The organism is Mesorhizobium captivum (assembly GCF_033977165.1).
GTDB classification, from domain to species: domain Bacteria; phylum Pseudomonadota; class Alphaproteobacteria; order Rhizobiales; family Rhizobiaceae; genus Mesorhizobium; species Mesorhizobium captivum.
Map to the genome: position 1 here is coordinate 56,901 of NZ_JAVIJB010000008.1, position 54,538 is coordinate 111,438.

The window sequence follows — 54,538 nt, forward strand, 5'->3', positions numbered from 1 at the left end:
CCAAGGAGGCGGAACGGCTGCTCGCCGACAGTGGCTGGTTGCCTGAGCCGCTGCGGCTTGTCGATCTCAATGTCGAGGCGGTCGATTCAAGTTCGGATAACGAAGAGGAAGCGCTGCCGGAATTCCTGGCAGGTGACGACGAAGGCGAGTTGGCCGAGGAGAAGGAACAGCACCTCGACGCCGCCGAATAGGCGCGGCTTCGCTCAAGATCTGACAGCCCGGCACTCGCAAGAGCGCCGGGCTTTTTCTTGGTGCGGTGGTCAGAGTGAAAGTCCGGCCGCGACGGGTGTGAGCCCGTCCGGTCAGAGAGAGCGCCGGAGGGCTTGCCCATGTAGCTCTCCCAAGGACCTTCCCGATGAACGTCTTGTTTCCGACAGCGGCCGCCAACCCAGCCGCCTCCGTGCCTGCCGAGCATTCCGCAGCTGTTCATGCTGCAGCCCTGCTTCTACTTCCCCATCTCGAGTGCGGTAAGCGCATCGATGTCACCCTCTTGCGTACTGCCATGGAAGCCTCATTCGGCGCATCCGACGCAAGCGGCGCCTGGGACTGGAAGGCCGCTTATGACGCCTGCGAGGCGGCGACCGTCCTCTTCCTTCGCAAATACGGAAAATCGCTTCTGCGCAAAGCCGGATCAGTGGGTTCGGCCTTGCCGCTTTTCGCCCGGATTGCGGATCTTCTGCCGACCCATACGCGGCGCTCCGAGGAGAGCCAGGCGTTCCAGCAGTTCTCCACTCCGATCCCGCTCGGTCTCGCGGCTGCCACCGCGGCGGTCATTACGCCCGCCGACCGCGTGCTTGAGCCTTCCGCCGGCACTGGCCTGCTTGCCATCCTCGCCGAGATCGCTGGCGGCTCGCTCGTCTTGAACGAACTCGCCGAGATGCGCGCCCGCCTTCTGTCCACCCTCTTTCCGGCCCTCACGGTCACCCGGTTCGATGCTGCGCACATCGACGATCATCTCGATCCAGCGACCGTGCCGACCATCGTGCTGATGAACCCGCCATTCTCGGTGCTCGCCCATGTCCAGGGTCGTGTCGCCGATGCAGCCTATCGCCACATCGCTTCAGCGCTCGCCCGGCTTGCCGACGGTGGTCGGCTCGTCGCTATTACCGGTGCGAACTTCGGCCCGGAGACACCGACCTGGCGCGACGCTTTCATCCGCCTGCAAGAGCGTAGTCGCGTCGTCTTCACTGCAGGCATTGAAGGCTCCGTCTATGCCAAGCACGGCACGACGATCGAGACCCGCCTCACGGTTGTCGACAAAGCACCAGCCGCCGATCCCTCTATCTTTCCGGCTTCACCCGGTCTCGCACCGGATGTCGCGACGCTGCTCAGCTGGATAGAAGAGCATCTTCCGGCGCGGCTGCCGGTGGCCGAAACGGTCAAGGCCGTTCCCGCGATTGCGATACCGCGCAGCGTGCGCGGCTATCTCGCCCGCTCTGTCGCCAGCCCAGCTCGGCCGAAGCTTTCCGAGCCGGTCGGCGTTGAACTCTCGTATGAGACGGTCGACTGGACGCCTGACGAGGGAGCCCGGCTGACCGACGCGATCTATGAGGAATACGGACTGCAGACCATCCGCATTCCAGGTTCCCAACCGCATCCGACGAAATTGGTGCAATCCGCGGCGATGGCTTCTGTTGCGCCCCCGAAGCCCAGCTATCGACCAACCCTTTCTGGCGATATCCTGAAGTCGCTTTCCGACGCCCAACTCGAAACGGTGATCCTGGCCGGTGAAGCTCATGCGGGCTTTCTCGCCGGATCGTGGCTCGTCGACGATACGTTCGACACCGTCAAAGCCGCGCCGGACAACGCGGAAGGCGCCGTGCGCTTCCGGCGCGGTTTCTTCATTGGGGATGGCACCGGTGTCGGCAAGGGCCGGCAATCGGCGAGCGTCGTCCTCGACAACTGGCTGCAGGGCCGCCGCAAAGCAGTCTGGATCTCCAAATCGGACAAGCTGCTCGAGGATGCCCAGCGCGACTGGTCGGCACTCGGCATGGAGCGTCTGCTGGTCACCCCGCTCTCGCGCTTTCCGCAAGGGCGGCTCATCACGCTGCCGGAAGGCATCCTGTTTACAACCTATGCCACGCTGCGCTCCGACGACCGCGGCGAGAAGGTTTCGCGCGTCAAGCAGATCGTCGAATGGTTGGGCGCTCATTTCGATGGAGTGCTCATTTTCGACGAAGCCCATGCCATGCAGAACGCCGGCGGCGGCAAGGGAGAGCGCGGTGATGTCGCCCCCTCACAGCAGGGCCGCGCGGGCCTGCGTCTGCAGCACGCTCTGCCCAATGCGCGCGTCGTGTATGTCTCCGCGACGGGCGCAACCACCGTCGACAATCTGGCCTACGCCCAGAGGCTCGGCCTCTGGGGCGGCGAAGACTTTCCGTTCTCTACCCGCGCGGAATTCGTAGAGGCGATAGAAGCGGGTGGCGTGGCGGCCATGGAGGTGCTCGCCCGAGACCTTCGCGCGCTAGGCCTCTACACGGCACGATCGCTCTCCTTCGATGGCGTCGAATATGAGCTGGTCGAGCATGAGCTGACGCCCGAGCAGCGGCGCATCTATGATGCCTATGCTGGCGGCTTTGCCGTCATTCACAACCATCTCGACGCGGCCATGCAGGCCGCCAACATCACCGGCGACAGCGGCACGCTGAACCGCCAGGCCAAGTCGGCCGCACGCTCCGCCTTCGAAAGCGCCAAGCAGCGTTTCTTCGGTCATCTGCTGACATCGATGAAGACGCCGACGCTGATCCGCTCGATCGAGCAGGATCTCGAGACCGGGTATTCGGCGGTGATCCAGATCGTCTCCACCGGCGAGGCGCTGATGGAGCGCAGGCTAGCGGAAGTTCCGACGGGGGATTGGAACGACATTCGCGTCGACATCACTCCGCGCGAATACGTGCTCGACTACCTCGACCATTCCTTCCCGGTTCAGCTCTACGAGCCCTTCACCGATTCCGAGGGCAACCTGTCATCCAGGCCGGTCTTTCGCGACGGCCAACCCGTCGAAAGCCGTGAGGCGGTTGCGCGCCGCGCGGCGCTGATCGAGAAGCTCGCCAGTCTGCCGCCTGTCCCTGGCGCGCTCGATCAGATCGTCCAGCGCTTCGGCACGGATATGGTGGCGGAGGTGACGGGCCGGTCGCGGCGCATCGTGCGGAAGGGCGACCGTCTGATGGTTGAGAGCCGTGCAGCGTCCGCCAATCTTGCCGAGACGCAGGCCTTCATGGACGACGTGAAACGCGTTCTGGTCTTCAGCGATGCCGGCGGGACAGGACGCAGCTACCACGCGGAGCTTGCGGCACGGAACACACGCCTTCGCGTCCACTATCTGCTGGAACCCGGATGGAAAGCCGACACGGCCATCCAGGGGCTTGGCCGCACGCACCGGACCAATCAGGCGCAACCACCGCTTTTTCGGCCGATCGCGACCAATGTGAAAGCGGAGAAGCGCTTCCTCTCCACGATTGCCCGGCGTCTCGACACGCTCGGCGCCATCACGCGCGGTCAGCGCCAGACTGGGGGACAGGGCCTGTTCCGCCCCGAGGATAATCTGGAATCTCACTATGCGCGCGATGCCCTGCGCCAGCTCTATCTGCTGATCGTCCGCGGCAAGGTGGAGGGTTGCTCGCTCAAGCTGTTCGAGGAGACGACCGGCCTGAAGCTGATGGACGAGACCGGCATCAAGGACGACCTGCCGCCGATCACCACCTTCCTCAATCGCCTGCTGGCGCTCACCATCGACCTGCAGGACATCCTGTTCGCGGCCTTCGAGCAGTTGCTCACCGCCAAGGTGGAAGGCGCCATCGCAGCTGGCGTCCATGACGTTGGGCTGGAAACCCTGCGGGCCGAGAGCTTCGTCATCACCGACCGGCGCACGATCTATACCCATCCCGGTAGCGGCGCCGAAACGCAGCTCCTCACCATCAACCAGCGCCAGCGCAATCAACCCATGCCGGTCGAGGAAGCTGTCGCTCATCTGGAAGATCCGCAGGTCGTCCTGCTGGTCAACGAACGCTCAGGACGCGCCGCCGTACGGATTCCAGCGCCATCCCTCATGCTGGACGACGGCCAGATCGAACGACGAGTCCGGCTGATCCGCCCGATGGAACAACATCATGCCTCGCTGCGCATGATGGAGGAGACCCACTGGGGCCCGGCGGATCGCAACACCTTTGCGGCCGCGTGGAGTGCCGAGGTCGCCGGAATCCCGACATTCTCCGATTCGACCATCCACGTCGTTGCGGGCTTGCTGCTGCTGATCTGGAAACGGCTCCCCAACGAGTCGAGCCGCGTCTATCGGCTCCAAACCGACGAAGGCGAGCGCATTATCGGTCGCAAGGTTTCGGCAGCATGGGCCGCCGGCGCTCTCGCAACCCGTGTGAACACGCTGACAGCAGGCGACGCCTTCAACGCGCTGATGGATGGTCGCACGACTTTTGACCTTGCCGAAGGACTTCATCTCCGGCGTGTCCGCGTTATGGGCGCCAATCGCATCGAGCTGTCGGGCTTCACCGACACCATGCGCGAGCGGCTCTCGGCCTACGGGCTTTTCCACGAGATCATATCCTGGAAGCTGCGCATGTTCGTTCCCACCGATGCGACCGGATTAGCGGTGCTTTCGAAAGTCCTCGAGTGCTATCCGGTGCAGCGCATCAGCGAGAGGGAGGCAACCTGATGCCCTCTCGTGATGCTTCTGAACTGGCATCCCGCCTCGCGCAACACGTCGAGGCGGTATGCCGCCGCTATCTTTCCAGTGGTCGTCGCGTGGGCCGGTATTGGGTGGTCGGCGATGCTCGCAATACCCCGGGGCGCTCCATGTTTGTCCGTCTCAAGGGTTCAGATTTCGGCAAGGGCGCTGCAGGCAAATGGACCGACGCCGCCACCGGCGAGCACGGAGATCTGCTCGACGTCATTCGGGAATCTCTTGGCCTGATTGACTTCAAGGACGTTGCCGATGAGGCGCGCAGATTTTTGTCCGTGCCTCAGCCAACTTACGATCCAGCCGAACGCAGGGTGCGAGCGGCGCCCGCTGCCGCAGGCTCAACCGAAGCGGCGAGGCGGCTGGTTTCCATGTCGCAACCGATCTCACGGACGCTTGTAGAGAGGTACTTACGTGCACGCGGCATTACGGCCTTGCACGAAACGGCAAGTCTTCGCTTTCATCCTCGCTGCTACTACCGTCCCGATGACTACGGCCCGACCGAGACATGGCCCGCGATGATCGCTTCAGTCACCGACCTCAAGGGCAAGCTCACCGGCGCACACCGCACCTGGCTCGATCCAGACGGTTTCAGTGAGACCTATCTGGGCCGAGCTCCAATCGACACACCGAGGCGCGCCATGGGCGAACTGCTTGGCCACGCGGTCCGCTTCGGCCTTGCCTGCGACGTGATGGCGGCCGGTGAGGGCATCGAGACCATGCTGTCAGAACGCTCGGTGCTGCCTTCCATGCCCATGATCGCAGCACTGTCCGCGGCGCATCTGTCGGCGGTGCTGTTTCCCGACACGCTGCGGCGGCTCTACATCGCGCGCGATAATGATCCGGCTGGGGATGGGGCCATGACGACCCTGGTTGAGCGCGCCAAGTCGGCCGGGATCGAGGCGGTGGTGCTGGCGCCGCAGCTCGGTGACTTCAATGAGGATCTGCGTCTGCTCGGTCTCGGTGCCCTCAGGGAGGCATTACGCGCCCAAATCGCACCCCAGGACGTCGCGCGCTTCATGGTGCTCGCGGCCTGACCGGTAGGAGAGAGTGACACGCGGCGTTTGCTGTCGACTGTCCTCGCGCCCGTGGCGTTCCTTCGTGGGAAAGCGACCGGCCCACGGCCTTCCAGAGGGCGATCGGGCGACAGCCGGTCCGGACCGGCAATGGCTGCGCCCGGCTATTTTCCGGCGGCCCTTCCCACCCCACGCCGCCGGCGGCGTGGGGACCCCGGCTGCGGGCCTTTCCATCGCGAAACAAAATAGCCGGGCTTCGCCATCCTCCACTGCCGTTTCGGCCCTGCGCTGGCGCTGCGGGTGCATGTCCGGACCGCCCGTCGCCTTCGTCGCCATGAAGGCCGCGATGGGCGCGGCCGATCCGCCGAAGGAAGCCGCCATGAGCAATCAGCACGACACCGACTTCGAGCCGCAAGGCGCATCATCACCAACGGATCGCGTCCTCCAGGAACTCCAGCTTTACGGCTTCCGTCCGTTCGAAGACGAACCAGATCCGCGACCACTTCCCGAGGGCCATGTGATTGCAGCCAGCATCGCCGACATCTTCGACGCCCTTATGGTGGCACTGACCGATACGCGCCTCGAACCCGACCTCGAGGAACTGCTCTGGGGCACGGTCAATCTCTTCCACCGCGCCACCAACCGGATCGAACGCGAGCTTGACGACAACGAAATTGCCCAGCAGCGCCTGCAGCGCGAACAGGACGGCTCCGAGGTCAAATCCGTCGAACTGGAACGCTTCACCGCTCAAGGTCAGACGCTCATCGAACGCCGCAACGCGTTCGAACTGATGCGCGATCAGGCCGCTGAGCACTTCGAGCGCCACACCCACTCGATCTGGCGTCCGCGTGCCGGCTCCATGGTCAACCATCGCAACCTGACTGCCGCGATGATCGACAGCCGCGATTTCCTCGCCGCCAAGAAGCATGCCGACAATCAGGTCTTCCTACCAGCTGGCCCGAAGGTAGCCTTCACCGGCGGCCTCGATTTCAACGACCACCGCTTGATATGGGCCAAGCTCGACCAGGCCCACGCCAAGCATCCGGACATGGTGCTGTTGCACGGTGGCTCGCCGAAGGGCGCCGAGTTGATCGCCGCGAAATGGGCCGACAATCGCAGGGTGCCTCAGGTGGCCTTCAAACCCGACTGGACGAAGCACGCCAAGGCCGCACCCTTCAAACGCAATGACGCGATGCTCAGCGCAATGCCAATCGGTGTCATCGTGTTTCCGGGCACTGGCATCCAGGACAATCTCGCAGACAAGGCCCGCAGGCTCGGTATCCCGGTTTATCAACTTGGGTCGGGTGGCGCATGAGCGCCTCCCCTTTGCCGGTCTTTCCTGTCGTGCCGAGCGGACAAGGGGCTTACCTCTGCACTCCGGATTGCCTGAGCAATCAAGCGGCCTTGAGGTCCTTCAAGGCCTTCTCGAAGGCATCTTTGATCGGCTTGGACGCATCCTCGCCAGCTCTCAACATCACCGCCTGCAGGGTCCTGGCCTGCTCGATGGAAACGTCAATCTGTTTGTTCACGAAAGCGGCCTGCAGTTCGAAGAACTCGGACGGCGACTTCACGGCAACCAGTGCTTCGAGGTGCGCGAAGCCGGCTTCGGCATTGGCTCGCAGAGCGGCGATCGTCTTCAGAGACACCTCGTTACGGGTGGTCTTGGCCACTTCAAGGGTCGACTCAAAAGCCTTCTGGGTCGTTTCGACGTTCGATTCCAGTTTGGAAAATGCTTCCTTCGATAGCTCAACGCCCTGTTCGGCGACAGCGCGAACCTGCTCCGTAGCCATGGACGGCTCGAAGGCGGATTCAGCGTTTTCGATGGTTTCGGACTTGCCGGGGATCTTGGCCATTTTTCCATCCTTTTCCAGAGAGCGGCCTCAAGGCAAAGCCGCATCCTTCATGTACGAAGTTGTCGCAACGCTATTATGAAGCTGACATGAATTTGCAGGGGCAGGCTGCGCGAATAGTGAGGGCATGACGGCGCCTCGGACGGTTGCTCCCGCAAGCTTGTGCGGTCGGACCTGCAAGCCCCCCGCAATCGGCACGTCACTCGACGAACGCGTATACACGCGCAGGTCCGAATTCACGCCTTCTTCGCAAATGCCCACACCATCAGCGGATACTCCTCATCATTGCTGAGGTCTCTCCATAAGCCGTAGGCCCGCACGGGTCCGCCGATATGCGCTTTGGCGCAGGCTTTGTTGCCCCATCCGAAGACCTGCACGGCGTCCTCTGCGAACCCGCCCTCGACCATTACCTGTTTTAGCCCCGCCGGCGTCCAGCGGTTGTAGTCGTGTGGCCTTGCATGCACCCGGAACAGGAACGGTGTCGCCACCATCGCCCAGCCGCCTGGTTTGGTCATCGCGTGAATGTTGGCGGCGGCCGCCAGCGGCCGCTGCACGTGCTCAAGCACCTGGTCGGCAATCACGATGGAAAATTGCTCGTCCGTGCGGTCGCGGCAGATGTCGAACTCGGGAAAATCGACCCAACGATAGTTTGGGCACATCGCCCGCCAGTAGCGGTTCCAGCCCGGCGAGATCTCGATCACATCGCGAGATTTGCGGTTAGCCGCTTCGAGGAAAACCGTGAAGGCTTCGATCTGGCGGATGCGCAGCCAGTTGCGGCTGTCGTAGCCGATCAGCCGCTTCACCGCTTGCTTGCTTCGGGATTTTAGGGTGCTGGCAAGGCTCGTCGTCGTCAAATCGACCTCCTCCTGCCCGCCGCATCGAAGGATAGCCTAGCCCAGGCAAGTGGGCAAAAAATGACAGATCGGCGAGACGCATCGCCGACCTGTCGGCTTATCCGGCGTCAATAATCGCCGTTGTAATACCGGTCGTCGCAAGGCGCGGTGTAGATGCGGCCGTAGCGGTCTTGGTAGCGGCAGAGCTGCTCGCCGCGCCGCTGCGGCGTCGTAGCCGAGCCGACGACGGCGCCGAGCAGCGCGCCGCTCGCGGCGCCGATCACCGTGCTCTTGGTGTTGCCGCCGATCGCTTGGCCGACCAGCGCGCCGCCGGCGCCGCCGACGAGCGCGCCGGTGGTGGCCCGCTGCTGGCCCTCGGTTTGCGTCTCGCATCCAGCAAGTGCTGCGGTCATCAGCACCGCCACAAGAACCTTCTTGATCATCATCTCCAGAACTCCTTCGAAGCCCCAAACACCAAAAGAAACAGGGGCATACCCGGCGCAGTGGGCTCGCATTGCGGCGGAACGGCGGCGAAGCCCGCTCACGAAGTGAGTCATGGTTTCCCGACTGTTGAACGCCATAGTCGCCAAACAGGAAAGACGAACGGCACATCGGGGAGATGATGTTCGCGCAGATTTTAGCGTTTTAGAAAAGCCTTAATTGCCATATGGTAATGTCAGGAGATGGCGGTTGGGCACCGCCGGTTCGTGGGGTATGCGGCGCTGCGGCGCCGAGGGGTTGGACAAATTGAGTTCGTCCTTATCCGAAATAGGTGAATGCCAGGGCTGCGGCGGCACCGGCACGGTCTTCGAATGTCCGCGGTGGCGCAGTTCCAACGGCCATTGCTGTCCGGCAGGCACGCACCAGCACAGGTGCCCCGGGGTCAGCGTTGCTTGCGCTGAGTGCGAGGGGACCGGCGGGACCAAGCTGCGGGGCGTCGAGGGATACGCGACGGTCAGTTAGCTAAGCCGACGCGGGAAATACCCGGCGGCCTCAGGCGCACCTGGACAGTCTCGAGCACGTCTTTGTCACTCGTCAACGGCTCAGCAAGAGTCGGCTCTGGAACAGGTTCGCCGTCCTCTAAAAGGCCTTCGACATGAAATGCGAGTGCCTGCTCGGCGAGCTCGCACGCTTCGGCGACCGTCGGGCCGGCCGTGACGACGCCCGGGAAGTCCGGAAATGACACGCCGAAGTCGCTGTCGTTCTCTTTGTGGATCACCGCAACGTATCGGCGCATGTAAGCCCTAACCTTGTCAGCCTCGCCGGCAGGCCTATTTCCAGACCGCTATGTGTCTCGGGCGTTCTTTTTTGATGGGGCGGAATTTCACCTGACCGACACTCTCAGTGGCAACGTCGCTGATTAACACATCGGTACGACGGCGCGAAGCGATGAACAAGTCCGGAGGGACCACCGGTCCTCGAGAAAGGCGGAGGGTTCGCGCTGCCCAGTATCTGCGCATGTCCACAGACAGGCAGATCTACTCGATCGACAACCAGAGAGATGCGATCCGCAATTATGCGAACGTCATGGGTTACGACATTGTTGCAACCTATGAGGATCCCGGGCGAAGTGGCCTCAGCCTCGGGGGGCGTCCAGGCTTGCAGCGGCTGTTGAAAGATGTGGAAGGCCGGCGAGCCGATTTCGAAACCGTCGTTGTCTACGACGTGAGCCGTTGGGGGCGCTTCCAGAATACCGATGAAAGCGCCTCTTATGAATACCGGTGCCAGATAGCTGGAGTGCGGATCGAGTTCTGCGCCGAGCTATTCGTCAACGATGGGAGCATCGGGTCCGACGTGCTGAAGGCAATCAAACGCAGCATGGCCGCGGAGTACAGCCGCATGCTGTCGAACAGGGTCTTCGCCGGCCAAAGCCGCATAGTCAAACTGGGTTTCAGCGGCGGTGGCCCCGCCGGCTATGGCTTCAGGCGCCTTCTTGTTGACGGCTCCGGAAATCCCAAGGCAATGCTTCATCGCAACGAGCGAAAAGGGCTGGCCACTGACCGCGTCATTCTGGTCCCGGGGCCAAAAGATGAGATCGCAATCGAACGATGGATGTTCAATCAATTCGTGAAAACGGAAGCCGAAATTGCGACTGCATTAAACGCTCGCGGCCTGGTCACGGAACGCGGCCGACCATGGACCAAAGCGTGCGTGGGCACGGTACTGGCCAGTGAGAAATATATCGGCAACAATGTCTGGAACCGAATATCCCATAAGCTTCTGCACAACCGGGTAAGAAATCCGCCGAGCGCATTTGTTCGCGCCGACAACGTCTTCAAGCCGCTCGTGAGCCGGGCGCTGTTCAATCGCGCGCAAGCTACCAAGCGGGCGCGCGCTTACCTCATCCCCGATGAACATTTGCTGGCCGACCTTACCAAGCTCCTAAAAGAGCGGGGAAGCTGTCGTCACCAATCATTGACGCCGCCCCGGATTGTCATTCAGCCAGTATTTACTGGCATCGATTTGGAAGTCTCAAGGCCGCCTACCAGCTGATCGGATACGACGCCTCGGCGAACTATCGGAAACTCGATATAGGCAATCGGCTCAATCAGATACGCCAGCAGATTATTGAGAACTTGATGTCGGACATTAGGAGGGTCGGCGGGTCCGCACTTTACGAGCCCAGAAGAAAGCTTATGCGCGTCAATGGAGAATTCAGCGTCGCGATATGGATTGCACGCTGTCGTACTATCGTCACCGGCTACCCGCGCTGGCAATTCAGAAATCGCGGTCTCGTTGGGCCGGACGTGACGGTCCTAATCAGAATGAAGCGCGACCATCAAACCGTTCGTGACTTCCTGATTGCGCCCGCACACGAAGCCCAGTCTGCCCTTGGCATGCTCAAGGCAGACAATGGCGTGCGCCTTGATGCCTTCCTCTTCGCTTCGCTTGATCCTGTGGTGGAGATGGCGAGACGAGAATCGATTTCGGCAATTCCGTGAAAATGACCAAGGCCGAGCTTCGTCGCTTCGTCGAGAACAACCGGCATGCCAGTCGTCTGACTGACAATTTGCAGGCGCCGCTGAACCCATTGCGTGGCCCGGCATTCGTGCGGACCTACAAGCGCCAATTCGATCGTATGCAGGATTTCATCAGAGAAGCCGACGCAGCGCAGCATCAACTGGAAAGCGTCGTCAATGCCACCGGTCAGATCCTACCCAACGCTGCGTTTCGCGCCCTGCTGCAGGAGCATGATCTCGGAACGCTGCCTTCGATCTTGACGCAAGGTTCGCCAACCGGCGGACCGAATTCCCGTTCTGAGGAACAGCAAGGCCCGTTGTGCTTCACAGCGGGGCCGCAGCTTGTCGGCGGTATCTGTCTCGACGTTCTCGACCTTCTGAACGATTTTGGCGCCCCCTTGAAGATTTTCCCCTTATTGCGAGAGGTTGTGCCGAGCCGGCAGGTTGAAATCGTGCGGCTCATGATAGCGTTGGACCGCGTGCAATTTCGAGTGGTGAGAGTCTTGATCGCGCTTACACCACGATCGCAGCTCACCGATCCCTTTGCTCGCAGAAAGCAATATGAGGGCATCTCCCCCTCACAATTGGCTGCCATGGAAACCGACCTGGCCAAGGTCAGCCATGAATATCTGAGCGTCGCCAGCACCCACGGCGCAACAGTGCTCAACCTAATCGCCGTTACGAGTTATTTTGACAGATTGTTAAACAGCCCGAAGTTGGTGCGGTTTCTAGCGCGCAATTTTGTCGGACACCTTGAGGTGTATCAGAAATTGCTCGACTTTCGCGAAGGTCGATTTCAGAAACGTGCACCGACCGTTTGAACAAAGCGAGCGGATTTGATCTCTCCACCTACTCATCCCGCCAGATGACACGTTTCTCCCAGCGGATTTGAACCAATCGCCGATACCGGATCGTGTGCGCCTGCTCCCGGGTCGGGTGGAATAACTCGGCGCCCATCCACTCGCGGCTGCCGCATTTCTGGCAGCGAACCTTCTCGCGAACCTCGTCGATCGTGACATTGCCGATGACCTCGCGCAGCTCAGCCGGCTTGTAGTAGCGGGTGACGTTGCAGCGGGCACAACGGATGCCCGCCACTTGCCCTGCGTCATGGGCATGCGTCAGGGTCCAGGCGGCGCCTCTTGGCCACTTCTCTGGTTGTTCGGGCATGCATTCGAATTGAGAACATATTCCTGCCCGGTCAAGGGCGTGCTTGACTCTTTTGTTCTCATTTCGTTCACACGTGCCCATGAGCGACGAAATCAGATTGCCAAAGCCTGAATACGCCTCGCCGCCCGGCGTGCAGCACCTTGTCTGTGAACACGACGGATGCCCCAAGGATGCCGGATGGGGCTTCGCCAAACCGAAGCAGGCGCCGCACTGGTTCTGCTTCGAGCACCGCTGCGAAGGTGAGAAATTTCTCTAGAGAGCCTGCCATGTCCCGCCACCAATTCGTGAATGAACTTGAAAGCACCGCTGACCGTATCGCGGACGTCCCGCGGGCCGATCTGCAGTTGATGTTGCGGCGGGCTGCACTGATGCTCAGGAACGTGACTGGTCTGGTGCTCGATCCGAGCGTCGAGGAATCCCTCTCCGGTCTAGGGGCTGAGATGGGCCATTCGAAAGCCGAGTTGGTCAGGACCATCGTGGGCGATTGGCTGGTCGCAAACGCCTATCTGCCTGTGCCCTATGCACTGGATGAGGAAAGCGCCGCGGATGGCAACGCATGATCAACGCACCACGGCATGACGGCGAATACGCCGACCGCGAGGTCGACTGTCAGGAAGCAATGGAGCCCGGCTTTCAGGCGATCGTCGACTGTATGCTGGAGGCCGGCTGGCAGCGGGGCGAGGTCATGCGAGCTCTTCGGCACCTGGTCGCCGCCGACAACATGACGCAAAAGGAAAACGCCAGGGTCGAAGCCGACCTGGCGATTGCACGGGCGATGATGCGCGCGGGCAGGGCACTCTAAAGCGTGAGGTGACTCCCGCCTTATGGATGCGTAACCGACAAATTAGCAAGGGCGTATATTTATCGTCAGCCGGCGCCGTTCCCGAGCTCAGCGCCGGTTAGGCCCGGCGTTTGCTGGCCTACCCCGTCAGCCTGCCGGGCCGCTCCGGTGTTAAAGGGCGGCGTATGCCCTTGTCGCGTTACGGAGGTGTCTACTGGCCCGCTGATCTGGACATGCTCCAGCCGCTATTTGATCGGTTGCGGGCCATTTCCAACGGCGGAGACGCTAAGAGGGGGAGCCCGGTCCTGTCACGGACAGGGCGTCCACCGCTTGCGCTGTTCCGGCGTCATCGCATGGTTCGTGAACTGGAGATTACGGTCGTCTCGGCCGGCGGCGCGGCACTCATGACAGTAGATGATTTTGAGAAGATCCCAGTGCAAGCACGGCTGGTCCGGCCCGAGCCGCTTCACCAGCTCGCCTACGTCTAGTGTCGCCTTGCGCTTACAGGTGAGGCAGTCGACTGAAAGGCCTGTGCCGGCTTCGAGCTTCTTGCCAAGGGTGTCTTCAGTGAATGGAAACTTCGTCGTCATGGCGATCCTCGAGGAATGGGGTCGCCGCACCGGGGGGATTATATTCCTTCGGCTCTTCGTCTATCACGTCGACGCCGAGAAGGGTTCGGTGCAGTCCGAGACCTTCAAGGTGATGGAGCGGCGACTGTTGAGAGCGATCATCAATCCGGCGATGGTCGTGACTTGGGTGTTCGGGCTTTGGCTCGCCTGGAAAGGCTTTGGATTCCAGGGCGGCTGGCTGCACAGCTTCTGTAGAGAGAACGTTTCACAGGCGATGTGATCCCAGATTGTTCGCGCTGCCGCTCGGCCTTCAGCGCACGCCGTTTAATCGCAAGAAGGGAACCTTACACGGGCTGGTTTGTTAGGCCGATCTTAAGCCAAGAGCCGATGGAAATCGACGTGAAGCACCCTATCGCTCGAGTTGCTGCCCATCATGGCAAGGGGGTGCTCCGCGCACTCTTTGGACTGCTTCTTGCTGCCGGAATTTCAGAGGCCACGCCCGCCTATTCCCAAAGCCGTTCTGACCGCACTTTCCTGGAGTGGGCGATTCAAATCGAAATTCAACAGCAGGACATGGGGAGGATTGCACAAATACGGGCGCAGACCCCCGCGGTCCGAGAGCTTGGCACCTATCTGCTCGAACGACACCGTCAGGCGGAGTCCAGGTTGAGACAGATTTCAAGCCGGTTGGGCGTTGAGCTTTCGAACAGGCTATCGGCGACGCATCTCAGGGTCCAAAGGCGCTTTACATCGATTCCGAGCGCAAATTTCGATAGGGGGTTCATCCGCCACGAAGTAGGCGACTACCGCTATTTCATCGTCCATTTCGAGGCAGCGGCCGCGTCCCGCAACAGCTCAATTCGGCAATACGCGACCAACGAACTGACAAGCCTCAGGCAGGATCAGACCAGGATTTTGACCCTGGCGCATCAGGGGTCGTGAATTTCCGCCGACGTCGCAGCGTAACCGGTCGCGAGTGTGGAAGCCTTCCGAAACTCTGATGTCGGAACGCCAGCACACGTGCAATCTCACGCGCTAGCCGTATATCCACGCGCCGTGGCCCGACCGAGGTCTGTCAGCTTGCGACGGCGCTGCGCAGCAGCATGAGCTCGCCGACGTTTTCGATGGTGACATAACCGACCAAACGGCCCTTGGCATCCACCACGCCGACGGCAGGTGCAGCTCCCCTCTTCAGGGGTTCGAGCGCCTTGATGAGCTTCTCATAGTCGTGCACCACCGGGATATTTGCGGCCATTGCCTCGATCACAGGCGTCCGACCGCCGCGCTGCTGTAGGCCAGCGACGAGCCCCTCACGCGTCAGCACGCCGCGCAGCCTGCCGTCACCGTCGACGATCGGGAACTCGTGCTGCGTCGTGCGGCGAGGTAGACGAAGATCGCAACGAATATGAGCAGCACGTTGCCGGCGACGAGACCGATGAAGCCGAAGGCGAAGGCGGCGAACTGACCAACGGTCCCTGCGATCTCCGTCGCGCGCACGCGGTTGTAGCGCGTGACGAGCAAGGCTCGCAGCACGCGCCCGCCGTCCATGGGAAAGGCCGGAATGAGGTTGAACAGAACCAGCCAGATGTTGACGGCGGCGAGGCGAGCCACGAACGCGACATGCGGGTTATCCATCGACGTCAGCGCGTTGGTACCGACGGTGGTCCCGAGCGCAACGACGAGGAACGAGGCAATGACCACATTGACCAGCGGCCCGGCGAGCGCCACGACGATCTCTTCCGACGGTTTCTCGGGCAGGCGCTCCAGCTCCGCAACGCCGCCGATCGGCAAGAGCGTGATCTTTGGAGTTCGGATGCCGTAGCGACTAGCAGCAGCGGCATGGCCGAGTTCATGCAATACCACGCAGGCGAACACGGCGACGATGAAGCCGACGCCCTCGATCGCAGCCGACGTTCCACCCTCCTGGAAATAGGCGATGCCGATCCAGGCGAGCAGCAGCAGGAAGGTCAGGTGGATGCGGATCTCGGTGCCGCCGACACGGAGGATCGGGTAGGACCACTGCATGATGTGACTCCGTCGGGTCGGGAGGCAGGCCGCGCCCGCCGAGCATGGCCCCGTTTGCGGTCGCGTCAAGTCTCCAGAGCATTCCTCAACATCGTCAAGACGACAACACCGGTACCTGTCTAGCAGCATGGCAATCGGCAGTGTCCCACCAGAGCGCGAGCGTCGGAACGATGACCGAAGTGGTGGGCCCGAAGCTACTGGCAGGCATCGCCACGAGACCGGAGCGAGTCACGGCTTGGCACGGCCTGGTTCGGTCATGCGAGCGCTGGGATCTGAGGCTGGGAGATCGGAACGATCAGCTGGGAACCCGCTTGCCGGTTCATGGTGAGGTCACACAGGGTCGCCGTCGCGGATCCCCCCTGATCCTAGCCCGTCACAGCGAGCGCACCCAAGCGGTCTCATCGATGGGTGTATCTGGCCGAAGGATGGCTTCGCCTCGATCGCCTTCGACGCAACGGCGGGTCACGACTTTCTTCCCCTGACGGCTGCGCCGTCATTCCTCGCGAAGCAACAAAGTCGTTCCCGCGCCATCCTCCGCTGACGCTTCGGCCCAAGGGTGCGCCGGCGATCGCCTCCGGCCTGTCGATCACCATCGAGACCGCAATGGTGCGGGCTCGAGACAGACAGGATCAAGGAGAACTACAATGGCTACCATCGGTACCTTCAAGAAGTCCGGCAACAACGAGTTCACCGGCGAAATCGTCACCCTCAGCGTTCAGGCCAAGAGCGTTCGCATCGTTCCCGAGACCCGCACCAACGGCGAAAACGCTCCCAGCCACCGGGTCTTCGTCGGCCGCGCCGAGATCGGCGCCGCCTGGGCCAAGCGATCCAACGAGGGCCGCGAGTATCTGGGCCTCAAGCTCGACGATCCGAGCTTCAACGCCCCGATCTTCGCCAACCTCTTCGACGACGAGGATGGTGAAGGCTACAGCCTGATCTGGTCCCGCCCGAGCCGCCGCAACGGCGAGTAAGGCGCACCGTAAAGGCCCCGCCCAGTTTACGCGGGGCGGGGCCCTAGCGTCGTCAGGCAAGCGCAGCCAGCTCTTGCCATTGATGTTCCTTGTTTCGCGCTTCAGCTCGAAAACATTCGAGTTGTGAACGTCCCGGCAATCCGCAGTGGCTAGAATGGTTAGGGCAGGACACTGGCTAGCCGCTATTCGTGATCAACCGAACGGCTTGACAAAATCCGCGTTGCGTAGCATTAGTAAAGCGATTTACTAAAGCGCTTTACAAGACGCTGGAAAAGGGGAACGGCATGAGCGACAAGACCGCCAGCCTGAAGGACGTCGCCGGGGCAGCCGGCGTTTCCGTGGCGACCGTCTCGCGCCTGCTCAACGGCTCGCTGACCCTTCCAGAAGAGACCCGCAAGCGCATCGAAGACGCAATCCGCGACCTCAACTACAGGCCCAACCCGCATGCACGTCGTCTCAGCCGCGGCCGCTCGGACACGATTGGCCTGGTCGTGCCCGACATCGCCAATCCGTTCTTCGCCACCTTCGTTGCCGCGGTCGAGGCGGAAGCCGACAGGCGCAACCTCGCGGTCTCGCTCTTCGCCACGCTCAATCGTACCGGCCGCGAGGTGGCTTATCTGGAGCTGATCGAGCGCAAGCATGTGGACGGGCTGATCTTCGTCACCAACCATGCCGACGACGGCCAACTCGCCACTCACATCAACCAGGTCGGCAAGGTGGTTATCGCCGACGAAGACGTGCCAGGTGCGGACGTGCCGAAACTGTTCTGCGACAACGAACAGGGCGGCTACCTCGCTGGGCGCCACCTCGCGGCGCACGGACATCGCGAAGTGCTGTTTGTCGGCAGCCCGCAGGAGATGATCAGCGGCCTCCGCCGCTTTGACGGCCTGCGCCGCGCGCTCCGCGAGCATTGGGGCGAGGACATCGTGCCGGCGGGCTATCGCGGGAACTATACGGTCGAGTTCGGCCGTGAGGCCGCCCGTCGCTTCATCGCCGAGGGCATGCCGGGCACCGCGATCTTCGCCACGTCGGACGAGATCACCATCGGCATGATCGAGGTCTTCCGGGCGGAGGGTGTCTCGGTTCCCGGCAACGTCTCCATTGTTGGGTTCGATGATGTCGCGCCCTTCCACCTGTTCGCGCCGTCGGTGACGGCCGTGCGCCAGCCCGTTCGGGATATCGGAAGACGGTCGCTGGCGCTGCTTCTCGAAACGAACTGGCAGGATCTCGCGTCGCCGGCGCCGCAGGAACTGATGCCAGTCGAGATCGTGGTGCGGGAATCTGTTGCCCCGCCCGCGAAACGTTAAGCCGGCAACGGAAGAAAACTTCACAGAGGAGAAACGAATATGACCTTGACCACAACGCGCAGAACCATCGCCGCGGCCCTCGGCTTCACCGCACTCGGCATCTTTGCTGGCGCGGTTTCGCCCGCCGTCGCGCAAGACCAGAAGACCTACGCTCTGGTGCAGATCAACCAGCAGGCCCTGTTCTTCAACCAGATCAACCAAGGCGCACAGAAGGCCGCGGACGCCGCCGGCGCCAAGCTGGTAATCTTCAACGCCAACAACGACGCCGCCGCCCAAAACAGCGCCATCGAGACCTACATTCAGCAGAAGGTGAACGGCCTGATCGTCGTGGCCATCGACGTCAACGGCATCATGGCGGCGGTCAACCAGGCTGCCGACGCCAAGATCCCGGTGGTGGCGATCGACGCCATCCTGCCTAAAGGGCCGCAGAAGGCGCAGATCGGTGTCGACAACGCCAAGGCCGGCGCCGACATGGGCGCGCATTTCCTCGACTATGTTAAGGCCAATATGGGCGGCAAGGCCAAGATCGGCATCGTCGGCGCCCTCAACTCCTATATCCAGAACGTGCGCCAGAAAGGCTTCGAGGACGCCATCAAGGGCAAGGACGGCATCGAAACAATTGCTGTGGTCGACGGCCAGAACGTGCAGGACACCGCACTTGCCGCCGCCGAAAATCTGATCACCGGCAATCCCGACATGAACGCCATCTACGCCACCGGCGAGCCGGCGCTGCTGGGTGCCATCGCTGCCGTGGAGAGCCAGGGCAAGCAGGATCAGATCAAGATCTTCGGCTGGGACCTGACCGCGCAGGCGATCTCGGGCATCGACAAGGGCTATGTCACGGCCGTCGTGCAGCAGGATCCTGCCGGGATGGGCGAGGCCGCCGTAAAGGCGCTCGACACCATCACCAAGGGCGGCAGCGTGGACCAGAACGTCGCAGTGCCGGTGACCATCGTCACCAAGGACAATGTCGAGCCGTACCGGGCCGTCTTCAAATGACCGAACACCAGGCCGCAATGTCTGCCGCCGCCGGGGGGACTTCCCCCCGGCCTGCCGGCGGGCCCGCCGACGGCGCGCCGCCACGCGTTTCACTGCGCGGCATCGTCAAGACCTTCGGCTCGCACCAGGCGCTCCGCGGCGTCGATCTCGACATCTATCCGGGTGAGTGTCTCGGTCTCGTCGGTGACAACGCCGCAGGCAAGTCGACGCTGACCAAGGTCATATCCGGCACCTACATTCCCGATGGCGGCACCATCACGATCGAAGGTCGCCCGGTGGTGCTCTCCGGTCCAGCAGACGCGCGCGCCCGTAACATCGAGATGGTGTTTCAGGACCTTTCCCTGTGCGATCATATAGACGTGATAGGCAACCTCTTCCTTGGACGAGAACGCACCAAGGGGCCGTTCCTCGACCACCAGGCTATGCTCGAAGGCGCACGCCACATGCTGGAGGCCCTGGAGATCCGCATTCCCCGCCTCACCGCCAAGGTGGAGAAGCTGTCTGGCGGCCAGCGGCAGGCCATCGCCATCGCCCGCGCGGCAGCCTTCAACCCCAAGGTGCTGATCATGGACGAGCCCACATCGGCGCTCGCCGTGGCGGAAGTCGAAGCGGTGCTGGCGCTGATCAACCGCGTCAAGGCGCGCGGCGTTTCGGTCATCCTCATCACCCATCGCCTTCAGGATCTGTTTCGTGTCTGCGACCGTATCGCTGTCATGTATGAAGGCACCAAGGTTGCAGAGCGCCGCATCGGCGAAACGGACCTCGAAGACATCGTCAAGCTCATCGTCGGAGAAGGCGCACACCAATGACCGTCTACACCGAAAGGGCGAAAGGTTCGCCATGGGCCGACTTCCTGGCTGAGAACGCGCAGATACTCTCCATCGCGATCTTCTTCTTCGCGTGCATCGCCTTCTTTGCCGTCGGCACGAATACCTTCCTCACCATTGGCAACATTCTGAACATCCTGCGACAGGCGGCCCCCATCCTGATCGTCGCCGTCGCGATGACCTTCGTCATCATCACAGCTGGCATCGACCTGTCGGTCGGCTCGCAGGTTGCATTGGTCAATGCGCTAGCTGCCATCCTGATGGCCGCAGGCCTGCCATGGCCTGCCACCGTGCTGGCTATGCTGGCGCTCGGCGTGCTGATGGGGCTTGGCCAAGGCTGGTTCGTGGCCTACCAGGACGTGCCAGCCTTCATCGTCACACTCGCCGGGCTTTCCATCCTGCGCGGGCTGGCACTTTACCTCACCCAGGGCTATTCGATCCCGATTGAGAACGCTCCGGGCTTCCTCATGCTTGGCCGCGGCGAAATCGTTGGTATCCCCGTTCCCGCGCTCATCGCCGTGGTCGTCGCCATCGTCGGCTATGTCACGATCCGCTCGACCCGCTACGGCCGGCAGGTGGTGGCCGTCGGCTCCAATATGGAGGCGGCGCGTCGCGTCGGCATGCCGGCGCGCTGGATCATCGCCTCGGTCTACATGATCTCGGGCATTTCCTGCGCTGTCGCCGGCCTTCTCATCGCCGCTCGTCTTGGCTCGGGCTCATCCAACGCGGCCGTCGGCTTCGAACTGCAAGTGATCGCAGCCGTTGTCCTCGGCGGCACCTCCCTGATGGGCGGGCGCGGCACCATCCTCGGTACCCTGCTCGGCACGCTCACCATCGCCGTGATAGGCAATGGCCTCATCCTGATGCACATTTCGCCCTTCTTCACCCAGATCGTCACCGGCGCCATCATCCTGATCGCCATCTGGCTGAACATCCGCATCTTCACTGTGAAGTTCCGGCTGCCGGGCAAAGCGGGAGGCAACGCGAAATGACGGCGGCCCCGCTCTCCGAGGCGCATGTCCGCTCCGGCAAGGTGATGACCGTAACCGGGCCGGTCGCCGCCGCCGATCTCGGCATGACGCTCATGCATGAGCACGTGCTGAACGATTGTCTGTGCTGGTGGCACAGGCCGAAGGAGCCCGAGCGGCAATATCTGGCTGGCGGCTTCGTGTGCATGGAGATCCTTTCGGAACTGCGGCAGGACCCCTTCGTCAACCGCCACAACATCACACTGGACGACGAGGCGCTGGCGGTGAAGGAACTGAAGCAGTTCGCTGCCGTCGGCGGGCGCACCCTGGTCGAGCCCACCTGCCAGGGCATTGGCCGCGATCCGCTGGCCATGCGCCGGGTCGCGGCGGCGAGCGGGCTCAACATCGTCATGGGCGCCGGCTACTACCTTGCATCCTCACACCCGGCCAAGGTGGCGTCGATGTCAGCCGACGACATCGCCGCCGAGATCGTGCGCGAGGCAGTGGACGGCGTTGAGGGCACCGGTGTGAGGATCGGGCTGATCGGCGAGATCGGCGTTTCCGCCGACTTCACAAAAAGCGAAGAGAAGTCGCTGCGCGGTGCCGCCCGTGCCCAGCGGCTGACCGGGATGCCGCTGATGGTCCATCTGCCCGGCTGGTTCCGCTTCGGCCACAAGGTGCTCGACATCGTTGAGGGGGAGGGGGCGGAACTGCGCCATACGGTGCTGTGCCACATGAACCCGTCGCACGACGATTTCGCCTATCAGTCATCGTTGGCCGCGCGCGGCGCCTTCATCGAATATGACATGGTCGGCATGGACTTCTTCTACGCCGACCAGCAGGTGCAGTGCCCGAGCGACGACGATGCGGCGCGCGGCATCGTGCGCTTGATCGACGCCGGTTATCTGGATCGCATCCTCGTCTCGCACGACGTGTTCCTGAAGATGATGCTCACCCATTACGGCGGCAACGGCTATTCCTACGTGCCGAAGCACTTCCTGCCGCGCCTGAGGCGACACGGCGTGGCGGAGGCCGCGCTCAAGCGGCTCATGCATGACAATCCGCGCTCGGTCTTCGACGCGACGGGCTGACGCTGGAAGGCCCCAATTTCTCAGAGACAGAAAGCGAAAGACGACATGACAAAGAAGGTTCTCCTCGTCGGCGAAAGCTGGGTAAGTTCAGCCACCCACTACAAGGGTTTCGATCAGTTCGGTTCCGTCACCTTCCATCTCGGCGCCGAGCCGCTGGTGAAGGCGCTCGAGGGCTCAGAATATGAACTGACCTACATGCCGGCCCACGAAGCGGTGGAGAAGCTACCCTTCGACATGGCGGGACTCGACGTTTATGACATCATCATCCTGTCCGACATCGGGGCGAACTCACTGCTTCTGCCGCCGGAGGTATGGCTGCACTCGCGCACGGTGCCCAATCGGCTGAAACTGCTCAAGGCGTGGGTGGAAAAGGGTGGCGGCTTGCTCATGGTCGGTGGCTACTTCTCGTTCCAGGGTATCGACGGCAAAGCCCGCTGGCGCCGCACGCCGGTCGAGGACACTCTGCCCGTCACCTGTCTGCCCTATGACGATCGTGTCGAGATACCCGAAGGCACGGTGGCGGAAATTGTCGCCAAGGATCATCCGGTGATGGCGGGACTGACTGACCAGGCATGGCCGCCGCTGCTTGGCGTCAACGAGGTTGAACTTCGGCCAGATGCTGAGCTGGTCGCGCGCCTGCCGCAGGACCAAGGTGGCTTCCCACTGCTAGTGGTTGGCAGCCACGGCAAGGGCCGAACCGCAGCCTGGACGTCCGACATCGGCCCGCACTGGCTCTCGCCGGCCTTCTGTGCCTGGGAAGGCTACGGTAGGCTGTGGAAGAACATCCTCGGCTGGCTTACCGCCGAGCGCTGACCTCAAAGTTGCGCCAGGATCGCGCTCATCTCCTCGATGCTCGGAAAGGCGTTCAGCGTGCCTTTCCGCGACACGGTGAGTGCGCTTGCTCGAGCCGCATGGATGAGCGCCAGTTCGTCAAGGCGAGCGCCGCGCAGGAACGCGGAGGCCAGTGCCACACCCATGAACGTATCCCCCGCTCCGGTGGTGTCCATGACGCTCGCGGGCATCGCGGCCACCCGCAATGGAGCACCGCCGCCGCTGAGCAGGGCGCCGTCCGCTCCGAGCGTCAGCACCACGTCGCGCACGCCGCGCGCATGCAGTACGGCGGCGGCCGCCTCGCCCGAGGCGCCCGTCAGCGCCAGCGCCTCGCCGGCGTTGAGGAAAGCGATGTCCACCAGCGGCCACAATTCCTGAAAGGAAGGCCTGAGCGGCGATGGATTGAAGGCCGTGACCATGCCGCGCCGGCGCGCTTCGCTAAGCAGCGCCTCGGTCGTCGCCCCGCTCAAATTGCCCTGGAAGACAGCGAGGTCGCCAGATTGTGCCTCGCTGATAGCAGGCAGCGCATCCTCGGGCAGAAGGTTCTCGGCCGCGTCCGTCGTGGTGACGATGGCGTTCTCCCCGTCGGGAGTTGTGAATATGATGGAGAAGTCGCTGCTCTTGCCCTCCTGTCGCAGGAGCCGGCATTCGACCGGCTCGGCGGCCAGACGGTCGGCGATGCTCTGGGCTCGGAACTCCACTCCCACCGGCGCAACGAGAGTGGTGGCGAGGCCGCAGCGGGCCATGATCACAGCCTGGTTTGCGCCCTTGCCGCCGAGATCGCTGGAGCCGTGGCTGCCGAAGATCGAGGCGCCGGCCAAGGGCCACTGCTCGACCCGGATGGTCTCGTCCACCGCCACATTGCCTATGACATAAGCGTGCATGAACACTCTTCCGAAGGACTCTAAAAATGCAGCAAATCTCGGACAATCCCGCCAGCGCCATAAGGGAAATATTCGGGCGCGACAAGGCGCTGATCGGAATGATCCATTGCCCCGCCTTCCCCGGCGCCCCCCGTTATCGCGGCGACGACATGAACACCATCTACGATGCTTGCTTGCGCGACGCCGAAGCCCTCATCGAGGGCGGGATGCATGGCCTGATGATCGAAAACCATGGCGACGTGCCCTTCTCGAAACCCGACGACATCGGCTATGAGACGGCTGCCTTCATGTCGGTCGTCACCGACCGCATCGCGCGCGCCATCGGTGTGCCGCTTGGCATCAATGTGCTGGCCAATGCGCCGATACCGGCCTTTGCCGTCGCACTGGCGGGCGGCGCGAAATTCATCCGCGTCAACCAGTGGGCGAACGCCTATGTCGCCAATGAGGGCTTCATTGAGGGCCGCGCGGCGGAGGCCACGCGTTATCGTTCGGCTCTCAGGGCCGAGCACATCAAGGTCTTCGCCGACAGCCACGTCAAGCATGGCAGCCATGCCATCGTCGCTGATCGCTCCATCGCCGAGCTGACGCGTGACCTCGCCTTCTTTGATGCCGACTGCGTCATCGCCACCGGCCAGCGTACCGGCAACGCCGCCACCATCGAGGAGATCGAGGAGATCGCCGCTGCCACGCAGCTGCCGCTGCTGGTCGGCTCCGGCGTGGACAAGACCAATGTCGTGGAGATCCTTAAGCGCACCAATGGCGTCATTGTCGCCTCATCGCTTAAGGCGGGCGGCGTGTGGTGGAACCCGGTCGACATCGAGCGCGTGCGCGCCTTCTGCACCGCTGCCGAGCCGGCTCTGGGAGCTTGACTGATGGCGGGCGAGACGCTGTCGGAGTGCATCCTGCGCGAGAATGAAGCCGTCTTCGACGCCATGGTTCGCCATCGCTTCACGACGGACATCGAGGCCGGCCATCTGCCGAGCGAGGTGTTCGACCGCTACCTTGTCTACGAGGGCGCCTTCGTGGAGACGGCCATCTCAATCTTCGCGCTCGCCACCGCCAAGGCCGGCAGGATCGAACAGAAGCGCTGGCTGATCAGTGTGCTGGACGATCTGGCCAACCAGCAGATCGCCTATTTCGAACGGACATTGGCGGCCCGCGGCATCGATCCCGCCAGCTTCAATCTAGCCGAGCCGCGCGTGGCGGCGTTTTGCGCCGGGATGCTGGACATAGCCGAAAAGGGGCCGTTCCTCGACATCATCGTTGCGATGTTTGCGGCCGAATGGATGTACTTGACGTGGTCGAAGCGCGTCGCGGCCGCAGCCATCGCCGATCCGCTGCTCAACGAGTGGGTGGCCATGCACGCCGACGACACCTTCGCCAATCAGGCTGAATGGCTGAGGCGGCAGATTGATGACGCGAATGCCAGGCTCGACGAGGCTGGCCGCTCGCGGCTCAGCGCCGTCTTCGGCCGCGTTCAGGCGCTGGAGATCGCCTTTCACGATGCCGCCTATGGAGACAACGCATGAGCGAGCCTCGGATAGACGCCCAGCGTTTCCTCAGCCGGCTCGATGCCTTCGCCCTGATCGGCGCCACGCCCAAGGGAGGTGTCAACCGGCAGGCGCTTTCGCCGGAGGACCGGCGCGCGCGGCGCCTTCTGGCGGAGCTGGGTCAGGCACGAGGCTTCAGCGTTGGTCAGGACGCCATCGCCAATCTGTTCATTCGGCGCGAAGGCAAGGATAATTCAAGGCCGCCCTTTCTGATCGGCAGCCATCTCGACAGCCAGCTGACCGGCGGCCGCTTCGACGGCGCGCTCGGCACGCTCGCTGCCTTCGAGGTGCTGGAGGCGTTGGAGGATGCGGGCGTCGAGACCCCGTTTCCGGTCGAGGCGGTAGCCTGGACAAATGAAGAAGGCAGCCATTACCAGCCGGGCTGCATGGGCTCCATGGCCTTCGCCTCCGGCTCGATCCCGCAGCTGTGGACTACCTTGCGCGGCCATGACGGCTCCCTGTTCGCCGACGAGCTGCAGGCCACGCTCGAGGCGTTGCCGCAGGCAGCAATGCGCCCGCTTGGCTTTCCGATCGCCGCCTATCTCGAATTGCATATCGAGCAAGGCCCCTCGCTGGAGAGCGAGAACATCCCTATCGGCATCGTCGAAGGCATCCAGGGCACACGCTGGCTGGAGGTCGAGATCACCGGCCAGTCGGCTCATGCCGGCACCACGGCGCTTGCCTTGCGGCGCGACGCCATGGCCGCCGCAGTGCGCGGGCTGGGCAGTCTCTATGCCGAGATCATGCCGTGCGACGCGCGCGCTCGCTTCACCGTTGGCAAGCTTGTGCTGGAGCCCGGCGCGGTCAACGCCATTCCCGAAAAGGTCGCCTTCACAATCGATCTGCGCCACCCCGAAAGCGCAGTGCTCGACAGGCTTGAAACCTTGATCAGGAACACCTTTGCAGAGGCTGCGGCGGGTGGCGGCTGCGCGTCGACGCTGCGCCGTATCTTCGATATGCCGCCGACGGTCTTCTCTCCGCTCCTGCTTGAGCGATTGAACGAAGCCGCAGACAGTCTGGGGCTTGCGTCGAAATCGATGCTTTCCGGGGCCTTCCACGACGCTCTGTTTGTCAATCGCGTGGCGCCCACGGCCATGATCTTCGTGCCTTGCCGAGACGGGCTCAGCCACAACGAGGCTGAATATGTCGAGCCGGACCAGGCCGTCGCGGGAGCGCGAATGCTGCTTGCCTCAACGCTGAAGGCTCTGGAGAACCGATGAAGGCAAGGTCAGCGCCGTGCCCATACGGGGCTGGCGCTGCGTGGGGCATTCAGCGCGGCCAATCTCCATTGCCAGCTGGGCGATGCCGGGATTGCATCGGGTGATGCCGGCAGAGCTTCCTCCATTGTCGGCGCCACTCCTATAAGATTCGTGCTTGACGCCTCGTCCTTTTTTGACGGGCGGAGGGCAAGCCATGATCGAGCCGTTTGACGACACCGCTCCGACCGGTGACGAACTCACCGAATATGATCGAAGACACATCAAGCTCTATATGCGTTTGCTGGACGCCGCGGTCGACGGCGCAGACTGGCGTGAAGCGGTCAAAGTTCTCTTTGGGATAGATCCAGATCAGGAACCGCAGCGCGCCAAGCGGATCTACGACAGCCATCTGGCGCGGGCGCGCTGGATGACGCATACGGGCTATCGTCACCTTCTGCGTCAGCCTGGCGACGAGCACTGACACGGACACTGTCTCGAATTCGACAGCGATGCCGAAAAGGCATCACGCGATGCTGCCTGAGGGCCTTCCGACAATCGCCCCGGCCCGGAATCGATTCGACCTCGATTTCCAGTTCGCGAGGAGCCGTTCGATGAAGCCGGATACGTCGAGTTGGCGGGACAATGACAGCTATGGCTTCTTCGATGATTTGCCAATCGAAGGTCTCGCCTGGGAGTGTCTTCGACGTTCCGAACCCTATCAGCAACACTACAGGGCGCTCGTGACCGCAAACGCCGAGACGGCACCGTGCTCGCCGGAGGCGGAGCTGCTTTGGGGGTTGCGATTTCCCGGCCAGACCGGACCTATCCGCCTTGGCGCAAGAAATTTTCTGGTCGCCTTCTGTAAATCCTGCCGTGCTGGCGCTGATGCCCGTACCGGATTTCCTGGCATCGACGGTTTCCGCGCCGTTCAGCGATCTGGGCAAGCATCGCGACAGTCCGCAGGGGCGTCACGTCGTCGATAAGGGGCGCGTCGTTACACAACTCCTCCTTCTTCCCGGTAGCGACCCGGACGGTCCCGTTGCGGCAGTGATCCCTCTCGATTCAGAAACACAGGGGCGAATCGAGGCACTCAACAGGTTCTGGCGCGCTTGGCAGGGGCGACCAGCGCCTCCTGATACGCGCATGACCGTCCAGCGCCGGCGCCGGTTGCGCCTCATGATGCAGGCTGCCGACGGCCGCGCGAACGGCGCCAGCTATCGCGAAATCGCCACCGTGCTTTACGGCTTCGAGCGAATAGCCTCCGATCCATGGAAGACCTCGCCGCTGCGCGACACTGTCATCGGCCTTGTCGAAAGCAGCGTCGCGATGATCGGCGGCGGTTATCTGCAACTCCTGCGTCATCGGCGCCGATCGTAGCTGTTCTGCCGCTGGATCAGGGGTGGGGATTTCAGCCTCCCTTATCTTCCCCATCCCTCACGAAGCTTTCTCTCCGCCACCGTGGTCGCAATCCGCCGCTGAACGCCAGCGGCTCCCTGAAGCCCCACGGAGTCCCGATCCATGCGACCCGATCTCGCCGTTTTGCCGCCGCGCTTCCTGCGCACGCAGGAAGCCGCCGAATTCCTCAGCCTCTCGGCCCGCACGCTCGAAAAACACCGGACCTACGGTACGGGACCTACGTACCGGAAACTCGGCGGACGCGTCGTCTATTCCGTCGACGATCTTCAGGCCTGGGCCGAACGTGGTGCGGTCACCTCGACCTCCGATCCGCGCGGCTCAGTCCTGCCCGCCAAGCGCCATTCCGTGATGCCGCCGGCGCATGCCGGACGATACACGCGCTGACTGCAGGCACATCCCGAATGACGGCGCGGCAAACTCTTTCGTAGCGCGGGCAGCTCGGCCTTTTCCGGGCGCTCCCAGGCGATTTCGCGCCGCGAGACGCGCAGGATCTCATGGCCTATCCTTTCTTCTCCCCCTCCAAGTCCCACCGTATCGCCCCGATCGATTTTGCCGCGGGCAATATCTCCATCAGGGTCGAGGCCGTGCCCGATCATGGCATGGCGATGATCTGGGACGCTGACATCCTGATCTGGGCGGCAAGCCAGATCGTCGAGGCGCGCGACGCGGGCCTTCGAACTTCACGTCTGATGGCCGCCACGCCCTATGAGATCCTGACCTTTGTCGGCCGCGGCACGAGTTCGCGCGACTATCAGCGTCTGAAGGCGGCACTCGACCGACTGCAATCGACTACCGTCTCGACTTCGATCCGGCAGCCCGCCGAAGGCCGGCGTCACCGCTTCTCCTGGATCAACGAATGGCAGGAGAGGATCGATCGCCAAGGCAGGCCCGCGGGAATAGAGCTGATCGTGCCGGATTGGTTTTATCAGGCGGTTCTCGACGACGCGCTCGTGCTGAGGATCGACCGCGCCTATTTCGACCTGACGGGTGGGCTAGAGCGTTGGCTCTACCGGCTGGTGCGCAAGCATGGCGGCCGGCAGCGCCATGGCTGGCGTTTCGACTTCCGCCATCTCCACCTGAAGTCCGGCAGCTTGTCGCCCTACAAACGCTTCGCTTTCGAGCTGCGCGACATTGTCCGTCGCCAGCCGCTACCCGGCTATACGCTGTTCATAGAGGTTGAGATCAGCGGCCGAATGCTCCTGGCGTTTGAACCTGCCCTGGCTGTGAATCCTCTCGTGCCATCGGGAACTCGAACTATCGTGCCATCAGGAACCCGTGGCTCGTGCCATCGGGAACCCCAACAGGCGGCAACGTACGGAATCAAACGGCGGAATCGGGTTCTTAACTTAGAGTCTAACCAAGAATCTAACTTCCTTGAGCGCGCTGACGATGTGCAAGACCTCGTCGAAGACGTGCGCAAGGGCCTCACGGCAGGCTCGTCCGGAAAGGTAAGCACACCGCCTTCGTCTGGGACGGGACAAGCACGCCGCCACACGGCATCGCGCCTTCCACCGAATGATCGATCGGGAGGAACGCGATGAGTTCCTCATTCAGAAGGCGATGTCGGCAAGCCAACGCTCGCATTGCAGCCCACCCGGGTTGTGCGGCCGCTCCAGGCTCGCCGCAGTCCCGCGGATCGGCAGCGGCTGACATGTTAGGCGAACTACTCCCGTCTGAAATTCTCCGCAACGCTGGGGGACCTCTCGTGACTGGCACTACCGCCTCTCGCATGCGCGGCGGCCCATCGTCGGCCGCGCTCCCCGCTGAAAATCTCACTCACGTCGAGCTCACTTGGGTGGAGAAGAAGATCGAGCACTGGATTCGCTTCGGCACGCCTGTGCACGAACGGATCCTTGATCGTCAGCGGAGAGTCCTGTCGTTCCGGCCAGGTACGGTCCTTGCCTTCGTGCGCTGGGCATCAAACGACTTCGGCACGATCATCTCGCGCATCGACATCATGCGCGCTGTTGCACGGGGCGAGGCCTATCAGACACTGCCTTTTGTTCGGCCCGGCGGCGATATTCTGCTCAAAATCGCAGGCTGGCCTAAGGTCGAGCGGGTGCTTCAGATGATCGACGCGATCGAGTACCTCGGCATCGATCCGGACGCGGTTTCGGCCGATCACTGGCGCCACGTCCACAATCGTATAGCCGTCGGCGAGGCACCGCGCGCCTATACCGTCGAACATCATCGCGCCTACCTGCTGCGGCGGAGGGCCGCTCCATGAAGTGCCCCGCTCTCCTCTTCGCGATGGCGCTCGCGGCCATGGGCGTGGCTTATCCGGCCCTCACGCCGACGCCGACAAAGCTCATCTGGAATGCATCGGCCAGCGCGCCGATCGGCCTCTACACAATCGACTTCGACGGACCTTTCGAGGTCACCGATCTCGTCGCTCTCGATGTGCCCGAACCACTCGCGACCTTCCTCGCCGAGCGCGGTTATCTGCCGAAGGGCGTGCCCCTCCTGAAGCGCATCCTGGCGGTTGCCGGGCAAACGGTTTGTAGTTCGAACCTCACGATCACAGTCGATGGCGTCGAGGTAGGCGCTGCGCTGGAGCGCGATCACGCCGGCCGCGATCTCCCGGTCTGGCAGGGCTGCCTTCGCATCCCTATCGGCGAAGTCTTCCTCATGAACTGGGAGGTCCGTGACAGTTTGGACGGCCGCTACTTCGGCCTGACTTCCACCAAACAGATCCTCGGCCGTGCAATTCCACTGTGGACCGACGAGGACGGGAACAGCCGCTTCGAATGGCGCGCGCCAACGCGGTGAGCGCGCGACCGGTGGCGCTTATCGGCCCGCCAGTTTCATCACCGCAACCTCAACGACAGGAGCCTTAGATGCCACAGATCGGAGAGTTCACGCGCCAGAAGAGCGGCTATTCCGGCAGTATCCATACACTCAACCTCAAGCTCGATATCGCCATCGTTCCGGCCGAGGCGAGCGATACCGAAAACGCTCCGGACTATCGCGTTCACGCTGGCGGCGATGACGGCCCGGAGATCGGCGCTGGCTGGAAACGCTCCAGCGAGAAGGCCGGTGAATTCGTCTCGATCCAGCTCGACGATCCGACGTTCGCTCAGCCGCTCCGCGCCAACCTCTTCCAGAACGGCGACGACAAGACGTCCTGGTCGCTGCACTGGTCGCGACCGCGCGACCGCGGCGAGAAGGACTGATCGATGCCTGCTTGCCGTCCATCGACGAGCGATCGGAGCGCGCCTGGGCCACATCATGTGACCCGGCGCATCGCTCTCCTTCTCGTTTCCGGCCTTGCCATCGCCAGCCCTGCACTGTCCGTCGACGTGGTGCAGGCCGGGTCTATCGCTCGACCATCTGCGCGCGACGCTTATGCAGGCTTCATTGCCGAAGCTGCCATGCGCTTCCGCCTACCGGCCGCCTGGATATGCGCAATCCTCCAAGCCGAGAGTGCCGGGGACCCACGCGCTACCTCACGGAAAGGCGCCACGGGTCTCATGCAGGTCATGCCAGATACCTGGGCCGACCTCAGCATTCGCTATCGCCTCGGTCGTGATCCTTATGACCCGCACGACAACATCATTGCCGGCGCTGCTTACATTCGCGAGCTGCTCGACCGCTTTGGATCGCCGGGCTGGATTGCCGGATACAATACGGGTCCTGGTAGCTACGAGGCGTCGCTGAGCGGCTCGCCGTTGCCACAGGAAACGCGCGCCTATCTTGCGGTCGTATTGTCAGAGATCGGGGCTAGCGCTACCGCGAGTCCACCCACGCTGGCGTCGGCTGATCCGCTTGCCTGGACCCGTGCGCCTCTCTTCATCGCGCAGCCGGATCGCCGATCCACAGCCAATCTCCTGCTACCTGAGCGTCCACGCGACGACGCGCCGAACTCCGCCTTTGCGCGTGATGTCTCCGCCATCGAGCCGCAGTCGAGAAGCCTCTTCGTCGCGCTCACGAAGGAGAGGAATGCACCGTGAGGGCGCTCAGGACTGTTCGCGTGATCTCAGACTCCGGCGACACGAATCCTGGATTTCCTAGCTCAGGGCGGCAGCATATCGGAGCTGACAGGCCGTACCTCGGTTGGAGCGATGACGCGACCTCTTATTCCCTGCGATTCTGCGCCTTCGCGATCACTGCCTCGGCCCGCGATATCGCGTCCCGGAGTTCGTCGCTTTGCCAAGTGTCAGCGGAATTGCCATCGTCGAACGACCGATCGTGGCTGTCTTTCACACGCAGGGTCAGCTCACGAAGCGCACCAATGGCGTCGGAAAGCAGTTCCGCATCCGCTCCATCTCGGGAAGACAGCGTCACCTTTTTATCCCCATCATATCGCGACTATGAACCACCAAGCGGGATCGTCGAGACGGTCGACTGGGTATCCATCGACCATGCGGGCGAGCACATCGCGCGGCCACGCGGCGAGCTCGATATCGCTAAGCTTGCAGGTTTCGATCAGCGAGTACAGCACCGTTCATCGATTACTGACACGCGCCTTGCGCAAGACGCACCGGCGCAGCCTCATCGCCCAACGCAACCCCTGCAAGATTGGCTCGGTTCTTGTGGGCCCCACCGAACTGCCATTCCCGTTCCTCCATTCTACGAAGGAGACCGACATGCAGCGATTTTGCCCTACAGGAAGGACGTGCAGGGACCGGACGGCTGCACACGAGTAAGCGTCCGCCGCTTGCACTTCGCTCAGCTCTTGACAGGATTTCCGGCTTTCCACGCCCACGGCAGCAATTCGTCGAGGCGGTTGATGGAGTGTCCGTCGACCATGCGCGAGAGCACGTCGTGAAGATAGGTGTAGGGCTCGACGCCATTGAGCTTGCAGGTTTCGATCAGCGAGCAGAGCACCGCCCATCGATGGCCACCGCCGTCGCTGCCCGCGAAGAGATGGTTCTTGCGGCCGAGCGCGATAGGTCTGATCGCGCGCTCGACGGGGTTGGTGTCGAGCTCGATGCGACCGTCATGCAGGAAGCGCGTCAGACCTTCCCAACGCGGGAGCGCGTAACGGATCGCTTCGGCGAGCGTGCTGCGCCCCGGCAACAGCGGAAGCTGGGCTTCGAGCCAGGCCCGCATGGCGTCGACGATTGGTTTCGAACGGCTGCGCCGGGACGCGAGCCGGTGCGCGGGCGATTGACCGCGCACGTCGGCTTCAACGGCATAGAGCTGGCCGATCCGGCGCAAGGCCTCCACCGCGATCGGCGCGTCGGTCGCCTGGGCCACGTCATAGAACTTGCGCCGGGTATGGCTCCAGCAGGCAGCAAGAACGATGTTTCCCTTGCCGGTGAGTTGCTCGAAGCCTGCATAGCCATCGACATGGAGCACGCCCTTGAAGTGCTCGAGATGCGATGCCGGGCGTTCGGCCTTGCGGTCGGGTGCAAACATGTAGATCGCCGCCGGCGGCTCGGGTCCTGCCCAGGCACGTTGCTCGCGGGCATAGACCCACAGCCGCCCCGTCTTGGTACGCCCGCGGCCCGGATCGAGCACCGGCACCGGCGTGTCGTCGGCAAAGAGATGGTCGGATGCGAACACGCTCTTGGCGAGGCGTTCGTGCAGGGCTTCGAGCCACCAGCACGCGCCGCCGACCCAGCCGGCGAGCGTCGAGCGCGGCAGATCGACGCCGTGGCGGGCGAAGATCTGCGACTGCCGATAGAGCGGTGTGTGGTCGCAATATTTGCTGACCAGCACCTGCGCCAGCAGCGCCGGCGTCGCCAAGCCGCCAGCGATCGGCCGCTCCGGAGCCGGCGCCTGCACCACCGTCTCGCAGGTCCGGCACGCATATTTGGGACGCGTGGTGCGGATCACGCGCAGCTTCGCTGGCACCCAGTCCAGCATCTCGCTCACGCTTTCGCCGATGAGATGCAGCACGCCGCCGCAGCCTTTGCAGATATTGTCGTCGACATCGAGCCGCACGTCCTCGCGCGGCAGATGATCGGGCAAGGGCTTGCGAGACGGCAGATCGCGCTGCTGTTTGTCGACGCGCGGACGGCTCTCCACCTCGCGGGCGAGATCGCCGTCGAGGTCTTCCAATGCAAGCGCAAGCTGGTCTGGATCGAGCTGCTCGGAACGGCGGCCAAACTGCGCGCGCTGCAACTGCTTGATGATGGATTTGAGGCGCTCGATCTCACCGTCGCGGTGCTCGACGAGCGCCGCGATGTCACGCACGAGATGTTGCAGGAGAGCCGGTTCGGTGGGCAGGTTGTCGAGGTCGAGCCGCATGTCCGATTCTACTCGAATCGGCTGATTCGAAGAAGCAGCTTTGCTCGCTTCGTTGCAGATTTGGTGCGCTTTTCAGCCGGCCAGAAGCGGTCGCCAGAAGCGCTCCGGCGCACGCCAGTCGATGCCTTCGATGAGCATGGCGAGTTGCGCCGGCGACAGTGCCACCGAGCCGCCGGGCTCGGCCAGGCGCGGCCACATGAACTGTCCGTGGTCCATGCGCTTGGTGAACAGGCACAGCCCCGTTCCATCCCAGAACAGGATCTTCAGCAGCGATGCATTCTTGCCGCGGAAGACGAACAGATGGCCCGAGAACGGGTCCTTCTTGAGGTGTTCCTGGATCAGCGTCGCGAGGCCGTCGAGACCTTTGCGCATGTCGGTGTGACCCAATGCCAGATGCACTTTCACACCGGCCGGAACGACGATCATGATGCCTTCTCCTTGGCTGTCAGCTGCCGCTTTACCGCAGCCGCGGTGGTGCCGGCTGGCGCAAACACGCGCCGTCCATCATCCAACTCGATCGCCACCATGCCGTCCGGCGGCTGCACGAGACCGCGCAGGGCCGCGAGTGCCGGCAGCTCATCCGCCATGCCGTCGGCGAGCGCGACCATCGCCAGTTGCGGCGCCTTGCGGGCGGTCAGGCCGAACTCTTCGCGCCAGCGGAATGCCATGCTGGTGGCAATGCCATGGCGGCGGCAGACCTGCGCCACTGCCATGCCGGGCCTCTCGGTCTCCGCAACGATCGCCCGCTTCTGCTCGTCGGTGAAGCTGCGCCGGTTCGAGCGACCGTCCGCAGCGCCGGGCGTCAAGCGGTATTTACGCCGCACGCAATTAGCAGCGCTGCTTAATTGGGCTCGGGTACTCGGATGAAGAAGCGTTCGCCAGTCCATTTCAGTGCCGGATTCCTCGAACCGGTCGCGCCATCTGCGCAGCGCATGCGGCGAAAGATCGAGCGCTGCCGCGTACTCGGCCAGCCCCATGCCGCTCCAATTCATCGCCTCTACATGCATTCCCCAGAACGCGTGCAGCGCGATCGGACCGCGGTCTGTGCGCGCGCCGTAGCGGCGGCGAGGCGGCGTGTTTTGCTTCCGCCGAGGCGCCCGCCTGGCGCGCTTCTTCTGCTTCTCCTTGTGCAATTCTCGCAGATATTCCGCACGCTTACGCAGGTCTTTGGGCGTCAGCAGGTGGCGCGCCCAAAGCTCGAAGGTCAGCGTCGAAAGCTTGTGCCGGCGGCAGTACTCCTCCGCCTCCAGAGAGCTCCGAAACCAGCTGCCGACATGCGTGCGCCAGTAGGGGTTGTCAGCTTTGTCCCAGGAGCGGCGAGGCGCCATCGAAGAACATCCTCCTCGACAAGAAGGAACCCGACATGGCGCGAGATTGCACTACACCGAATATGTGCAGGGACCGGACGGTTACGCACACGACCGGACGATGGCAGGATAAAAGCCCGCACATTGCGCGCCGGTCGGTTGGTGGTTTTTGCCCGGCTTTCCGGTGCGCTTCGCACATTGCTGTCATTCTGCGCAATGTGCGGCGAATGCCCAAAGCCTTGTATCTGCTTCCTCTTTTCCACATTCGTGGGACACCGGGATGACTTATGAGCGCGAGTTTCGCATTCGGCCCGGCCGCATCCGCTCGACCCGGGCTCAAGCTGCGCGTCCCTTCGTCGCCCAGGCATTAGCCGCGGCGAAAAAGGCCGGCGGCGGCATCTCGCGCGCGGGCCGGATCGTTCCCCGCAATCGATCCCGGTTTGGTCACGGTCAGCGTGCCAGCATCCAGGCCAACCGCCTCATCACGTCACGGTCCCGCGGCGCCATCGTGAAGGCACGCGTTGTCCGTCATTCCGTGCGCACGGCTCCGCTCGGCACACACCTGAATTATTTGCGGCGCGAAGGCGTGACCCGGGATGGGGAAAAGGCGCGGTTGTTCGGGTCGGGAACGGAGGACGCCGACGGCGCGGCCTTCGCCGCGCGCGCCGAGGACGACCGTCATCATTTCCGCTTCATCGTCTCGCCGGACGACGCCCTCGAGATGACGGACCTCAAGTCCTTCACGCGCGATCTGGTCAGTCAGATGGAAACGGATCTCGACACCAAGCTCGACTGGGTGGCGGTCGATCACTGGAACACCGAGCATCCGCATATTCATCTCATCGTGCGCGGCGTCCGCGACGACGGCCAGGATCTGGTCATCACGCGCGACTACATCAAGGAAGGGATCCGCGACCGGGCTCGTGATCTGATCACCCAGGAGTTGGGGCCGCGCACCGATCTCGACATCCGTCGCACCCTCGAAAGCCAGATCCAGTCCGAGCGCTGGACGCAACTCGATCGCCAGTTGCTCCGCGACGCCCGCAACGCCGGCATCATCGATCTCGCCCCAAATCGCGATAGGCAACCGGACGAGTATCATGCGTTAAAGGTCGGCCGTCTGCGCAAGCTCGAAGCTCTTGGTCTTGCCGATCAGGTCGGGCCTGGCCAGTGGGTGATTGACGACAAGGCTGAGACGACGCTTCGCGAGCTCGGAGAGCGCGGCGACATCATCAAGCGCATGCACCGCGCGCTGAGTGAGCGAGGCATCGAGCGCGGCTCGGCAAGCTACGTGCTCGCTGCCGAAAGCCTCGACATGCCCATCATCGGCCGACTGGTCGAGCGCCGGCTCGATGACGAGCTTAGCGGCACTGCCTATGCCGTGGTCGACGGCGTCGATGGACGCACCCATTACATCAGGCTTTCCGATCTGGAAGCGGCTGGCGACAGCGCGCCAGGATCAATCGTCGAGCTGCGCAAGTTCGATGATGCCCGGGGCCAACGTCGGGTCGCGCTCGCAGTGCGCTCCGACCTCGATATCGATCGACAGATCACGGCGACGGGGCCGACCTGGCTCGATCGGCAGAACATCGCGCGAGAGCCTGCCTCCCTCTCAGACGGCGGCTTCGGCGCCACAGTGCGAGAGGCTATGAACGCCCGCGCCGAACATCTCGTCGAACAGGGACTCGCAGAGCGCCAAGGAAGGCGGGTCGTATTCACTCGCAATCTTATCGATACGCTTCGCCGCCGCGAACTCGATGCACTTGGCGAGAAGCTCGCCGCCGAGGCCGGCCAGCCCTTCAATCGCGCCGCCGGCGGAGATCATGTCGCAGGTATCTATCGCCAGCGCCTTGTCCTTGCCTCTGGCCGCTTTGCGATGATCGACGATGGCTTAGGCTTCCAGCTCGTGCCCTGGTCGCCCTCCATCGAAAAGCATCTCGGCCGGCATGTATCCGGTGTCGCCAAAGATGCCGGTGGCGTCGACTGGAGTTTTGCCCGCAAGCGCGGGCTCGGCCTCTGACAACAGGAAGAAAGGATGATGCGATGTCAGCCACGAAAATCCTCTGGGGGCAGATCCTCACCGTCTTCCTAATCGTCCTGCTGACGACCTGGGTGGCCACGCAATGGACCGCATGGAAGCTCGGCTTCCAGGCTGAGCTCGGTCCACCCTGGTTCGAGCTCGCCGGCTTGCCCGTCTACTACCCGCCAGCCCTGTTCTGGTGGTGGTACTTCTACGACGCCTACGCTCCGGACATCTTCGTGGAAGGCGGATTGATCGCAGTGTCCGGCGGGTTCTTGTCGATCATCGTTGCAATCGGCATGTCGGTGTGGCGGGCGCGCGAAGCAAAGAACGTCGCGACCTATGGTTCGGCGCGCTGGGCTCAGAAGAAGGAGGTGGGGGCGGCAGGCCTGCTCGGCCTCGACGGTGTGGTGCTTGGGCGCTACGGGGACGACTACCTTCGACACGATGGACCTGAGCATGTGCTTTGCTTCGCCCCGACGCGATCCGGCAAGGGCGTCGGCCTGGTGGTACCTTCTCTGCTGACCTGGCCGGGCTCTGCGATCGTCCACGACATCAAGGGCGAGAATTGGCAGCTCACCGCGGGTTTCCGCGCTCTGCACGGCCGCGTTCTGCTCTTCGATCCGACCAATTCGAAATCGTCCGCCTACAATCCCCTGCTGGAAGTCCGTCGCGGCGAATGGGAGGTCCGCGACGTCCAGAACATCGCCGACATCCTGGTCGACCCGGAAGGGAGTCTCGAGAAGCGGAACCATTGGGAAAAGACCAGCCACGCGTTGCTGGTCGGCGCGATCCTGCACGTCCTCTATGCCGAGGAGAACAAGACCCTTGCTGGCGTGGCCGCCTTCCTCTCCGATCCTAAGCGCCCGATCGAGTCGACGCTGGCTGCGATGATGAAGACCGAGCATCTTGGGCCGAGCGGCCCGCATCCGGTCATCGCCAGCGCCGCGCGCGAACTGCTCAACAAGTCCGATAACGAGAGGTCCGGCGTGCTCTCTACCGCAATGTCCTTCCTCGGCCTCTACCGGGATCCGGTAGTTGCCGAGGTGACCCGGCATTGCGACTGGCGGATCTCCGACATCGTGGGCGGCGAGCGACCGGCAACGCTTTATCTCGTCGTGCCGCCGTCCGACATCAATCGGACCAAGCCGCTCATTCGCCTTATCCTCAATCAGATTGGGCGTCGACTGACCGAGGACCTCCGGGCAAAGGGTCATCGGCATCGGTTCCTGCTCATGCTCGACGAATTTCCCGCGCTCGGCCGCCTCGACTTCTTTGAGAGCGCGCTCGCCTTCATGGCTGGTTATGGCCTGAAGAGCTTCCTCATTGCGCAGTCGCTGAACCAGATCGAGAAGGCCTACGGCCCGAACAACTCGATCCTCGACAACTGCCATGTCCGCGTAAGCTTTGCCACCAACGACGAAAGGACCGCCAAACGCGTGTCCGACGCGCTGGGCACGGCAACCGAGATGCGGGCGATGAAGAACTATGCCGGCCACCGGCTCTCGCCCTGGCTCGGGCATCTGATGGTGTCTCGGCAAGAGACAGCCCGCCAATTGCTGACGCCTGGCGAGATCATGCAGCTTCCAGCGACCGACGAGATCGTCATGGTGGCGGGCACGCCGCCGATCAAGGCGAAGAAGGCGCGTTACTACGAAGATGTCCGCTTCAGGGAACGCATCCTTTCGCCGCCCGAGCTGACCCGATCCGCAAAGTCTCGTCCTGACGACTGGAGCCGGTTGCCGGTCCTGACACGACCCGAGGTCGTCGAAACTCCCGCGCCGCGCGAGGGTAATGACGATCCGACCGAATCCGAGCGACGCCAACAACCCGAACTCAACCGAGTGCTGCCGGTTGAGAAGACGGCTCCGATCGAGAATGAGTTCGAGCTCGACCCGACCGACGATAATGGAGACGATGATGCTGTCCGCAATCGTCGCCTCGCCCGCCTCATGCAGGGCGTCGCGCGGCAGGTCTCTCTCGACCCCAACGATGGCATGGAGTTGTAGGCGCAATGATCGGTCGAAAGAAGAAAGCGCAGATCTCCGTCTATCTCGATCAAACAATCATGAGGATGCTTGCCGACTATGCGGCGCGGCGGGATCAATCCCAGTCCATGATTGCTGAAGCCGCGATCGCTTCGTTCCTGTCGCCGGATGCAGATGAGCGACGGGAGGCGGCGATCGCCAAACGCCTTGACCAGATCGACCGGCGCCTGGCCAGGCAGGAGCGCGATATCGGGATCGCGGTCGAGACTCTGGCGGTGTTCGTCCGCTTCTGGCTTGCGACCACTCCCGCCTTGCCGGAGCCGACGGCGCAAGCAGCGCGTGCCAAGGCCGGCGAACGCTACGAGGCCTTTGTCACAGCGCTCGGCCGGCGCCTGGCGAAGGGGCCTAAACTGCGGCAGGAGATTTCGGAGGATATCAATCCGACGGGGGACAACGGAGTGCCGTCCCCAGCCAGATTGTAGCAGCAGGAAGCTGGGACTGTTGCAAAATTGAACCCTGTCGCTGTGAGGTGCTGCTCCAAGCGAAACGCTGACCTTCCAGGCGGTGGAGGTCATCTTACGAACTACCAAAGCGCCGTTGCGCTCTTATTAGGTTTTCGCGCTGATCGCGTATTAGGTAATTGTGCTGCGCTATGATCGCCGGAGTGCGGCACATGGCGCTGTCGGACCCAAGCTGATCGGTGACGCCGGCAGGCGGGAAAAGCGCTTACCGCCCCCAGGCCTGCCGCCATGCGGCGAACTCGGACGGCTTGATCTGATAGCGCGCGAAGTTGCCTTCATGCAGGCTGAGAAGCTCGCTTTCTGCCGTTTCGCGAAAGCGCTCGCGCTCGGGCGGATCGATATGCTCACTTGTCCAGGCGCTGATATGCTTCGTGGCTTGCTTCTTATCCATCCGCCCGCGAACGACCGCGCCGACAACCTCGCGGAGTGCCGCCCGGTGCCGCAGCCTGAAAGGATCGGGCTCGCCCAGCGACTGCCGAACGGCGGCATAGCGCGCGGCGGAACGCTCGTAGGCCCAGATAAATACGTCGCGCATCAGTTCGGTCCTGTTGAGTTCATAGACGCTCAAAACCGCATCGGTATAGGTACCGCGCGGCACGCCTTCGAACGAGAGCGGCGAGAGATTGTCCTTGATCAGGGGGATGTTTGCCGACAGCCGGGACACGCGTTTGTTCACGTCATCGAACGGCTGCAAATACGGAAGCTGCACCATCACGAAGAACGCCTGCTCGAACGGGTCGGTAATCGCCGCGGCTGTCGCAAGTGTCTGGTCGAAACACTCTTCGATGAGCTGCGGTACTTCGAGCGGATGGAAAGCCGAACGCTCGATGCCGACGGCTATGCGGCGCAACCTGCCCGCAGCGTTGGGATCGGCGAGCAAGTTGTTTGCAAGCAGCGCGTGGAGATTGAGTATCGTGTATCGGTTGAAGCCAACCTCCTCCGCGGTGCCGACAAGGAATTCGATGGCGTCCTTGTGGTTGAGGATCATCTGCGTCTCAAGCCGCTCCTTGCCTTCCGCCTCCTCGCCAAGATCGATGAGGCGCTTGGTGTCGAGCAGCGAATAGGTGTTCCCCTCAAGGCGGCTCGAATTCCAGGACAAGTCGATCAGCAGCCTGTTCAATATTTGCTTGGCGTAGGTGCCAGCGGGCTGCGCGGCGATAGTGGGCGTGCCCACCTCGCGCAGGTGCGCCCGTTCCGCCGGCGTCAGATAGAAGGTCTCATTGGGTCGGTACTCGTCGAGAAAATCGCGATTGTAGCCGACCGGCTTGCGCGCCTCGGGCGGCTTGCGGACATAGGCCTGAATCTCGGCGCCGGGTTTCGAGAGCGGCAGGAAGGCTTCGCCTTCGGCTCTCCGATCGGCGCGTCCGGCAGCCGTGCCGGCGACGGCCTGGAGTTGTGGCAGCCGATAGCGTGCCCAGCGGCCATCGCCTTCCATGATCAGGCGGTGATGATCAACCAGGTACTTGAGGCGGTACTGCAGCGTGCGGCGCGGCGGCAGCTCCTGCAGCGAATCGGCAATCTGCTGCGCCGCCGCCCCGTCCTCCTGGCGCCGCACGGCCTCCTCGATGGCCTGCAAGTCCTCTTCCAGAATACGCCTTGCCATGGACTTTCTGTTTTGTTGCGCGTGATGCCTCTATGCGCAATTTAATCACACCTACGCGCAATTTTCCAGCTTATGCGCAACTATGCTTGCGCGTAAGGCCATTTTAGCTGCGCGGAGGGAGCCGGGACCAGCCCGGCTGGTGGCCAGGCAAGTTGACAAAGTCCTATCCATTTAAGGCAGCTCTCAAGTCGACGGATTCGAAGATCCTGGACGCCGTCCCGAATTGAAGTTCCGATCAGGGCCGATCGGTGCCTCCGCCGTTCTCCTGTATTTGTACGCCACATTGCTACGACGGCCGAAACTTGTTGAAGCAGCCTGATTTCGGGCTCTTTTAATCATCCCCGACCGGGGACCGTCTGAGTTGTCCCCGACCGAGACGGGGAAAAGACGGTGGTTTCGCACAACAACACGGAAGGACGCGCGCGCAGTTCGCGCATGCTGCGTACGGCGCTCGGAGCTGCCATCACCCGGTTCCTGGACGATCCCGCAATCGTCGAAGTGATGCTGAACCCGGATGGCCGAATCTGGGTGGATCGGCTCTCCGAAGGTCTGGCCGAGACGGGGGAGGCGCTCTCTGCCGCCGATGGCGAGCGCATTATCCGTCTGGTCGCACACCATGTCGGCGCCGAGGTGCATTCGCGCGCTCCGCGCGTCTCGGCTGAGCTGCCGGAAACTGGTGAGCGCTTCGAAGGGCTGTTACCGCCAGTGGTTGCCGCGCCGGCTTTCGCGATCCGCAAACCCGCCGTCGCTATCTTCACGCTCGACGATTATGTGTCCGCGGACATCATGAGCGCCGATCAGGCGGCGACTCTGCGCACCGCTGTCACCGCCCGCGCGAATATCCTTGTCGCCGGCGGCACGTCAACCGGTAAGACGACGCTTACCAATGCCCTGCTCGCTGAAGTGGCGAAGGGGGCGGATCGCGTCGTCATCATCGAGGACACGCGCGAGCTGCAATGTGCGGCACCTAACCTCGTTGCCATGCGCACCAAGGAAGATGTGGCGACGCTCTCCGATCTGGTCCGGTCCTCACTGCGCCTGAGGCCAGACCGTATCCCGATCGGCGAAGTTCGTGGCTCGGAAGCACTCGACCTGCTCAAGGCATGGGGCACCGGACATCCCGGCGGCATCGGCACCATCCATGCCGGCTCCGGCATCGGAGCGCTGCGCCGGCTCGAGCAGCTCATCCAGGAAGCTGTCGTCACCGTTCCGCGCGCGTTGATCGCCGAAACTATCGACCTCGTCGCCGTCCTCTCGGGGCGCGGCTCCGCGCGGCGGCTCGTCGAGCTCGCCCGAGTCGAAGGCCTCGGCCCTGGCGGCGACTACCGCATCTCCCAAGCCACCTAAACAACACAGGAGACCATTCATGATCCACACACTTGCTCGTGGCTACCGTCACATGGCTACCGCCTCCACCACCCTTTCCATCAGCCTCATGCTCGCCCCGGCCGCCCATGCCGCCGGCTCATCCATGCCGTGGGAAGAGCCGCTTCAAAAAATCCTCCAGTCGATCGAAGGTCCGGTCTCCAAGATCATCGCGGTCATCATCATCATCGTGACCGGCCTGACGCTGGCCTTCGGCGACAGTTCTGGTGGCTTCCGGCGCCTGATCCAGATCGTCTTTGGCCTATCGATCGCCTTCGCGGCATCAAGCTTCTTCCTCTCGTTCTTCTCGTTCGGCGGTGGGGCGCTCATTTGATGGCGTCGGCTCTCGAACAGCTCGACGCTGTGCCGGGCTTCGCTGTCCCGGTCCACAGGGCGCTCACCGAACACATCCTGCTCGGTGGCGCACCCCGCTCCATCGCGATCGTGAACGGGACGCTGGCCGGAGCCATCGGCCTGGGCCTGCGCCTCTGGCTGCTCGGTATCGCCGTCTGGGCGATCGGGCATTTCGCTGCGGTCTGGGCGGCCAAGCGCGATCCGCTCTTTGTGGAGGTCGGGCGTAGGCACCTTCGCATTCCAGGTCATCTGACGGTCTGAGGATGGTGCCATGATGAACCTCGCCGAATATCGCCGTACCGCCAGCCGCCTCGCCGACTATCTGCCCTGGGTGGCGCTCATTGCTCCGGGTGTCGTGCTCAACAAGGATGGCTCGTTCCAGCGTACGGCGAAGTTCCGCGGTCCAGATCTCGATTCCGCCGTCGCTGCCGAGCTGGTCGGCGTCGCCTCACGCCTCAACAGCGCCTTCCGTCGCCTGGGGTCCGGCTGGAGCATCTTCGTCGAGGCGCAGCGTCACGAGGCAGCGACCTATCCTTCGAGTAAGTTTCCCGATCCGGCTTCCGGCCTGGTCGATGCTGAGCGCAAGGCCGACTTCGAAGAGGAAGGCGTCCATTTCGTTTCAAGCTATTTCCTCACCTTCCTCTTTCTGCCGCAGGCAGAAGAAGCCGCACGCGCGGAAACGTGGATTTACGAAGGGCGCGAATGGTCAGGCGTCGACCCTTACGAAATCCTGCGCGCCTTTATCGACCGCACGGATCGTATGCTCGCGCTGCTCGACGGATTCATGCCGGAATGCCAGTGGCTCGATGATAGCGAGACGCTGACCTATCTGCATTCCACCGTCTCGACCAAGCGCCACCGCGTCCGCGTTCCCGAGACGCCTATCTATCTCGACGCGCTGCTGGCCGATCAACCGCTGACCGGAGGGCTGGAGCCGCGCCTTGGCGACCAGCATCTTCGCGTGCTCACCATCGTCGGCTTTCCAACCGCAACGACGCCCGGCCTGCTCGATGACCTGAACCGGCTCGCCTTTCCCTATCGATGGTCGACGCGCGCGATCCTGCTCGACAAGACCGATGCGACGAAGCTGCTAACGAAGATCCGGCGGCAATGGTTCGCCAAGCGCAAGTCGATCGCGGCGATACTGAAAGAGGTCATGACGAACGAGGCGTCCGCGCTCGTGGACACGGACGCCACCAACAAGGCGGCTGACGCCGACATGGCCTTGCAGGAACTCGGTGCCGACGTGGCGGGCATGGCCTACGCCACCGCGACCCTCACGGTCTGGGATGTCGATCCTGGTCTGGCGCAAGAGAAGCTGCGCCTCGTCGAGAAAGTCATTCAGGGCCGCGACTTCACGGCCATGGTCGAAACCGTCAATGGCGTCGACGCCTGGCTCGGCTCGTTGCCTGGACATGCCTACGCCAATGTCCGCCAGCCACCCATCTCGACGCTCAATCTCGCCCACATGATTCCGCTGTCTGCGGTGTGGGCGGGGCCGGAACGGGACGAGCACTTCGGTGCGCCCCCCTTGCTTTACGGCAAGACCGAAGGCTCGACCCCGTTCCGGTTGTCGCTCCATGTCGGCGATGTTGGACACACGCTTGTCGTCGGACCGACCGGCACCGGCAAATCAGTGCTGCTTGCGCTGATGGCGCTGCAGTTCCGCCGCTATGGAAACAATCAGATCTTCGCCTTCGACTTCGGCGGCTCGATCCGCGCGGCGACGCTCGCCATGGGCGGCGAATGGCAGGATCTTGGCGGCAATGCGGTGCGCCATCGCGACGAAGATGATCCGCTGATCGGGCTCGCGCTCTCCGACCTCGCTGGTGATGCAAATCCCGTTTCTCTCCAGCCACTCGCTGGCATAAATCATACACCGGAGCGTGCCTGGGCCGCAGACTGGCTGGTCGACATCCTCGCACGCGAGGGCGTTGTTGCCACTCCAGACATCAAAGAGCACCTCTGGTCGGCGCTGACCTCGCTCTCATCCGCGCCAGTCGAAGAGCGGACGCTGACGGGTCTGTCCGTTCTTCTGCAATCGTCGGCGCTGAAGCAGGCGCTGAAGCCTTACTGCATCGGCGGGCCCTATGGCCGGCTGCTCGACGCCGAGCATGAGCATCTGGGCAAGGCGTCCGTCCAGGCCTTCGAGACCGAGGGTCTGATCGGCACGGCGGCCGCTCCCGCCGTGCTCGGCTATCTCTTCCATCGCATCGAGCAGCGGATGGACGGCCGCCCGACCTTGCTCATCATCGACGAGGGTTGGCTCGCCCTGGACGACGGCAGTTTCGCGGGCCAGCTCCGCGAATGGCTGAAGACGCTGAGGAAGAAGAACGCTTCCGTCATCTTCGCCACCCAGTCGCTGTCGGACATCGACGGCAGCAAAATCGCCCCGGCCATCGTCGAGAGCTGCCCGACGCGACTGTTCCTGCCCAACGAGCGTGCGATCGAGCCGCAGATCGCGGCGATCTATCGGCGCTTCGGCCTAAACGACCGCCAGATCGAGATCCTTGCGCGGGCCATACCAAAGCGCGACTACTACTGTCAGTCGCGGCGCGGTAACCGTCTCTTCGAGTTGGGGCTCGGTCCGATCGCGCTGGCGCTTTGCGCGGCATCGTCGAAAACCGACCAGGCAGCGATCGAACATATCCTCACCGAGGCGCCCCGCGAACACTTCCTTGGGGCCTGGCTCACGCATCGCGGCCTCGCATGGGCCGCCGACCTCGTTCCCGATCTCACCAACGTCATCGACCAGTCCGCAAAGGAGTCCTCACCATGAGACCCATTCCCGGCCGTATTCGCATCTGCCGTTTGGCCTTGGCGGCAATCATTGCCGGCACCGCCCTTTCCGTGCAGCCGGCTTCCGCGCTGATCGTCTTCGATCCCAGGAATTATGCCGAAAACCTGCTCTCGGCCTCGCGTGCGCTGGAGCAGATCAACAATCAGGTCGCCTCGCTTCGAAACGAGGCGCAGATGCTGATCAACCAGGCGAGGAACCTCACCTCACTGCCGACTTCGATGCTCGGCCGCATCGAGGGCAATTTCGCCGAGATGAAGGGTCTGCTAGGGCAAGCGCAAAGGCTCGCTTACAACGTCCAGGACATCGATCAGCAGTTCAAGGACACCTACCAGAACTTTGGGTCAAACCTCACCGACCGACAGTTGGTCGACGGCGCCCGGGAGCGCTGGCAGGGTTCCGTCTCGGCCTTCGAGGACGCGCTGAAGACCGGTGCGGTCGCCGTCGGCAATATCGAGGGTACGCGCCAGCAGACCACGTCGCTGGTCGACGCCAGCCAGGCGGCCGTTGGCGTGCTGCAGGCAACGCAGGCCGGCAATCAGCTGCTTGCCGTGCAGACAAGTCAGATTGCCGACCTCACGGCGATGCTGGCCGCGCAGGGGCGCGCCAACGCATTGGAGTCCGCGCGGCGTGCCGCTGCCCAGGAACAGGCGCGCGAGCAGTTCAGCCGCTTCATGGCGGGCAACAGCTACAGCCCGGCCTCAGTCAAGATGTTCCACGACTGAGCGACGCGCCACCATGGACATGAAGATCGCCGCCCGGATGCTTGCCGTGCTTGCCCTTATCGCCGCCATGACTGCCGCCATCATGGCGCTGCGAGGCCACGGCACGGAGGATGCCGCCTCCCACAGCCTGCGTCATCCGGGCGGCGACCCTGCAAACGTCGAACTTGCCCGTTGCCGAGATCTCGGGATGGCGGCCATCGACAATGACGGCTGCAAAAGGGCGTGGGCCGAAGGTCGGGGCCGATTCCTCGGCCTTGACGGCTCCAATCGCCCGGTCATGCCGGCGCCCGAGCGCTTTGGCGACGACGGCAGCACGAGCATACCGCAGAAACCGGCCGACCCGCTTGTCAGCCAGCCGGTGTCGCCATGAACAATACAGGGATCATCGACCAGTTCCTGGAGACGTTCACCCGCTACATCGATTCCGGCTTCGGGCTGCTGGGCGCAGATGTGGCGTTTCTCAGCTCCACTCTGATCGTGATCGATATCACGCTGGCCGGACTGTTCTGGGCCTGGGGCGGCGACGGGGACGTGCTCCAGCGGCTCGTCAAAAAGACAATCTATATTGGCTTCTTCGCCTTCGTCATCGGCAACTTCAATCGTCTCGCCGGCATCGTCTTCGAGAGTTTTTCCGGGCTTGGCCTCAAGGCCGGCGGCTCCTCGCTTTCCGGCTCAGCACTCCTTCAACCGGGTCGCGTGGCGCAGGTGGGCATCGACGCCGGCAATCCCATCTTGAACGCCGCCGGCGAGTTGATGGGCTACGTCTCCTTCTTCGAGAATTTTGTCCAGATCGTCGTGCTCATGACCGCCTGGGCGATCGTGCTGGCCGCGTTCTTCATTCTCGCGGTTCAGATCTTCGTCACGCTGATCGAGTTCAAGCTGACCACGCTTGCCGGCTTCGTGCTGATCCCCTTTGCGCTGTTCAACAAGACGGCATTCCTCGCCGAAAAGGTGCTCGGCAACATCTTCGCCTCCGGCGTCAAGATACTGGTGCTCGCCGTCATCGTCGGCATTGGCTCGGGTCTGTTCAACCAGTTCACCGCCGGCTTCGGCGGCAACCAGCCTTCCATCACCGACGCGCTGTCGCTCGTTCTGGGCGCGCTGGCCTTGATGGGCCTGTCGATCTTCGGTCCCGGCATCGCGACGGGGCTTGTCTCCGGCGCACCGCAACTCGGCGCAGGTTCGGCGGTTGGAACCGGTCTTGCCGCCGCTGGCCTGGGCGCTGCCGGCTACATGGGCGCCCGCGCCGGCATCGGCATGGCCACAAGCGCGGTCGGCAGCGCGGCGCGCGGCGGTGCTGCTCTGGCGGGCGGAGTGCGGACCGCCTACGGCCTTGCCGATGCTTCGGTAGGAACGACCGGGACTGGCGGCGGCGCTGCCGCGTTCGCTGGTGTCGCCCAGGCTGGGGCCGGCCTTGTTCTCAACCGGGGCAGGCAAGCCGCAGTACGCGCCTCTCAATCCATGCGCTCCAGCTACCGTTCGGGACAGGCCGCCGCATGGATGGCGACCGGCGGCAAGAACGAGGTCGATCCAGGCCACGCCGACGCCGCCAGCGATGCGGTCTCCGGTGGTTCACCTACCGCGGCCGCCGGCGCGGGTACTCCCACCGGCTCTGGCTTCGTCGCGCAGCAGTCCCCGCCCGAATGGGCCAAGCGCATGAAGCGCGGCAGCACCGTCAATCACGGCGTCAGCACCGCGGCTCATACCGTCCGCTCCGGTGACCACGGCGGCGGCTCGATGTCCGTCAATCTCAAGCAGGATGATCGCTGATGAACTTGTTCCGACGACCCTCCGTGCGCTATTCCCGCACGCCAGAACCGGAAACCCCATACCAGAAGGCAGCACAGGTTTGGGACGACCGGATCGGCTCCGCCCGTGTGCAGGCGAGGAATTGGCGGCTCATGGCCTTCGGCTCACTCCTGCTCGCCGGTGGGTTCGCTTCCGCGCTCGTCTGGCAATCGACGCAAGGCACCATCGTGCCCTGGGTCGTCGAAGTCGACAAGCTCGGCGCCGCGGCAGCCGTTGCGCCCGCCGTCTCCGACTATCGCCCGACCGATCCGCAAATCGCGTGGCATCTCGCCCGCTTCGTCGAGCAGGTTCGCTCGATTGCCGCCGATCCGATCATCGTGCGCCAAAATTGGCTACGCGCCAAAGAGTGGACCACCGACCAGGGCGCTGCCGCGCTCAATGACTATGCTCGCGCGAACGAGCCTTTCTCCAAGGTCGGCAAGCAGCAGGTCGCGGTCGAAGTCTCCTCAGTGATCCGCGCCTCTGCCGACTCCTTTCGCGTCGCCTGGACCGAGCGTCGCTACGAAAACGGCCAGCTCTCCACCACCGAGCGATGGACAGCGATCCTGACGATCGTGCTCCAGCCGCCGCGGGACGCCGAACGGCTTCGGGCCAATCCGCTCGGCATCTACGTCAACGCCATCAATTGGTCCCGGGAGATGGGCCAATGAGCCTGGCATCGCGAGTTGTCGCCATCTCAGCTTTCCGCAAATCTGCGCTCATGGCAGGACTATTCTCGGCAACAGTTCTCGCCGGCTGCGCCACGCCGCAGAAGCCACCGCAGATCACATACGACGCCAGCGTGCCGCCGCTGCCGGCCATCCCTACTGCCGTGACAGATGAGAGGCCAAAGCCGCTGCACACCCCACCGTCCTGGGCGCCGGCTCGCGGTGGCACCGCCGCCATAACGCCGCTCGCGCGCGTCGAGAACGCCAATGCGGCCGCCCGTGTCCAGCCACGACGTGAAGGCTACTACAACGCAATCCAGATTTTTCCCTGGAGCGAAGGGGCGCTCTATCAGGTCTATGCAGCGCCTGGGCAGATCACCGACATCGCGCTTGAGCCAGGTGAAAGCCTGACCGGCACGGGGCCGATCGCGGCCGGTGACACAGCCCGCTGGATCATCGGCGACACCGAAAGCGGATCGGGTGTCACCCGGCGTGTCCATGTGCTGGTGAAGCCCTCGCGTGCCGATATCACCACCAATCTCGTCATCTCGACTGATCGGCGCACCTACATGGTCGAGCTGCGCGCAGGCGAGAAACCTTATATGCCGGCCGTGGCATGGGCCTATCCGGCGCCGCCGTCCGGACGGCGGCAGGCGGTTCCCGCTACGCCGGTCATCCCGGCCGTCGCCGTGCGGAACTACCGCTACGGCCTCACCGGCGATACGCCACCGTGGATGCCGATCAGCGTCTATGACGATGGCCGGCATGTTTATGTCGAGTTTCCTCGTGGGATCGTACAGGGCGAGATGCCGCCCATTTTCGTCATCGGCCCCGACCGCGAACCCCAGATCGTCAACAGCCGGGTCCACCAAAACATCCTGATCGTCGACCGCCTCTTCGGCGCGGCGGAATTGCGCCTTGGCAGCGGCAAGCGGCAACAGACCGTCAGGATCGTGCGCATCGATGGGACGAGGACCGGTCAATTGACTTGGATGCCAAGGTCCAGGGCAGGTTCGAAAACCATGATCACCCCCAGTCAGAGGGGAGGATAGGGCTGATGACCGAGAAAGAAACCGCCGCTGCACCGATGCGGCTTCGCGCCGAACCACCGCGGGTCACCCGCCTGTCGCGCAAGGTGCTCGCCGGTATCGGCCTTGTCGCGTCGCTCGGTGTCGGCGGCGCGCTGATATACGCCCTCCAGGTCCGCGACGGAGATACTAGCGGTGAAGAGCTTTACTCGACCGACAATCGGCAAACCGCCGATGGTCTCGCCGGTCTGCCGCGCGACTACACTGGCCCGGTCCTCGGGCCGCCGCTGCCTGGCGATCTCGGCCGGCCGATCCTCGATGCCCAGAACAAGGGACAGCCCGTCGTGCCGCCGATTGTTGCGGCAGCCGCGATTGACGAAGGGGAACAACGCCGGCGAGCGGAAGAGGAGGCGGCCAGAACGTCGAGCGTGTTCTTTCAGTCTGGTGCTCGTGCGACAGCAGCCGCCGAAACGGCTGGACGCACAGCGCCGGACCTTGCCAATCCCGACCTCGGCCTTGCCGGCCAGCCAACGGCACGGGACCGCCAGCTTGCCTTCCTCAACGTGGCCGTCGATCGGCGCACTGTGGCGCCAGATCGCGTCATGCCACCGGTATCGCCTTATGTGCTTCAGGCTGGAGCGGTCATCCCGGCTGCGCTCATCACCGGCATTCGCTCCGATCTGCCAGGTCAGATCACCGCGCAGGTGACAGAGAATATCTACGACAGCCCGACCGGCCGCATCCTGCTCGTACCGCAGGGCACCCGCATCGTTGGCCAGTACGACAATCATGTCGGATTCGGGCAACGCCGGGTGCTGCTTGTCTGGAGCAGACTGATCTTCCCCAACGGCCGCTCCATAGTCCTGGAGCATCAGCCTGGCGCCGATGGCCAAGGCTATGCGGGCCTGGAAGACGGCGTCGACTACCACTGGGGCGAGTTGTTCAAGGCGGCTGCGCTTTCCACCCTGCTCAGTGTCGGCGCTGAGGCGGGCTCATCGGGCCAGGAGAGCGACATCGTGCGGGCGCTGCGCCGCGGCGCTTCCGACAGCATCAGCCAGGTCGGTCAACAGGTCGTCCAACGCCAGCTCGACATCGCACCGACGCTGACCGTCCGCCCGGGTTTCCCCGTGCGCGTTCTCGTTACGCGCGATCTCGCGCTTGAGCCGTATGGAGGCTGAAATGGCAAAGTTGAAACTCGGTCCGATTGCGGACGACAAGCCAGTCAAGGTGACGGTGGAACTGCCAGCGGCACTTCATCGCGATCTCAAGGACTACGCCGAGATCCTCGGCCGCGAGGCGGGGAATCCTCCCGCAGATCCCGTGCGCCTGATCGTCCCCATGCTGCAACGGTTCATTGCTACGGATCGGGCCTTTACGAAGGCGAAGCGCACAGGGGGAGGTTCAAGCCCAAAGGGCTGATGCCTGCAGGTTGCTGCCGTTGCTCAGGCGAAGCTGAATCGGAAAGGCGATTGCATTTTCCGGCGCCGCTCCCGGCGCCGGATTTTGAGGCTCTTGTCGGCGAGACCCATCGGCGGATTATGATTGGTGACTTGGACGCCCAGCTATCGGATCCAGTTGTTCCAACGTTCCAGGAGCATGGCTGCATTCGCGTTGATCCATTCAGCGTCGGGCACGACAATCGAATTGCGGATATCGTCAGCACCTGGCATCGTCTTGCGCGCCTGATCCGACATCAACGAAATGGCTTCACTGCTTGGCGGCGTGCAGGACAGAACCTCGCAGGCCTGCGCCTGTGCCTTTGGCGAGTTGAGCCAGAACGCGATCAGCTTGAGTGCATACTCGCGATGGGGTGCGCCTTTGATGAGCAAAATACGATCGCCGACCAGGAACGACGCCTTGCTGGACCATGCAATCGGCAGGCCCTCGGTTTGCATCGCCTTTGCCCGCGTCAGCCAGATCTGGCCCAGCGAATACTCCTCGTTGCGGAAGCCTTGCACGCTTTGATCGCCGGTCTTCCACCACAGCGTGATCGCCGGTCGAATCTGATCAAGCTTGGCCAGCGCGCGGTCGACATCGAGCGGGAACAATTTGTCCTTGGCGACGCCGTCTGCCAGGAGCGCGGCCGCCATGACGCGCCAGGGATCATCGAAGTTCGGAAAGGCCCGTCCGCCCGGAAACTTCTTAGTGTCCCACATGTCCGCCCAGGTTTCGGGAACTGGATCGCCCGCGTTGCCGATCCGATAGGCGAGCAGCGTGGCAGTCGATTGCAGCAGCGCGCCGCCGGGCGCGCATGCGTTTGGACTGAGGTCCTTTCGGTTCGCGAATTGCTGGCAGAACCCACTCAGATCCTCGGTCGCCTGACGATGCGCTTCGGAAGCGGCCTGGATTTCCCCATCGAGATAAAGGTCCCAGGTGACATTTCCGGCTTTCACCATCGCGCTCGCCTTGGCGCGCATCTCGGCGTTGGTGGCAACGACGATCACGACCTCGATGCCGGTCTCCTTGGTGAAGGGATCAAACCAGGCCGCCTTCAGCGCCCGGTCATAGGCACCTCCTGTTGAGGCGATGACCACCTGTTCTGTGGCCGATGCCGAATTCAGGGACACGGCAAGCGGTATCAGGCATGCGAAGGCACATATCGGCAGCCGGAGCCGGATGGCAGACAAGCGAATCCAGGTGGATGACATGGTGCGGTTCTCCCTTTTTGATTGGATGTTTTCCGATTGGATCGGGCGTTAGCGCCCGTCATTCGGCTGGCCAAACATGTGCGCCAGCGCCATGAGCAGCAGAGAAAGCCCAACGAAGGTCGTCGATGCAGCCGCAATCACAGGCGTGAGGTTGAAGTCGATGTCCTCGAACATCTTTCGGCCGATGGATGTGCCGTTGATGTCCGAGATGAAGAAGGCCACGGTCGCTTCGTCGAAGGACGCCAGGAAAGCAAAGACCGAAGCTGCGAAGATGCCAGGCGCGATGTTGGGCAAGACAATCCGAAAGAACGCCTGAATACGGGTGGCTCCGCAGCTCAATGCGGCGAGCTCCAGCGTCGGATCAAATCGCTGCAGCGACGCGCTGACGGTGATCACCACATAGGGAACTGCAAGAACGGTGTGAGCCACCAGAAAACCGGCAAAGCTTCCTGTGAGTTGGAGGGGCGAAAAGACCAGGTAAAGGGCGACACCCAAGACGATGTGCGGGACGATCATCGGGCCAAGAGACATCGCGAGCAGCGTGTTCTTGAAGGGAAGGTTCCCTCGGACGAGCGCTAGCGACGTCATCGTTCCGACGACCGTGGCGCTGAGCGTGGTCGCGATGGCTATCTTGAAGCTGAACCATGTCGCAGCCATCCAGTCGGGATCGCTAAAGAACCTCCGGTACCAATCCAAGGTCAACCCGCGCGGCGGAAACTGCAGATAGTCGGTCTGGCTGAGCGACATCGGCACGATGAGCAGCGTCGGCAGAACAAGGAAAAACAAAACCGTGCCGACGATCAGGCCCCCGCCGAGCAGCACCGCAAGCCTGCGCAGCCGCAAAGGAGCCGTCCGCTGGTATCGTCCTGCGCTCACGGGCAATGCAGGCAGCCCGGACGACTGGTCAATAAACACTGGACAATCCCTTGCTGAAGGAAAGCGACCTGCGGAAGGCAATGACGATCAGAAGCGTGATGGCCAGCAGAACGGTCGAGAGTGCCGCCGCGAAGGGCCAGTCGAGCAGAATGGTGGTCTGCTGGCCGATCAGCGAGGCCATCATCATCGCTTCGGGACCGCCGACCAACGCAGGCGTGATGTAGAAGCCAAGCGCAAGCACGAAGCACAGGATGGCGCCGGCAAACACGCCGGGCAGGCTCAGCGGCAGCGTCACAAGAAAGAAGGCCTTGACCTTGCCGGCCCCTAGATTGTGCGCCGCCCGCACGTAATCGTTGGGTACTGCCCGAAGGGTCGAGAAGATCGGCAGAATGGCAAAGGGCAGCAGGACGTGCGTCATTGCAAGGATCACCGCGCCTTGCGTGTAAAGCAGCTTGATCGGTCCCTGCGTCAACCCTTCCGAGATGAGGAGAGAGTTTATGAGGCCATTGCGCTGGAGAAGAACGATCCAGGCATAGGACCGGATCAAAACGGACGTCCACAGGGGGATGAGAACACATGCGGTCGTGATTGCCGCTGCGCGCTTCTTGAGCCGCGCCATAGCGAGCGCGACCGGATAGGCCAGAACAATGCAGGCAAATGTAACCGAAACGGCAGTCACGATACTGCTTGCAAGAACCGTCGCATAAAGCGGCTCTCG

59 protein-coding genes and 3 pseudogenes (2 of these 62 only partly in view) are annotated in these 54,538 nt (G+C 63.0%); 45 read left to right on the forward strand and 17 right to left on the reverse strand.

Annotation, left to right across the window (positions count from 1 at the left end):
- The 4 genes from RFM40_RS09505 to RFM40_RS09520 all read left to right on the forward strand — a co-directional run.
- Positions 1 to 191, forward strand: the end of a protein-coding gene (locus RFM40_RS09505; protein WP_320226476.1) for a ParB N-terminal domain-containing protein. 1,936 nt of this gene lie to the left of the window's left edge; only the last 191 of its 2,127 coding nucleotides appear in the window; its start codon lies off the left edge, out of view; the stop codon is at positions 189 to 191.
- A 164-nt stretch (positions 192 to 355) separates the two neighbouring features.
- Positions 356 to 4,669 carry a strawberry notch-like NTP hydrolase domain-containing protein gene (locus tag RFM40_RS09510; RefSeq protein ID WP_320226477.1) on the forward strand — a complete coding sequence of 1,438 codons (4,314 nt, stop codon included), beginning with the start codon at positions 356 to 358 and terminating at the stop codon, positions 4,667 to 4,669.
- Positions 4,669 to 5,730 carry a DUF7146 domain-containing protein gene (locus RFM40_RS09515; RefSeq protein ID WP_320226478.1) on the forward strand — a complete coding sequence of 354 codons (1,062 nt, stop codon included), beginning with the start codon at positions 4,669 to 4,671 and terminating at the stop codon, positions 5,728 to 5,730. The genes RFM40_RS09510 and RFM40_RS09515 overlap by 1 nt, the downstream gene beginning before the upstream one ends.
- Before the next feature lie 358 nt (positions 5,731 to 6,088).
- A complete protein-coding gene (locus RFM40_RS09520; protein ID WP_320226517.1) occupies positions 6,089 to 7,024 on the forward strand; it encodes a DUF2493 domain-containing protein in 936 nt (311 codons plus the stop codon).
- A gap of 79 nt (positions 7,025 to 7,103) precedes the next feature.
- Here the strand turns inward: RFM40_RS09520 and RFM40_RS09525 are convergent, their stop codons facing one another.
- The 4 genes from RFM40_RS09525 to RFM40_RS09540 form a co-directional block, all read right to left on the reverse strand.
- The gene (locus RFM40_RS09525; protein ID WP_320277450.1) at positions 7,104 to 7,562 is read right to left on the reverse strand and encodes a phasin; all 459 of its coding nucleotides are present in this window, start codon (positions 7,560 to 7,562) and stop codon (positions 7,104 to 7,106) included.
- A gap of 233 nt (positions 7,563 to 7,795) precedes the next feature.
- Positions 7,796 to 8,413 carry a class I SAM-dependent methyltransferase gene (locus RFM40_RS09530; RefSeq protein WP_320226480.1) on the reverse strand — a complete coding sequence of 206 codons (618 nt, stop codon included), beginning with the start codon at positions 8,411 to 8,413 and terminating at the stop codon, positions 7,796 to 7,798.
- Positions 8,414 to 8,520: 107 nt separating this feature from the next.
- On the reverse strand, positions 8,521 to 8,838 hold the full coding sequence (locus RFM40_RS09535) for a YMGG-like glycine zipper-containing protein (protein WP_292375107.1): 318 nt from the start codon (positions 8,836 to 8,838) through the stop codon (positions 8,521 to 8,523).
- 509 nt (positions 8,839 to 9,347) lie between these two features.
- Entirely contained in the window at positions 9,348 to 9,629 is a 282-nt protein-coding gene (locus RFM40_RS09540; RefSeq protein ID WP_320226481.1) for a type II toxin-antitoxin system HicB family antitoxin, read from the reverse strand.
- A gap of 152 nt (positions 9,630 to 9,781) precedes the next feature.
- On the opposite strand from RFM40_RS09540, the gene RFM40_RS09545 reads away from it, so the two are divergent.
- From RFM40_RS09545 to RFM40_RS09555, 3 genes are all read left to right on the forward strand, one after another.
- A complete protein-coding gene (locus RFM40_RS09545) occupies positions 9,782 to 10,885 on the forward strand; it encodes a recombinase family protein (RefSeq protein WP_320226482.1) in 1,104 nt (367 codons plus the stop codon).
- A gap of 143 nt (positions 10,886 to 11,028) precedes the next feature.
- The gene (locus tag RFM40_RS09550; protein WP_320226483.1) at positions 11,029 to 11,334 is read left to right on the forward strand and encodes a hypothetical protein; all 306 of its coding nucleotides are present in this window, start codon (positions 11,029 to 11,031) and stop codon (positions 11,332 to 11,334) included.
- Between the two features lie 2 nt (positions 11,335 to 11,336).
- Entirely contained in the window at positions 11,337 to 12,173 is an 837-nt protein-coding gene (locus RFM40_RS09555) for a plasmid partitioning protein RepB C-terminal domain-containing protein (protein WP_320277451.1), read from the forward strand.
- A 28-nt stretch (positions 12,174 to 12,201) separates the two neighbouring features.
- On the opposite strand, the gene RFM40_RS09560 is transcribed toward RFM40_RS09555, so the two are convergent.
- Entirely contained in the window at positions 12,202 to 12,519 is a 318-nt protein-coding gene (locus RFM40_RS09560; RefSeq protein ID WP_320277452.1) for a hypothetical protein, read from the reverse strand.
- Between the two features lie 79 nt (positions 12,520 to 12,598).
- Between RFM40_RS09560 and RFM40_RS09565 the strand changes: the two genes are divergently transcribed.
- From RFM40_RS09565 to RFM40_RS09575, 3 genes are read left to right on the forward strand one after another with little or no spacing between them, the layout of a single operon-like run.
- Entirely contained in the window at positions 12,599 to 12,775 is a 177-nt protein-coding gene (locus RFM40_RS09565) for a hypothetical protein (protein WP_320277453.1), read from the forward strand.
- Positions 12,776 to 12,785: 10 nt separating this feature from the next.
- A complete protein-coding gene (locus tag RFM40_RS09570; protein ID WP_320277454.1) occupies positions 12,786 to 13,079 on the forward strand; it encodes a hypothetical protein in 294 nt (97 codons plus the stop codon).
- Positions 13,076 to 13,321, forward strand: coding sequence for a hypothetical protein (locus RFM40_RS09575; RefSeq protein WP_320277455.1), 246 nt, complete (start codon positions 13,076 to 13,078; stop codon positions 13,319 to 13,321). The genes RFM40_RS09570 and RFM40_RS09575 overlap by 4 nt, the downstream gene beginning before the upstream one ends.
- Positions 13,322 to 13,608: 287 nt before the next feature.
- Here the strand turns inward: RFM40_RS09575 and RFM40_RS09580 are convergent, their stop codons facing one another.
- On the reverse strand, positions 13,609 to 13,890 hold the full coding sequence (locus RFM40_RS09580) for a hypothetical protein (RefSeq protein WP_320277456.1): 282 nt from the start codon (positions 13,888 to 13,890) through the stop codon (positions 13,609 to 13,611).
- A 43-nt stretch (positions 13,891 to 13,933) separates the two neighbouring features.
- Here RFM40_RS09580 and RFM40_RS09585 point away from each other — a divergent pair.
- Positions 13,934 to 14,116 (forward strand): annotated as a pseudogene (locus RFM40_RS09585) (CopD family protein); the annotation flags it as partial.
- 140 nt (positions 14,117 to 14,256) lie between these two features.
- Complete coding sequence (locus tag RFM40_RS09590; RefSeq protein ID WP_320277457.1) at positions 14,257 to 14,811, forward strand: DUF4142 domain-containing protein; 555 nt, start codon at positions 14,257 to 14,259, stop codon at positions 14,809 to 14,811.
- A 133-nt stretch (positions 14,812 to 14,944) separates the two neighbouring features.
- Here the strand turns inward: RFM40_RS09590 and RFM40_RS09595 are convergent.
- Positions 14,945 to 15,894, reverse strand: a pseudogene (locus tag RFM40_RS09595) (site-2 protease family protein).
- A gap of 644 nt (positions 15,895 to 16,538) precedes the next feature.
- Here RFM40_RS09595 and RFM40_RS09600 point away from each other — a divergent pair.
- The 7 genes from RFM40_RS09600 (at position 16,539) to RFM40_RS09630 (ending at position 22,870) form a co-directional block, all read left to right on the forward strand.
- Positions 16,539 to 16,865 carry a DUF736 domain-containing protein gene (locus RFM40_RS09600; protein WP_320226491.1) on the forward strand — a complete coding sequence of 109 codons (327 nt, stop codon included), beginning with the start codon at positions 16,539 to 16,541 and terminating at the stop codon, positions 16,863 to 16,865.
- A 284-nt stretch (positions 16,866 to 17,149) separates the two neighbouring features.
- On the forward strand, positions 17,150 to 18,172 hold the full coding sequence (locus tag RFM40_RS09605) for a LacI family DNA-binding transcriptional regulator (protein WP_320226492.1): 1,023 nt from the start codon (positions 17,150 to 17,152) through the stop codon (positions 18,170 to 18,172).
- Positions 18,173 to 18,211: 39 nt separating this feature from the next.
- A complete protein-coding gene (locus RFM40_RS09610) occupies positions 18,212 to 19,171 on the forward strand; it encodes a substrate-binding domain-containing protein (protein ID WP_320226493.1) in 960 nt (319 codons plus the stop codon).
- Positions 19,168 to 19,980, forward strand: coding sequence for an ATP-binding cassette domain-containing protein (locus RFM40_RS09615; protein WP_320226494.1), 813 nt, complete (start codon positions 19,168 to 19,170; stop codon positions 19,978 to 19,980). Before RFM40_RS09610 ends, RFM40_RS09615 begins: the two co-directional genes overlap by 4 nt.
- Entirely contained in the window at positions 19,977 to 20,990 is a 1,014-nt protein-coding gene (locus RFM40_RS09620; protein WP_320226495.1) for an ABC transporter permease, read from the forward strand. The genes RFM40_RS09615 and RFM40_RS09620 overlap by 4 nt, the downstream gene beginning before the upstream one ends.
- Positions 20,987 to 22,057 carry a phosphotriesterase family protein gene (locus RFM40_RS09625; RefSeq protein ID WP_320226496.1) on the forward strand — a complete coding sequence of 357 codons (1,071 nt, stop codon included), beginning with the start codon at positions 20,987 to 20,989 and terminating at the stop codon, positions 22,055 to 22,057. Before RFM40_RS09620 ends, RFM40_RS09625 begins: the two co-directional genes overlap by 4 nt.
- Positions 22,058 to 22,102: 45 nt before the next feature.
- On the forward strand, positions 22,103 to 22,870 hold the full coding sequence (locus RFM40_RS09630; RefSeq protein ID WP_320226497.1) for a glutamine amidotransferase: 768 nt from the start codon (positions 22,103 to 22,105) through the stop codon (positions 22,868 to 22,870).
- Between the two features lie 2 nt (positions 22,871 to 22,872).
- On the opposite strand, the gene RFM40_RS09635 is transcribed toward RFM40_RS09630, so the two are convergent.
- The gene (locus tag RFM40_RS09635; protein WP_320226498.1) at positions 22,873 to 23,772 is read right to left on the reverse strand and encodes a ribokinase; all 900 of its coding nucleotides are present in this window, start codon (positions 23,770 to 23,772) and stop codon (positions 22,873 to 22,875) included.
- 26 nt (positions 23,773 to 23,798) lie between these two features.
- On the opposite strand from RFM40_RS09635, the gene RFM40_RS09640 reads away from it, so the two are divergent.
- The 12 genes from RFM40_RS09640 (at position 23,799) to RFM40_RS09695 (ending at position 31,887) form a co-directional block, all read left to right on the forward strand.
- Positions 23,799 to 24,641 (forward strand): BtpA/SgcQ family protein, encoded by an 843-nt coding sequence (locus tag RFM40_RS09640; protein WP_320226499.1) that lies wholly within the window; start codon positions 23,799 to 23,801, stop codon positions 24,639 to 24,641.
- A 3-nt stretch (positions 24,642 to 24,644) separates the two neighbouring features.
- Positions 24,645 to 25,301: a TenA family protein gene (locus RFM40_RS09645; RefSeq protein ID WP_320226500.1), complete on the forward strand. Its 657-nt coding sequence runs from the start codon at positions 24,645 to 24,647 to the stop codon at positions 25,299 to 25,301.
- Positions 25,298 to 26,542, forward strand: coding sequence for a Zn-dependent hydrolase (locus tag RFM40_RS09650; RefSeq protein WP_320226501.1), 1,245 nt, complete (start codon positions 25,298 to 25,300; stop codon positions 26,540 to 26,542). Before RFM40_RS09645 ends, RFM40_RS09650 begins: the two co-directional genes overlap by 4 nt.
- A 193-nt stretch (positions 26,543 to 26,735) precedes the next feature.
- A complete protein-coding gene (locus RFM40_RS09655; RefSeq protein ID WP_320226502.1) occupies positions 26,736 to 27,002 on the forward strand; it encodes a DNA -binding domain-containing protein in 267 nt (88 codons plus the stop codon).
- 130 nt (positions 27,003 to 27,132) lie between these two features.
- Entirely contained in the window at positions 27,133 to 27,504 is a 372-nt protein-coding gene (locus RFM40_RS09660; RefSeq protein WP_320226503.1) for a transcriptional regulator domain-containing protein, read from the forward strand.
- Entirely contained in the window at positions 27,407 to 27,898 is a 492-nt protein-coding gene (locus RFM40_RS09665; RefSeq protein ID WP_320226518.1) for a DUF2285 domain-containing protein, read from the forward strand. The genes RFM40_RS09660 and RFM40_RS09665 overlap by 98 nt, the downstream gene beginning before the upstream one ends.
- A 141-nt stretch (positions 27,899 to 28,039) precedes the next feature.
- The gene (locus RFM40_RS09670; protein ID WP_320226505.1) at positions 28,040 to 28,321 is read left to right on the forward strand and encodes a helix-turn-helix transcriptional regulator; all 282 of its coding nucleotides are present in this window, start codon (positions 28,040 to 28,042) and stop codon (positions 28,319 to 28,321) included.
- Positions 28,322 to 28,431: 110 nt separating this feature from the next.
- Complete coding sequence (locus tag RFM40_RS09675; protein ID WP_430691658.1) at positions 28,432 to 29,478, forward strand: replication initiator protein A; 1,047 nt, start codon at positions 28,432 to 28,434, stop codon at positions 29,476 to 29,478.
- A 164-nt stretch (positions 29,479 to 29,642) separates the two neighbouring features.
- Positions 29,643 to 30,164 carry a DUF2840 domain-containing protein gene (locus tag RFM40_RS09680; RefSeq protein WP_320226506.1) on the forward strand — a complete coding sequence of 174 codons (522 nt, stop codon included), beginning with the start codon at positions 29,643 to 29,645 and terminating at the stop codon, positions 30,162 to 30,164.
- Positions 30,161 to 30,706: a S26 family signal peptidase gene (locus RFM40_RS09685; protein WP_320277458.1), complete on the forward strand. Its 546-nt coding sequence runs from the start codon at positions 30,161 to 30,163 to the stop codon at positions 30,704 to 30,706. Before RFM40_RS09680 ends, RFM40_RS09685 begins: the two co-directional genes overlap by 4 nt.
- A gap of 68 nt (positions 30,707 to 30,774) precedes the next feature.
- Positions 30,775 to 31,110: a DUF736 domain-containing protein gene (locus RFM40_RS09690; RefSeq protein ID WP_320226509.1), complete on the forward strand. Its 336-nt coding sequence runs from the start codon at positions 30,775 to 30,777 to the stop codon at positions 31,108 to 31,110.
- A 57-nt stretch (positions 31,111 to 31,167) separates the two neighbouring features.
- The gene (locus RFM40_RS09695; RefSeq protein ID WP_320277459.1) at positions 31,168 to 31,887 is read left to right on the forward strand and encodes a lytic transglycosylase domain-containing protein; all 720 of its coding nucleotides are present in this window, start codon (positions 31,168 to 31,170) and stop codon (positions 31,885 to 31,887) included.
- 124 nt (positions 31,888 to 32,011) lie between these two features.
- Here the strand turns inward: RFM40_RS09695 and RFM40_RS09700 are convergent, their stop codons facing one another.
- The 5 genes and pseudogenes from RFM40_RS09700 to tnpA form a co-directional block, all read right to left on the reverse strand.
- Positions 32,012 to 32,221 (reverse strand): hypothetical protein, encoded by a 210-nt coding sequence (locus RFM40_RS09700; protein WP_320226513.1) that lies wholly within the window; start codon positions 32,219 to 32,221, stop codon positions 32,012 to 32,014.
- Positions 32,222 to 32,234: 13 nt separating this feature from the next.
- Positions 32,235 to 32,378, reverse strand: a pseudogene (locus RFM40_RS33705) (transposase domain-containing protein); the annotation flags it as partial.
- A 227-nt stretch (positions 32,379 to 32,605) separates the two neighbouring features.
- The gene (gene tnpC, locus RFM40_RS09705; RefSeq protein ID WP_320230370.1) at positions 32,606 to 34,132 is read right to left on the reverse strand and encodes an IS66 family transposase; all 1,527 of its coding nucleotides are present in this window, start codon (positions 34,130 to 34,132) and stop codon (positions 32,606 to 32,608) included.
- 72 nt (positions 34,133 to 34,204) lie between these two features.
- The gene (gene tnpB, locus RFM40_RS09710; RefSeq protein WP_320230369.1) at positions 34,205 to 34,558 is read right to left on the reverse strand and encodes an IS66 family insertion sequence element accessory protein TnpB; all 354 of its coding nucleotides are present in this window, start codon (positions 34,556 to 34,558) and stop codon (positions 34,205 to 34,207) included.
- Positions 34,555 to 35,460, reverse strand: a complete 906-nt coding sequence (gene tnpA, locus RFM40_RS09715) for an IS66 family insertion sequence element accessory protein TnpA (RefSeq protein WP_320230368.1) — start codon at positions 35,458 to 35,460, stop codon at positions 34,555 to 34,557. The genes tnpB and tnpA overlap by 4 nt, the downstream gene beginning before the upstream one ends.
- A gap of 259 nt (positions 35,461 to 35,719) precedes the next feature.
- Between tnpA and RFM40_RS09720 the strand changes: the two genes are divergently transcribed.
- Genes RFM40_RS09720 through RFM40_RS09730 form a run of 3 tightly spaced genes read left to right on the forward strand, consistent with a single transcriptional unit; the run spans position 35,720 to position 39,929 of the window.
- On the forward strand, positions 35,720 to 37,459 hold the full coding sequence (locus RFM40_RS09720) for a relaxase/mobilization nuclease domain-containing protein (RefSeq protein ID WP_320228875.1): 1,740 nt from the start codon (positions 35,720 to 35,722) through the stop codon (positions 37,457 to 37,459).
- Positions 37,460 to 37,482: 23 nt separating this feature from the next.
- On the forward strand, positions 37,483 to 39,468 hold the full coding sequence (locus tag RFM40_RS09725; protein WP_320228876.1) for a conjugal transfer protein TraG: 1,986 nt from the start codon (positions 37,483 to 37,485) through the stop codon (positions 39,466 to 39,468).
- 5 nt (positions 39,469 to 39,473) lie between these two features.
- Entirely contained in the window at positions 39,474 to 39,929 is a 456-nt protein-coding gene (locus tag RFM40_RS09730) for a CopG family transcriptional regulator (RefSeq protein WP_320228877.1), read from the forward strand.
- A 244-nt stretch (positions 39,930 to 40,173) separates the two neighbouring features.
- Here RFM40_RS09730 and RFM40_RS09735 read toward each other — a convergent pair whose 3' ends face one another.
- Positions 40,174 to 41,544: a Fic family protein gene (locus tag RFM40_RS09735; protein ID WP_320228878.1), complete on the reverse strand. Its 1,371-nt coding sequence runs from the start codon at positions 41,542 to 41,544 to the stop codon at positions 40,174 to 40,176.
- Between the two features lie 462 nt (positions 41,545 to 42,006).
- On the opposite strand from RFM40_RS09735, the gene trbB reads away from it, so the two are divergent.
- From trbB to RFM40_RS09790, 11 genes are read left to right on the forward strand one after another with little or no spacing between them, the layout of a single operon-like run.
- On the forward strand, positions 42,007 to 42,918 hold the full coding sequence (gene trbB / locus RFM40_RS09740; protein ID WP_320228879.1) for a P-type conjugative transfer ATPase TrbB: 912 nt from the start codon (positions 42,007 to 42,009) through the stop codon (positions 42,916 to 42,918).
- A 19-nt stretch (positions 42,919 to 42,937) separates the two neighbouring features.
- Entirely contained in the window at positions 42,938 to 43,270 is a 333-nt protein-coding gene (locus RFM40_RS09745) for a TrbC/VirB2 family type IV secretion system protein (RefSeq protein WP_320228880.1), read from the forward strand.
- Positions 43,270 to 43,551, forward strand: coding sequence for a VirB3 family type IV secretion system protein (locus tag RFM40_RS09750; protein WP_320228881.1), 282 nt, complete (start codon positions 43,270 to 43,272; stop codon positions 43,549 to 43,551). The genes RFM40_RS09745 and RFM40_RS09750 overlap by 1 nt, the downstream gene beginning before the upstream one ends.
- A 10-nt stretch (positions 43,552 to 43,561) precedes the next feature.
- Positions 43,562 to 46,069: a conjugal transfer protein TrbE gene (gene trbE, locus RFM40_RS09755; RefSeq protein ID WP_320228882.1), complete on the forward strand. Its 2,508-nt coding sequence runs from the start codon at positions 43,562 to 43,564 to the stop codon at positions 46,067 to 46,069.
- A complete protein-coding gene (gene trbJ, locus RFM40_RS09760; RefSeq protein ID WP_320228883.1) occupies positions 46,066 to 46,812 on the forward strand; it encodes a P-type conjugative transfer protein TrbJ in 747 nt (248 codons plus the stop codon). The genes trbE and trbJ overlap by 4 nt, the downstream gene beginning before the upstream one ends.
- A 13-nt stretch (positions 46,813 to 46,825) precedes the next feature.
- Positions 46,826 to 47,182, forward strand: coding sequence for a putative entry exclusion protein TrbK-alt (trbK-alt, locus tag RFM40_RS09765; protein WP_320228884.1), 357 nt, complete (start codon positions 46,826 to 46,828; stop codon positions 47,180 to 47,182).
- Positions 47,179 to 48,582, forward strand: a complete 1,404-nt coding sequence (gene trbL, locus RFM40_RS09770) for a P-type conjugative transfer protein TrbL (RefSeq protein WP_320228885.1) — start codon at positions 47,179 to 47,181, stop codon at positions 48,580 to 48,582. Before trbK-alt ends, trbL begins: the two co-directional genes overlap by 4 nt.
- Complete coding sequence (gene trbF / locus RFM40_RS09775) at positions 48,582 to 49,271, forward strand: conjugal transfer protein TrbF (RefSeq protein ID WP_320277460.1); 690 nt, start codon at positions 48,582 to 48,584, stop codon at positions 49,269 to 49,271. Before trbL ends, trbF begins: the two co-directional genes overlap by 1 nt.
- Positions 49,268 to 50,320: a P-type conjugative transfer protein TrbG gene (gene trbG, locus RFM40_RS09780; protein WP_320277461.1), complete on the forward strand. Its 1,053-nt coding sequence runs from the start codon at positions 49,268 to 49,270 to the stop codon at positions 50,318 to 50,320. The genes trbF and trbG overlap by 4 nt, the downstream gene beginning before the upstream one ends.
- 5 nt (positions 50,321 to 50,325) lie before the next feature.
- Positions 50,326 to 51,474, forward strand: coding sequence for a TraB/TrbI/VirB10 family type IV secretion system protein (locus RFM40_RS09785; RefSeq protein WP_320228888.1), 1,149 nt, complete (start codon positions 50,326 to 50,328; stop codon positions 51,472 to 51,474).
- Position 51,475: 1 nt separating this feature from the next.
- Positions 51,476 to 51,715: a DUF2274 domain-containing protein gene (locus tag RFM40_RS09790; RefSeq protein WP_320228889.1), complete on the forward strand. Its 240-nt coding sequence runs from the start codon at positions 51,476 to 51,478 to the stop codon at positions 51,713 to 51,715.
- Positions 51,716 to 51,858: 143 nt separating this feature from the next.
- Here the strand turns inward: RFM40_RS09790 and RFM40_RS09795 are convergent, their stop codons facing one another.
- The 3 genes from RFM40_RS09795 to RFM40_RS09805 form a co-directional block, all read right to left on the reverse strand.
- Positions 51,859 to 52,944, reverse strand: coding sequence for an extracellular solute-binding protein (locus tag RFM40_RS09795; RefSeq protein ID WP_320228890.1), 1,086 nt, complete (start codon positions 52,942 to 52,944; stop codon positions 51,859 to 51,861).
- Between the two features lie 48 nt (positions 52,945 to 52,992).
- Positions 52,993 to 53,766 (reverse strand): ABC transporter permease, encoded by a 774-nt coding sequence (locus RFM40_RS09800; protein ID WP_320228950.1) that lies wholly within the window; start codon positions 53,764 to 53,766, stop codon positions 52,993 to 52,995.
- Positions 53,767 to 53,848: 82 nt separating this feature from the next.
- Positions 53,849 to 54,538, reverse strand: partial view of an ABC transporter permease gene (locus RFM40_RS09805; protein ID WP_320228891.1) — the 3' portion only. Its footprint extends 144 nt past the window's final position; the window shows 690 of its 834 coding nt (coding positions 145–834); the start codon falls outside the window, past its right edge — the gene reads right to left on this strand; the stop codon is at positions 53,849 to 53,851.

Bases quoted from the DNA above. Each gene is read 5' to 3' on its own strand.
- RFM40_RS09510 (WP_320226477.1), top strand. From the start codon at position 356: ATGAACGTCTTGTTTCCGACAGCGGCCGCCAACCCAGCCGCCTCCGTG.
- RFM40_RS09515 (WP_320226478.1), top strand. From the start codon at position 4,669: ATGCCCTCTCGTGATGCTTCTGAACTGGCATCCCGCCTCGCGCAACAC.
- RFM40_RS09520 (WP_320226517.1), top strand. From the start codon at position 6,089: ATGAGCAATCAGCACGACACCGACTTCGAGCCGCAAGGCGCATCATCA.
- RFM40_RS09525 (WP_320277450.1), bottom strand. From the start codon at position 7,562: ATGGCCAAGATCCCCGGCAAGTCCGAAACCATCGAAAACGCTGAATCC.
- RFM40_RS09535 (WP_292375107.1), bottom strand. From the start codon at position 8,838: ATGATGATCAAGAAGGTTCTTGTGGCGGTGCTGATGACCGCAGCACTT.
- RFM40_RS09540 (WP_320226481.1), bottom strand. From the start codon at position 9,629: ATGCGCCGATACGTTGCGGTGATCCACAAAGAGAACGACAGCGACTTC.
- RFM40_RS09545 (WP_320226482.1), top strand. From the start codon at position 9,782: ATGAACAAGTCCGGAGGGACCACCGGTCCTCGAGAAAGGCGGAGGGTT.
- RFM40_RS09550 (WP_320226483.1), top strand. From the start codon at position 11,029: ATGCGCGTCAATGGAGAATTCAGCGTCGCGATATGGATTGCACGCTGT.
- RFM40_RS09555 (WP_320277451.1), top strand. From the start codon at position 11,337: ATGACCAAGGCCGAGCTTCGTCGCTTCGTCGAGAACAACCGGCATGCC.
- RFM40_RS09560 (WP_320277452.1), bottom strand. From the start codon at position 12,519: ATGCCCGAACAACCAGAGAAGTGGCCAAGAGGCGCCGCCTGGACCCTG.
- RFM40_RS09565 (WP_320277453.1), top strand. From the start codon at position 12,599: ATGAGCGACGAAATCAGATTGCCAAAGCCTGAATACGCCTCGCCGCCC.
- RFM40_RS09570 (WP_320277454.1), top strand. From the start codon at position 12,786: ATGTCCCGCCACCAATTCGTGAATGAACTTGAAAGCACCGCTGACCGT.
- RFM40_RS09575 (WP_320277455.1), top strand. From the start codon at position 13,076: ATGATCAACGCACCACGGCATGACGGCGAATACGCCGACCGCGAGGTC.
- RFM40_RS09580 (WP_320277456.1), bottom strand. From the start codon at position 13,890: ATGACGACGAAGTTTCCATTCACTGAAGACACCCTTGGCAAGAAGCTC.
- RFM40_RS09590 (WP_320277457.1), top strand. From the start codon at position 14,257: ATGGAAATCGACGTGAAGCACCCTATCGCTCGAGTTGCTGCCCATCAT.
- RFM40_RS09600 (WP_320226491.1), top strand. From the start codon at position 16,539: ATGGCTACCATCGGTACCTTCAAGAAGTCCGGCAACAACGAGTTCACC.
- RFM40_RS09605 (WP_320226492.1), top strand. From the start codon at position 17,150: ATGAGCGACAAGACCGCCAGCCTGAAGGACGTCGCCGGGGCAGCCGGC.
- RFM40_RS09610 (WP_320226493.1), top strand. From the start codon at position 18,212: ATGACCTTGACCACAACGCGCAGAACCATCGCCGCGGCCCTCGGCTTC.
- RFM40_RS09615 (WP_320226494.1), top strand. From the start codon at position 19,168: ATGACCGAACACCAGGCCGCAATGTCTGCCGCCGCCGGGGGGACTTCC.
- RFM40_RS09620 (WP_320226495.1), top strand. From the start codon at position 19,977: ATGACCGTCTACACCGAAAGGGCGAAAGGTTCGCCATGGGCCGACTTC.
- RFM40_RS09625 (WP_320226496.1), top strand. From the start codon at position 20,987: ATGACGGCGGCCCCGCTCTCCGAGGCGCATGTCCGCTCCGGCAAGGTG.
- RFM40_RS09630 (WP_320226497.1), top strand. From the start codon at position 22,103: ATGACAAAGAAGGTTCTCCTCGTCGGCGAAAGCTGGGTAAGTTCAGCC.
- RFM40_RS09635 (WP_320226498.1), bottom strand. From the start codon at position 23,772: ATGCACGCTTATGTCATAGGCAATGTGGCGGTGGACGAGACCATCCGG.
- RFM40_RS09640 (WP_320226499.1), top strand. From the start codon at position 23,799: ATGCAGCAAATCTCGGACAATCCCGCCAGCGCCATAAGGGAAATATTC.
- RFM40_RS09645 (WP_320226500.1), top strand. From the start codon at position 24,645: ATGGCGGGCGAGACGCTGTCGGAGTGCATCCTGCGCGAGAATGAAGCC.
- RFM40_RS09650 (WP_320226501.1), top strand. From the start codon at position 25,298: ATGAGCGAGCCTCGGATAGACGCCCAGCGTTTCCTCAGCCGGCTCGAT.
- RFM40_RS09655 (WP_320226502.1), top strand. From the start codon at position 26,736: ATGATCGAGCCGTTTGACGACACCGCTCCGACCGGTGACGAACTCACC.
- RFM40_RS09660 (WP_320226503.1), top strand. From the start codon at position 27,133: ATGAAGCCGGATACGTCGAGTTGGCGGGACAATGACAGCTATGGCTTC.
- RFM40_RS09665 (WP_320226518.1), top strand. From the start codon at position 27,407: ATGCCCGTACCGGATTTCCTGGCATCGACGGTTTCCGCGCCGTTCAGC.
- RFM40_RS09670 (WP_320226505.1), top strand. From the start codon at position 28,040: ATGCGACCCGATCTCGCCGTTTTGCCGCCGCGCTTCCTGCGCACGCAG.
- RFM40_RS09675 (WP_430691658.1), top strand. From the start codon at position 28,432: ATGGCCTATCCTTTCTTCTCCCCCTCCAAGTCCCACCGTATCGCCCCG.
- RFM40_RS09685 (WP_320277458.1), top strand. From the start codon at position 30,161: ATGAAGTGCCCCGCTCTCCTCTTCGCGATGGCGCTCGCGGCCATGGGC.
- RFM40_RS09690 (WP_320226509.1), top strand. From the start codon at position 30,775: ATGCCACAGATCGGAGAGTTCACGCGCCAGAAGAGCGGCTATTCCGGC.
- tnpC (WP_320230370.1), bottom strand. From the start codon at position 34,132: ATGCGGCTCGACCTCGACAACCTGCCCACCGAACCGGCTCTCCTGCAA.
- tnpB (WP_320230369.1), bottom strand. From the start codon at position 34,558: ATGATCGTCGTTCCGGCCGGTGTGAAAGTGCATCTGGCATTGGGTCAC.
- tnpA (WP_320230368.1), bottom strand. From the start codon at position 35,460: ATGGCGCCTCGCCGCTCCTGGGACAAAGCTGACAACCCCTACTGGCGC.
- RFM40_RS09720 (WP_320228875.1), top strand. From the start codon at position 35,720: ATGACTTATGAGCGCGAGTTTCGCATTCGGCCCGGCCGCATCCGCTCG.
- RFM40_RS09725 (WP_320228876.1), top strand. From the start codon at position 37,483: ATGTCAGCCACGAAAATCCTCTGGGGGCAGATCCTCACCGTCTTCCTA.
- RFM40_RS09730 (WP_320228877.1), top strand. From the start codon at position 39,474: ATGATCGGTCGAAAGAAGAAAGCGCAGATCTCCGTCTATCTCGATCAA.
- trbB (WP_320228879.1), top strand. From the start codon at position 42,007: ATGCTGCGTACGGCGCTCGGAGCTGCCATCACCCGGTTCCTGGACGAT.
- RFM40_RS09745 (WP_320228880.1), top strand. From the start codon at position 42,938: ATGATCCACACACTTGCTCGTGGCTACCGTCACATGGCTACCGCCTCC.
- RFM40_RS09750 (WP_320228881.1), top strand. From the start codon at position 43,270: ATGGCGTCGGCTCTCGAACAGCTCGACGCTGTGCCGGGCTTCGCTGTC.
- trbE (WP_320228882.1), top strand. From the start codon at position 43,562: ATGATGAACCTCGCCGAATATCGCCGTACCGCCAGCCGCCTCGCCGAC.
- trbJ (WP_320228883.1), top strand. From the start codon at position 46,066: ATGAGACCCATTCCCGGCCGTATTCGCATCTGCCGTTTGGCCTTGGCG.
- trbK-alt (WP_320228884.1), top strand. From the start codon at position 46,826: ATGGACATGAAGATCGCCGCCCGGATGCTTGCCGTGCTTGCCCTTATC.
- trbL (WP_320228885.1), top strand. From the start codon at position 47,179: ATGAACAATACAGGGATCATCGACCAGTTCCTGGAGACGTTCACCCGC.
- trbF (WP_320277460.1), top strand. From the start codon at position 48,582: ATGAACTTGTTCCGACGACCCTCCGTGCGCTATTCCCGCACGCCAGAA.
- trbG (WP_320277461.1), top strand. From the start codon at position 49,268: ATGAGCCTGGCATCGCGAGTTGTCGCCATCTCAGCTTTCCGCAAATCT.
- RFM40_RS09785 (WP_320228888.1), top strand. From the start codon at position 50,326: ATGACCGAGAAAGAAACCGCCGCTGCACCGATGCGGCTTCGCGCCGAA.
- RFM40_RS09790 (WP_320228889.1), top strand. From the start codon at position 51,476: ATGGCAAAGTTGAAACTCGGTCCGATTGCGGACGACAAGCCAGTCAAG.
- RFM40_RS09795 (WP_320228890.1), bottom strand. From the start codon at position 52,944: ATGTCATCCACCTGGATTCGCTTGTCTGCCATCCGGCTCCGGCTGCCG.